Origin of the sequence: Nocardia sp. NPDC051750 (assembly GCF_044453135.1) — a bacterium.
Lineage (GTDB): Bacteria > Actinomycetota > Actinomycetes > Mycobacteriales > Mycobacteriaceae > Nocardia.
Genome location: NZ_JBITCK010000001.1, coordinates 820,010 through 877,680, shown reverse-complemented (window position 1 = coordinate 877,680; position 57,671 = coordinate 820,010). Strand labels below are relative to the sequence as shown.

The following is a 57,671-nucleotide window of genomic DNA, read 5'->3' as shown; positions in this document are numbered from 1 at the left end:
CGACGTTCACACCGGCTTTGAAGATGGTGCCCTCGGCCTCCATCTGGGCCAGCCGGCGGTCGATGAACCGCTTCTCCATCTTGAATTCCGGGATGCCGTAGCGCATCAGGCCGCCGATACGGTCGGCCCGCTCGAAAACGGTCACGGTGTGCCCGGCACGGGTGAGCTGCTGCGCGGCGGCCAGCCCGGCGGGACCGGAACCGACCACGGCGACCCGCTTACCGGTGAGCCGGGTCGGGTAGACCGGCGCGACCCAGCCCTCGTCGAAGGCGTTCTCGATGAGCTCGACCTCGACCTGCTTGATCGTCACCGGATCCTGGTTGATGCCCAGGACACAGGACGCCTCACACGGGGCCGGGCACAGCCGCCCGGTGAATTCCGGGAAGTTGTTGGTCGCGTGCAGCCGGTCGATGCCCTCACGCCAGCGGTCCTTGTAGACCAGGTCGTTCCACTCGGGAATCAGGTTCCCCAGCGGGCAGCCGTTGTGGCAGAACGGGATACCGCAATCCATACATCGGCTGGCCTGCCGCTGCAGGGTTTCGTGCGCAAAACCCTCCTGGTAGACCTCTTTCCAGTCCATCAGCCGCAGCGGCACCGGACGGCGTTCGGGTAACTCCCGGGACGTGTGCTTCAGAAATCCTTGGGTGTCACCCACGAGCGGCCCCCGAATAGTCACAGCGCCTCGTCGACGCCATCTGCGGAATACTCTTATCGGCCACGAGCGGCCTTGAATGGTTACAGCGCCTCATCGTCGCCATCTTCAACGCTCTCTCACTACCCACGAGCGGCCTCCATGATCGCCTCATCGACATCTTTACCGCTCTTCTCGGCTTCGGAGATGGCGAGCAGCACCTTCTTGTACTCGCGCGGCATGACCTTCACAAAGTGGTTCACCTGCTGCGACCAGTCGCCCAGGATCCGTTCGGCCACAGCGGAACCGGTCTGGTCCCGGTGCTGGCCGATGATGTCGCGCAGCCAGGTGAAATCGTCACCGGACAGCGCCTCGACGGCATCGGTCTGTTCGGTGTTGACCCGGCCGGAGAAGGTGGAGTCGGGGTCGTAGACGAACGCCAGACCGCCCGACATACCGGCACCGAAGTTACGTCCGGTCTCGCCCAGGATGACGACCCGGCCACCGGTCATGTACTCGCAGGCATGATCGCCGACCCCTTCGACCACGGCCGTGGCGCCGGAGTTCCGGACCGCGAAACGTTCGCCGACGACGCCGCTGATGAACGCCTGGCCGCTGGTCGCGCCGAACAGGATCACGTTGCCAGCGATGATGTTTTCCTCGGCCTTGAACTCGGCCGGGGCGTTCGGGGCCGGGCGCACCACCAGGTGACCGCCGGAAAGACCCTTGCCGACATAGTCGTTCGCGTCGCCCTGGACCCGCAGCGTGATACCGGCCGGAACGAACGCGCCGAAGCTGTTACCGGCCGAACCGGTGAGCGTGATGTCGATGGTGTCGTCGGGCAGACCAGCGCCACCGTACAGCTTGGTCACCTCGTGGCCGAGCATGGTGCCGACCGTCCGGTTCACGTTCGTGATCTTGGTGTCGATCTTGACCGGCTTACCGAACTCCAGCGCGTCGCGGCTCTGCGCGATGAGCTCGTTGTCCAGCGCCTTGTCCAGGCCGTGGTCCTGCTCCTTGGTGCGGCGGCGGTCCTGGAACATGAACGCCGTCTCGACATCGTCGAGGATCGGCGACAGATCCAGTTTGCTCGCCTTCCAGTGCTGCTTGGCCTTGGCGGTATCGAGCAGGTCGACCCGGCCGATGGCCTCGTCCAGCGTGCGGAAACCGAGCTGCGCCAGCAGTTCCCGGACTTCCTCGGCGATGTACATGAAGAAATTCACCACGTACTCGGCCTTACCGGTGTACCGATCACGCAGCACCGGATTCTGGGTGGCCACACCCACCGGGCAGGTGTCGAGGTGGCAGACCCGCATCATGATGCAGCCGGAGACCACCAGCGGCGCGGTCGCGAAGCCGTACTCCTCGGCGCCGAGCAGCGCGGCGATCATGACATCGCGGCCGGTCTTCATCTGACCGTCCACCTGCACCACGATCCGGTCCCGGAGACCGTTGAGCAGCAGGGTCTGCTGGGTTTCGGCCAGGCCGAGCTCCCAGGGACCACCCGCGTGCTTGAGCGAGGTGAGCGGGGAGGCGCCCGTACCACCGTCGTGGCCGGAGATCAGCACGACATCGGCATGCGCCTTGGACACACCGGCCGCGACGGTACCGACACCGGGCTCGGCGACAAGTTTCACGTGAATCCGCGCCTGCGGATTCGCGTTCTTCAGGTCGTGGATGAGCTGCGCCAGATCCTCGATCGAGTAGATATCGTGATGCGGCGGCGGCGAGATCAGACCCACGCCCGGCGTCGAATGCCGGACCTCGGCCACCCACGGGTACACCTTGTGCGCGGGCAGCTGGCCGCCCTCGCCCGGCTTGGCGCCCTGGGCCATCTTGATCTGGATATCGGTGCAGTTGGTCAGGTAGTGCGCGGTGACACCGAACCGGCCCGAGGCGACCTGCTTGATCGCGCTGCGGCGCCAGTCGCCGTTCTCCTCCGGTTCGAACCGGGCCGGCGATTCGCCGCCCTCACCGGAGTTGGAGCGTCCACCCAGCCGGTTCATCGCGATGGCCAGGGTTTCGTGCGCCTCGGCCGAGATCGAACCGTAGCTCATGGCGCCGGTCGAGAAACGCTTCACGATCTCAGCGGCGGATTCGACTTCCTCGATCGGAATCGGCGACCGCGCGCCCTTCTTGAACTTGATCAGACCGCGCAGCGAGGCCAGGCGCTCGGACTGGTCGTCGACCAGCTTGGTGTACTCCTTGAAGATCGAGTACTGCCCGCTGCGGGTAGCGTGCTGCAGCTTGAACACCGTGTCCGGGTTGAACAGGTGGTATTCGCCCTCACGCCGCCACTGGTACTCGCCGCCCACCTCGAGCTCGCGGTGCGCGCGCTCGTTGCGGTTCTCCAGGAAAGCGACCGCGTGCCGCGCCGCGACATCCGCGGCGATCTCGTCCAGGCCGATACCACCGAGGTGCGACCGCAGACCGGTGAAGTACTCGTCCACCAGCTCCTGCGACAGGCCGATCACCTGGAACAGCTGCGCGCCGTTGTAGGACGCGACGGTGGAGATGCCCATCTTGGACATCACCTTCAGCACACCCTTGCTCGCGGCCTTGTTGTAGTTCGCTACCGCCTTGCGGTAGGCCTCCACCGGGTCGCCGGCGCTGCCGGGCACGGCCAGCGCGTCGCGTTCGAGCATGTCCTCGATCGATTCGAAGGCCATGTACGGATTGATCGCGGCAGCACCGAAACCGACCAGCGTGGCCATATGGTGCACCTCGCGGGCGTCACCGGCCTCGACCACCAGGCCGACCATGGTGCGGGTGCGTTCCCGGACGAGATGGTGGTGCACCGACGCGGTGAGCAGCAGCGACGGGATCGGCGCCAGCTTCTCGTTGGATTCCCGGTCGGACAGCACGATGATCCGCGCGCCGCCGTCGATCGCGGCCGAGACCTGGGTGTTGATCGCGTTCAGCGCCCGGCGCAGGCCCGCCCCGCCCGCGGCGACCTCGTACAGACCACGCACGACCACGGATCGCAGCCCGGGGTGGCTGCCGTCGTCGTTGATATGAACCAGCTTCGCCAGTTCGTCGTTGTCGATGATCGGCTGCTGGATGGCGATCTGCCGGCAGGATTCCGGGCTGGGATGCAGCAGATCGGCTTCCGGGCCGATATGGCGGCGCAGGCTGGTGACGACCTCCTCGCGGATAGCGTCCAGCGGCGGGTTGGTGACCTGCGCGAACTGCTGGGAGAAGTAGTCGAACAGCAGCCGCGGCCGCGCCGACAGCACCGCGATCGGGGTGTCGGTGCCCATCGAGCCCAGCGCCTCGGCGCCGGTCTTCGCCATCGGCGAGATGAGCAGGTTCAGTTCCTCGGTGGTGTAGCCGAAGATCTGCTGCCGGATGAGCACCCGGTCGTGCGACATGTGCACATGCGGGCGGTCGGGCAGATCGGAGAGATGCTTGATACCGGCGTCGAGCCATTCCCGGTACGGGTGCTCGGCGGCCAGCTTGGACTTGATCTCCTCGTCGCCGACGATCCGGCCCTGCGCGGTGTCCACCAGGAACATGCGGCCGGGCTGCAGACGGATCTTGCGGACGACCTTGGACTGGTCGATATCCAGCACGCCGACCTCGGAGGCCATCACGACCAGGCCGTCGTCGGTGACCCAGACGCGGCTGGGACGCAGGCCGTTGCGGTCCAGGACGGCGCCGATCACGGTGCCGTCGGTGAAGCACACCGAGGCGGGGCCGTCCCACGGCTCCATCAGCATGGAGTGGTACTCGTAGAACGCGCGGCGCTGCGGGTCCATGGTCTCGTTACGTTCCCAGGCCTCGGGAATCATCATGAGCACCGCGTGCGGCAGGCTGCGCCCGCCCAGGTGCAGCAGTTCCAGGACCTCGTCGAAACGGGCGGTATCACTGGCACCGGGGGTACAGACCGGGAAGATCTTCTCCAGCCGGTTCTTACCGGCCGAATCCTTGCCGAAGACATCGGAACGCAGCAGTGCCTCACGCGCCCGCATCCAGTTCTCGTTACCGGCGACGGTGTTGATCTCGCCGTTGTGCGCGACCCGGCGGAACGGATGGGCCAGCGGCCACGACGGGAAGGTATTCGTGGAGAACCGGGAGTGCACGATGCCCAGGGCGCTCTCCACCCGGTCGTCCTGCAGGTCCAGGTAGAAGGCGCGCAGCTGCGGCGTGGTGAACATGCCCTTGTAGACGAAGGTCTGCCCGGACAGGCTCGGGAAGTAGACGGACTCCTTACCCACCGCGCCCTCGCCGGCGCCGGCCTTGCCGAGCTCGTGTTCCACCCGCTTGCGGATGACGTAGGCGCGCCGCTCCAGATCCATTCCGGTGAGCGGCTCGGCCGAATTCGCGGGCGAGCCGATGAACAGCTGCCGGAACAGCGGCATGGCGTCACGCGAGAGGGCACCCAGCGACGATTCGTCGATCGGCACCTCACGCCAGCCCAGAACCGCCAGGCCCTCTTCCTTGACGATCTTCTCGACGCCGTAGGAGGCCCGCGCGGCTTCGCGCCGGGCCTGGGGCAGGAAAGCGATACCGGTGGCGTAGGAGCCCTCCGGCGGCAGCTCGAAGTCGACCACAGCTCGGAAGAAGCGGTCGGGAACCTGGATGATGATGCCCGCGCCGTCACCGGAGTTCGGCTCGGCGCCCGCGGCGCCGCGGTGCTCCAGATTCAACAGGGCCGTAATGGCCTTGTCGACGATGTCACGGCTGCGGCGGCCGTGCATATCACCGACGAACGCGACGCCACATGCGTCGTGTTCGTTCGCCGGGTCATAGAGCCCGATGGGTCCGGGGGACCTGTGGCCAGGTAGTTGCGTCATGCCTCTGCCTTCGAGAAAGTCGACCTCGACGTGGTGCGGCCTGGAGAGAACGCCCTGTCGAACGCCGGTACTGTCGAACGCTCCCTGCTAGGACTGCGTTCGTACGTTGGCCGACACCAGCCGCGCTGATGGTGTTCGGCGTGCAGTCACGTCTGAAGTTGTTTTCCACCTGCGCCTGTGCGCCGGTGCCCGCTGGTAACGAAGCGCTTACGCACTCGGAACCCGGAGGCGGGTTTCGCCCGCTAGGCTGGCTCTGCCGGTGGTTGCCCGAACGTGCCTTCGGCCGGACATCGGTATGTGCGGCGTAAGAGCAAACGATAAGCCAGGTCCGGTACCCAACCAACCAAGGTTGCCCTAATAATCCGGTCTAGCTGGGCTTCTTCATTCGTTCCTCCACATATGCGCGTTTTCTAGTGTAAAGCAGCGTTCGGCGAAGAATCGATTCCGGACCGGCCTCCGAACAGCGGCGATTCACCGGTCCGGCTCGATTCCCGATGTGGTCTCCACATCCGCCGAACCCACGCTCACCTGCATCGAAGATGATTTCCCGGCCGCGGCCACCGGCAAACCAGGGCGCCTGCGGCTAACTGTTGCAGGGCCCGATGAGATGTTCGTGACAGCCTTGTGACGAGCGCAGAACATGATCCGACCGTCCGGCCTGTTTTACGTTTTCGATGATCCAGCACACGATCAGCAACCCGGCTCCACAGTGGCGCACACCACACATCGCGGACGGCTGCGGCACCCGTTCTCGTTGCGGCAGCACCGGATTCGGCCAGCACAACGCCGTTGTCCCGGCGCGATCACCGGCCACGGAACGACACGCTCACCGGCTCCTGTGAAGATGACCACACCCTCCCGCCAGGGCTCGATGCGCGAGCGTGCCGCCTGTCACGCTGAGACAACGAATCGATGGCAGCTGCAGAGGTTATGGATCCCATGAGCGTCACCGGCATGTTCATCTGGCTCGGCGGCGGCCAGCCCACCGAGACCGCCGACGGATACGAGCGCACCGGTTACACCGTCACCGGCGCGGGTGTAGCGCTGTTCGCGCTGGTCACCGCCGCGGTCACCGGGGTCGCGCTGGGGCTCGCCGACTGGTCCGGCTGGGCCGTCACGGCCGCCGCCCTGATCGCCGGACTGCTCGCGGGCCTGATCGGGCGGGCCCTGGCCGGGGCCGAATCGACCGCCCGGCCCGACCGCCCGGCCGGCGACCCGAACACACCGGCCGTGGCACTGCGACTCGGAGTGGCGCTCATCGCCGGCCTGCTGGTGGCCGAGCTGGCGACAACGGTGCTGTTCACCGGCGCGGTCGACCGGATCCTCGACGAACAAGCGGCCGTGACCGCCTACGCCGCCCCGGCGGTCCGCACCGCACAGGATGATATGGACCGCGCGGTCGGCGAACGGGCCGCGCTCGATCGGACCATCGCCCAGGCCTCGGCCGATATCGATACCGCCCTGGTGGTCGCCCGGTGCGAGTTCAACCCGAGCCCGGAATGCCCGCAGACCAAGATCACCGGTGTACCCGGCCGTGGCCCCGAGGCCCAGACCGCCAACGAGATGCTCGACGACGCCCGCCAGGCCCTGACCGCGGCACAGAACCGGGTGGCGCCGCTGGATCAGCGGGTGATCGACGCCCGGGCCGCGCTGCAGGCAGCCCGCACCACGGCAGCAGCCGAGGGCGATCGCGGGTTGGGCGCCCGCTGGACCGCGACACAAGACCATACGTACGCCGACTTCGGGGCCCTGGTGATCCGACTGTTCACCTGGCTGTTCTTCCTGCTCCTGGCCCTGCTTCCACTCATCCTGCGCTGGTGGCGCGGCGAAACCGCGCAGGAACGCCGCCGCGCCGCCGCCGCCGTGCGCGACCGTGCCGAACGCGCCGCCGACGCGGCCGTCGCCGAACAGGAGGCCCGGCTGCGTGCCGAGACCGCGGCGGTCCGGACGGATCAACAGCTCACCGAAGCCCGGCTGGCCGCCGAGGCCGACACCACGATCGCCCGGGAACGGCAGCGGACCCGGGTCATCGCCGCGCTCGGCGGGCTGGAGGTCGGGGTCACCGAGCGCGGCACCGAATCCGGCGCGCTCGCGGCCGGCTCGGTCAAGGCTCTCCAGCCCGGGAGCGGACCGCATTCCGAGCCCGGCGCCGATCTGCCGGTGCCGCTCGACCGGGGCAACCCCCGACGTGCCGCCGGCCTGGAACTCCCGCTGGTCGGCACGGTCCCGTTCACCGATACCGCGGCCCGCTGGATCCGGCCACTCGTCCCCGGATTCGTGAGTGCAGCGATCGAAGACGCCATCGACACCGCGAGCCGGCCGTTGCGCACCGCACGTCATGTCCTCACCGAAGCCGAGGAAATCACCTTCACGCTGCGCCGCACCCGGAAGGTCACGATCGAGGGCCCGGTCGCGGACTCGCAGCCCGGATCCGGCGGCACCGCTCCGGAGCAGCGCACCGTGGTGGACGCCGATATCACCCTCGACTCCGATGCCATCGTTTCGGCCACAACACATCTGGAGCCCGCACCCGGAACCGCGCTGCCCGGACAGCCTGCGAAGAAACTGCCCGAGCCCGGACATCCCCGGGAACTGCCCCCGGGCAAATGATCCGGCGGCGGATATCCGGCCATCCACTTCTTTCACACCCATACAGATCGAAGCGTCCGCCGGGAGACCCGAGGATCGCGGTGAGCTGCTCGGGCGGGGGCGCGATCTGCGACTCCTTCCGGCGGTGCAACGACCGAACCGGCGACGATGCAGTCGCTGTCCATACCCACATGCCGACCCGGAACCGGGCACGGTCGTGAGAGGCAGCGGCGGCGACTCGATGTAGGCGCAGCCACCGGTTCGATGGGTAGCTGCCTGTCCGGAGTTCGATGCCGAACATCCCCTTCCGGGCGTATCGGGCGCGACCCGGAATCGCGCCCACGATGGATCGCTACGCACGGACCGAACCGCGTCCGGGTGCGAAGGTCGGGCCGGATCGTCCACGGTCCCGTGGGAGCGCGCACCGGTTAGACTCGGCCGCGTGCAGCCTGCCGTCGATACGGCCGGTTCCGTCGGGGCGGGGGTAGATCCGGAACACCGAGCCCGGAAAGCGACGGTGCCGATCCGTCCACTGAGTTTCCGGGAACTGCTCGATGCGCCGTTCGCACTGCTCCAGGCCGATATCCGAGTGATGGCCGGGTTCGCCGGCCTGCTTGTGGTGGCCGGCGAAGGGGTGGTAGCGGCCTTTATCGGGCTCATCTCGCACCTGACCGACGGTTCCGACGAGGGCACCGCACTCGCGGCGCTGGGTGCCACGCTTCTCGTTGCCTGGATCATCCGGGTCACCCTGCGCGGCGTCACCGTGACCTCCGGCCTTGCCCGGGCGGCCGGAGCACCGATCACCCTGCGTGAGGCGCTGCGGCGCACCGAGGACCAACTGGTGCCGCTGCTGCTGACCCAGCTGTCGTTCACCGCGATCGGCCTCGCTGTGCTCGCGCCGAGCATCCCTTTATTCCTGCTCGGTTTCGTCGCCGGCCTGGTCTGGTTTCTGATCGCCTACCCCTGCTGCCTCTTGGCCCTGGCCTGGTTGCGGGCGCGGCATCTGGTGGCCGCGCCCGTATTGTTCGCCGAACGGACCCAGGCCCGGACCGCACTGGCACGCTCCGGCCTGCTCACCGGCAGCTTGCGGATGCAGCGGGCCGGTGTCTGGATCTGCCAGCGCCTGCTGTTCGCCCTGCTGGCCGCTCCGCTGCTGGGGTTCGTGCAGTTCGTCAGCGATTACTCCGGAACCCATCGCTGGTCGTTCCTCGTTCTGCTCACCGCGACCGTGCTGGTCCTGGTGGCTTTTGCCGAAGTCGTGGAATCCAGCGCCCGGGTAGTGGGCTACCTCGATCTGCGGTGCCGCCGTGAGGGTATGGATATCCGGATTCCGGTCCCGGGTGGGGGCGGCCGGTGACCGATCCACGTCGAGCCGCGCCGGAAGAGCCCCACCTGGATACCGCGGGGATCCACCGGGCCGCTTCCGAACACGCCGCCGCGCACGGTGATTACGACACCGCGCTGCGTGAACGTTTTCGCGCGGTACTGCGGGGATTGGAACAGCACGGGGTGCTCGAGGTCCGCCGCTCCCGGACCGCTCGCGAGACCTCCCATGAAGCCGCCGCGGCACTACCGTCCGAGCTCTCCGGCGAGATACCGCCAGCCGCGGGCGCTTTCGACGAGGTCGTCTACGGTGGCCGCCGCGCCGCCGCCGACGAGTACCACCGCCTGGCCCGAGCCGACCGGTTCTCCGCCGCCGCGCCGCCGCCGGCGGCGGATCCGAAGGAAGTCGAGGGCGCCCGGAAGTCCCGGAAACGCGGCACCACCCCGGATTTGCCCGCGTTCCTGCGCGATCCGCGTTTCTGGGCTGGCCTGGCCGCGCTGGCGGTCGTCCTCCTGCTCCTCTACGCGATCGTGCAGGGCTGCAGCGGCCCCAGTGCGCCACGGGCACCGCACGGGCCGCCGGGCGACTCGCCACCGATCGACCCGCCTCGGAGCGACCGCGATTACGACCCCGATCTTCCCCGTCCCACCGGCGAGGATTCCTTCTTCTCCCGGACCCCGCCTTGGCTGGCCTTCGGCATCCTGCAGTTCCTTATCGCCGCCGCCCTGCTCGTCTGGTGGCGGGCAGTGCGACGCGGCGCAGTGGTCACCGAACCCCGGCCGGTGGAGGTCGCCGCCGGCGAATTGCTGGCCGGGCAGGCCGGCCTCTACCGTCGCTCGGGCGACCACGCGCATATCGCGGGTGTCCTGCGGGCCGCCACGCTGCGCCGGCTGCGGCGCGGCCTCGGTGCCGATACCGGGCTCTCCCCGGACGCCCTGGTCGCCGCGGTCGCCGCGCGCATCGGTGCCGACCCGGACACTGTCGGCGCGGCGTTGTACGGACCGGTGCCGGACGCATCGAGCCTGGAGCTCGTTGCCGCGCAACTCGAATGGATCGAAGCGGAGGTCGGATGACCAGCATTGACACCAGCAAGACGCCCGCGGACGGCCCGGCGGTCCTCGGTTCGGCCGATGCCGCCGCCGCGTTCGCGGCCCTGCGCACCGAAATCGGTAAGGCGGTGGTGGGGAACGACAACGCGGTCATGTATCTCGTGCTCGCGCTGCTGTGCCGCGGCCATGTCCTGCTGGAGGGGGTTCCGGGCGTGGCGAAGACCTTGCTGGTCCGGGCGCTGGCCACCGCGCTCGATCTGGAACACAGCCGTGTGCAGTTCACCCCGGACCTGATGCCCGGCGATGTCACCGGCTCACAGATCTACGATCCGCATTCGGCCGAGTTCACCTTCCGCGACGGTCCGGTCTTCACCAACCTGCTGCTGGCCGACGAGATCAACCGCACGCCGCCGAAAACGCAGTCCGCGCTGCTGGAGTCGATGGAAGAGCGGCAGGTCTCGGTCGACGGGCAGCCCCGGCATCTGCCCGATCCCTTCGTCGTGGTCGCCACCCAGAACCCGATCGGGCAGGAAGGCACCTACCCACTGCCCGAGGCGCAGCTGGACCGGTTCTTGTTCAAGGTCGATATCCAACTGCCGGAACGGGATGACGAATTCCGCATCCTGCAGAGGCATGCCGACGGATTCGACCCGCGCGATCTGAGCGGTGCCGGTGTGCGCCCGGTGGCCGGCGCGGCGCATATCGCCGCGGCCCGGTCCGCGATCGCCGCTGTCACCGTCCGCCCGGATGTGCTCGCCTATATCGTCGATCTCTGCCGGGCAACCCGGACAGCCCCGGCGGTCGCGCACGGGGCGTCCACCCGCGGCGCGACCTGCCTGATGGCCGCCGCCCGGGCGCTGGCCTGGTTGAACGGCCGCGGTTTCGTGACTCCGGACGATGTGAAAACCGTCGCGGTCGCGGTGCTGCGGCATCGGCTCCAACTGCGGCCCGAAGCCGAGATCGACGGGGTGACCGGGGAGCAGGTGCTCGCCGGGCTGCTGCAGTCCGTCCCGGTTCCGGTGTAGATCGTGATCGTCACAGGCCGGCTGGTCGCCGTCGCGATCGCGGCGGCGGTCCTGGTCACGGCGGGGTGGCCGTCCTGGTTCGGGGTCCTGGCGATGAGCGCGCTGCTGTGCGCGCTCGGCGCGATCGATCGCGCGCTGACCGCGGACAGCGCGGACGTGGACCTGGAACGAGCGGAACTGTCGGTGCTACGCCTCGGCACGGCGACGGAAATCGAGCTCACGGTGACGAATACCGGCGCACGCACGCTGCGTGGCCGGCTGTGGGACGACTGGCCGGACAGCGCGGGAGCCACCGATGGGGAGCACCGCCTCGCACTGCCGCCTGGCCACCGTGTCCGGTTGCGCACCACCCTGGCACCGACCCGCCGTGGAGACCGCGCCGCCGGACCGGTCACCCTGCGGCTGTGGGGGCCGCTGGGGCTGGCCGGTCACCAGTTCCGCCGCCGGGTGCCCGCCCGGGTACGAGCCCTGCCGCCCTTCCGCAGCGAGCGCCTGCTCGCCGGCAAGGTGAAACGGCTGCAGCATCTGGAAGGCCGCAATCTTGCCGATCTGCGCGGCCAGGGCACCGAATTCGATTCGTTCCGCGAATATGTGCCCGGCGACGATGTCCGCACGATCGACTGGCGCGCTACCGCGCGGGCCACCGATGTCCTGGTGCGCACCTGGCGCCCGGAACGGAACCGGCAACTGCTGATGCTGATGGACACCGGGCGGGTCAGCGCCGGCCGGATCGGCGCGGGCACCCGCCTCGACAACGCGATCGAAGCGGCGCTGCTGCTGGGCAGCCTGGCCGCGGCCGGCGGGGATTCCGTCGGCTTACTCGCCTACGACCGCGAGGTGCGCGCCGAGCTGCGCTCCGGCACGGGACGTGGTGTGCAAGCGAAACTCATGCACGCGCTGGCGGGGGTGGTCCCGGCACTGGTGGATACCGATGCCGAGGGGCTGGTCCGGGCGACGATCCGGCGGGCCCGGCGGCGCAGTCTCATCGTCTGGTTCACCAGCCTGGACGGTGCGGCGGTCACCGAGAACCTGCTCCCGGTGCTGCCGGTCCTGGCCGAACGTCACCGGGTCCTGATCGTCTCGGTCACCGATCCGGAGATCGCCGCCGCGGCCGCCGACCGCGACGGCCGGGCCGCGTTGTACCGGGCGGCTGCCGCCGAATCACGGATCGCCGAACAGGCAGTACTGCAGGAATCGCTGCGGCGGATGGGCGTCGCGGTGATCGCCGCCGCCGGGCCGGATGTACCGGGCGCACTGGCAGACGAATATCTGGAACTCAAACAGTCCGCGGCGTTGTGATCTCAGCGCACCAGGGCAACCGGCGCCGGCGCGAATACCCCCGGCGGAGGCGGGAACGCGGGTAGCGACCGGCGCTGGCGCTCGGCGATCACGCTGCCGAGTATCTGGACCGGCGGATAACCCGGTGGCGCCGCGACCCGCAGGCGGGCACAGACCGCCGCGACGAGCGCCTGCCCGATATCGTGTTGCGCGGCAGGGGTGAGCGTATTGATCCGGGTCAGGTACTGACGCACCGCGAGTGCCAGATCCTCCGGCAGCCCCGTCATATCGAGTTCCGCCGACCAGCCGGTCAGCCAGGCCGGAGGTATCGCCAGCGCGGGCAGGGACAGCCGCTGCTGGATATGCACGACCACCGTCCCCGCGAGAACATCCCCGACCCGGCGCGCGGTGGGCGAACACATCGAACTCGCCACCGCGATCAGCCCGAAGAGGCCGAGGATCCAGAAATCGACGATCGCTCCGGTCAGGCCGCGCGTGAGGGCGTGACGGAAATCCACCGGCCCACCGTCGGCGCGGACCACCCGCAGTCCGAAGATGAGCTTGCCCGGCGTCGCACCGCGCAGCACGGTTTCCCAGATCACCGGGTACCCGACCAGCACCGTGATCAGTGAAGCCAGCGTAAGGGTGGCGAACCAGGGGTTGCTGTCATCGCCGCGCAGCACCACCATCACCAGCAGTAGCAGGAAGATCCCGAGCACGATCTGAAGAACGAGATCCAGCACGAACGCTGCCGCGCGAGTGGGGATACGGGCGACCGGCAGCTCCAGCGCCACCGCTTCCCCCGTGGTGAATTCAGCCATATCGCATAGCATTCTTCCACGGCGGCCGGAATCGCACCCGGAGTCGGGAGCACGGGGGTATACCGCCGGCGCGCTGCGTAGACGCCACCGCGGCGGCCCCGCCCGTGGCCGTATTCGGAGACCGGCGACGCAGCGGCGGAACGGGCTGAGTGGGAGGCAAGCCGATGGATGTTGACGCCTACAGCGCGCGGAATCGTCATACCTGGGCGCGGCTGGACTATCTGACGGGCCGCCGCAAGCTGACCGGTGCGGAATCCGACGAGCTGGTGCTGTTGTATCGCCGCACATCCCAGCAACTGGCACGGTTGCAGACACACAGTCCCGAACCGGAACTCGTCGCCGGTTTGAGCGCGGTGCTGGCCCGGTCGCGGGGCAAGATCGTCGGCAGTTCGCCCGATACCGGGTCCGAAATTCTCCGGTTCTTCACCCATCGCTTCCCGGCCGCGGTCTACCGGGTGTTCGGTTGGTGGCTGGGTGTGGCGGTGGTCTTCCTCAGCGTGGCGGCGGGTTTCGCGACCTGGATTTCGGTCGATGCCTCGGCCCGCAGAACGCTTGGGCTACAAGAGGACTCCACGGCACTCACCGCCCCGGGCGGGACGTTCGAGACCTATTACACCGAGCATTCGAACGACGCTTTCGCGGCATTGGTCTGGACCAACAATGCCTGGGTTTCGGCACTCGCACTGTTCCTCGGCATCCTGATCGTGCCCGTGCTCTACCTGTTGTTCATGAATGCGCTGAATATCGGCGTGACAGCGGGGCTCATGGCCGAGGCCGGACGCCTGGATTCGCTCTTCGGGTTCCTGCTACCCCATGGAATGCTGGAACTGACAGCCATTTTCATCGCGGGCGGGGCCGGCCTCAAACTCGGCTGGACACTGGTCGACCCAGGGCGAATGAGTCGCACCGAAGCCCTCGCCCAGCAGGGCCGGGCCACCGCCGCTATCGCCCTGGGACTGGTACCGACGCTGCTGGTAGCGGGATTGCTCGAAGGATTCGTCACGCCGAGCACCCTGCCGACGCCGGTGCGCATCGCCTGTGGCCTGCTCGCCGAAACCCTCTTCCTCGGCTACATCTTCCTCGCCGGCCGCCGGGCGAGCAGGGAAGCAGATTCCGCAACATCCGGGTAGCTGCCGGCCGCGGCCCCGGGCAACAGATAGACAACGCCGAGCACACCGCAGCGGATCGTGTTTGTGAGCCGACAGCAACGCGAATCAGATGACCTGTGAGAATTCCCCCGATTGAATTCCGCTGGCCGCAGCGAGTCGCCGCTCTAGCTGCGGCCAGCGTTACCGTCGACTCTACACAATCGTTATTCCTACGCAACCCATTGCGGAACAGGTCACAGGTATAACTCGGAGATCAGCAAACTCCCAGAAACCCCCTCCTGGACCTCACCCCAGCTAACTTCCAGCAGTCACCGACGGACTTGCAGCGGTGCTTTCATTTGCAAGTACATTTGGTTTTTACTGGTCACAGGGCTATCCGTAACCATGGTTACGCATAACCGCCGGCGGGTTCGCCGAAGCGAATGCCCGAATCGCCGTTAACTCGGTCGATTCATCGCCGACCTGCGCATTCGCGAGGCGGTAACACGGTTGCCGGGCCCCGGGATGAGCCAAAAGAAACCCAGAGTTTGTTTACTCCGCTCAAACATGCCGGACCCCCCGAATTGAACCCGGAGATGTACTCGCGCTCGGTTAACCACGATGGTTCCAGGACGTGAACTGGGTCACCCGATGCCCGAACGCGGGTCCACCGAGCAGAGCCGTCGCTACCGGAAATCAATTGTGTGACCTTGGTCTCATTCAGGCATATGGCGTGTCCTGTGGGCGAATGCGATTCGCCGGAGCCGGCACCGCCCGGCGCCCGCCCTCCGAAGGATCGGAAACGGGTAGATCACACCGGAGAACCATCCCGGTACGGTGGCCGGCCGTGCGGCCTTCAGCGTGTCCTGGTGACTCATATGAGGGCACCACGGTCGAGCCTCCCGATCAGTCGCGCGAAGCGACTGCCGTCGACGCCCTCCAGGATGGCGACCGAGCGCCCGCAAGAACAGAAGAAGCCGTGGATCTCATCGAATCCACGGCTTCTTCTCAGTGGGCGAAGGGGGACTTGAACCCCCACGTCCCGAAGGACACTGGCACCTGAAGCCAGCGCGTCTGCCATTCCGCCACTCGCCCGAGCGACGGATCAGACAGTAGCACGGAGGTGACCACGAGACGAAATCACGTGGTCACGGCCCTACAGACCACCCCGCTGACCTGGGTTCGGCGGCTGGTTCGCCGATTCGGGGAACTCCGTCACCGTTGCGGTAGTTACAGGTATAGCCGATCGTGGATATCATGCAGGGAACGTGCTCGTAGTACGACACGCCGTATTCGCGTGTCGTCGTAAAGAATGAGGAGAGACTCACCGAAGGGAGGGCCCAGATGGGGATCGTCTCGAGATTCGAGCGCCGCCTCCAGGGCGCCGTCGGTGACGTCTTTGCCCGGGTCTTCGGCGGGAATGTGGTTCCGCAGGAGGTCGAGGCCGCACTGCAGCGTGAGGCCGCCGACAATGTCCAGGATCTCGGCGGCGGGCATCGGCTCGCACCCAACAGTTATGTGATCACGATCAACTCGTCGGACCACCGGCAGTTCGACGCCGATCACGACCTCACGACCCGCGCGTTCGCCAAACATCTGCAGGATTACATCCGCGAGCAAGGATGGCAGACCTACGGCGAAGTGCACGTGGTCTTCGAGGCATCCCCTACGCTGCACACCGGAATGTTCAGGACGAGCGGTCGCGTCGACCCAGACGCCGGCCGCGGAGCTGCCTCGGCTCACCGCCCGGAACCGCTACAACGACCCGCTAACCCGCAACCAGGAGCTGGCCCCATGACGCAGAACTCTGGCTACGACCCGAGCCGTGAGCACGCGGAGTCCGATCCACGTAATCGCGGGTACGCTCCCGGACCCGCGGGACGCGGGCCGCAGAACGGCGCGTACCCCGAGGACTACGGTCCCGGCGCGCCCTACAACGGCGGACCGGACTACCAGAACGGTTACGACTATCAGCAGGGCGGCGCCGCCTACGACCAGCAGGGCTACGGCGGCCAGCAGCCCGGCTACGACCAGCAGGGCTACGGCCAGCAGGGCGGCTACGACCAGCAGGGCTACGCCCAGCCCGGCTACGACCAGGGTTACGACCAGCAAGGTTACGGCGGCCAGCAACCCGGCTACGACCAGCAGGGTTATGCCCAGCCCGGCTACGACCAGGGGTACCAGGGCCAACAGGGGTACGACCAGGGTTACGACCAGCAGGGCTACGCCCAGCAGCCCGGCTACGACCAGCAGGGTTATGCCCAGCCCGGCTACGACCAGGGCTATGACCAGCAGGGCTACGCCCAGCAACCCGGCTACGACCAGGGTTACGACCAGCAGGGCTACGCCCAGCAGGGTGCGCCGGGTTACCAGCAGGGTGGCCAGCAGGCCGCCTACGGCGCCCAGCCCGGCTACGCGCCCGCGGCCGGACCCGGATTCTCCGCGACCCTCGCGCTCGACGACGGCAGCGGCCGGACCTACCAACTGCGCGAGGGCAGCAACATCATCGGCCGTGGCCAGGACGCACACTTCCGGCTGCCGGATACCGGTGTCTCCCGGCGCCATATCGAGGTGCGCTGGGACGGCCAGACCGCAATGCTGTCCGACCTCGGATCCACCAACGGGACCCTCGTCAACGGCTCACCGGTCCAGGACTGGCAGCTGGCCGACGGCGATGTGATTCGCGCCGGGCATTCCGAGATCCTTATCCGTATTGTCTGATGCCGTAGGCTCGCCGTGCGGATCACGGGACAGCTCTCGCATAATAGGGCGGTCCAATCGTGATCGGTCTCGTCCGACGGTCCTATGATGTTCCGACACACGCGCGGCCCCGCAGTGCGGGCCGCCGGGACGAGCACGGCCAAGGGGTGGGTTACCACGCCGATGGCACCGGCACACGGTCGAACAGGAGGTGGAGCGCCGTGCAGGGACTGATTCTGCAGTTGACCCGTGCCGGGTTCCTCCTGCTGTTGTGGCTGTTCGTGTGGGCAATCCTGCGCACCCTCCGCAGTGATATCTACGCGGCCTCCGGCATACGGCTCCAGAATCGGGGACCGCGCGGTTCCGCGGTGCTGCCGTCCATGCGCCGAGGCCAGAAGGGCGCCAAATATCTTGTGGTGACTCAAGGTTCTCTCGCCGGTACCCGCATAACCCTGGGTACCCAACCGGTATTGATCGGCCGTGCGGACGATTCGACGCTGGTGCTCACCGACGATTACGCCTCCACCCGGCATGCCCGGCTGTCCCTACGCGGTGACGACTGGTACGTCGAAGACCTCGGCTCGACCAACGGTACCTACCTGGATCGCGCCAAAGTCACCACCGCAGTCCGCGTTCCGCTCGGCACTCCTGTCCGGGTCGGCAAGACAGTGATCGAGCTCCGATCGTGACACTTGTTCTCCGCTACGCAGCGCGCAGCGATCGCGGCTTGGTCCGCGCAAATAATGAAGATTCCGTCTACGCGGGCGCCCGGCTGCTGGCCTTGGCCGACGGCATGGGCGGGCACGCGGCGGGTGAAGTCGCGTCGCAACTGATGATCGCCGCCCTGGCGCATCTGGACGACGACGAGCCCGGCGAAGATCTACTCGGCAAGCTCAACCGGGCCACCCATGCCGGTAATTCCGCGATCGCCGAACAGGTCGAGGAAGAACCCGAACTGGACGGGATGGGCACCACGCTCACCGCCATCCTGTTCGCGGGCAAAAAGCTCGGCATGGTCCATATCGGCGACTCTCGCGCCTATATGCTGCGCGACGGCGAACTGGCCCAGATCACCCGTGACGACACATTTGTCCAGTCGCTGGTCGACGAGGGCCGGATCACCCCGGAGCAGGCTCATACCCATCCGCAGCGGTCGCTGATCATGCGTGCCCTCACCGGTAACGAGATCGAGCCGACGCTGGTCGTGCGGGAGGCCCGCGCCGGGGACCGCTACCTGCTCTGCTCGGACGGCCTCTCCGATGTGGTGAGCGATGAGACCATCGCGAACACCATGCGTGAGGGCAGCACCGACGAATGCGCCGACCGGCTCATCGAACTCGCGTTGCGCAGCGGCGGCCCGGACAATGTGACCGTTGTCGTCGCGGATGTCATCGACCTCGACTACGGCCAGAGCCATCCGATCGTCGCCGGCGCCGCATCCGGTGAGGCGGAGGACAATCCGCCGCCGAACACCGCGGCCGGGCGAGCCGCCGCCATGCGCCCGCCGGCCGCCGCACCGCGGCGCACCGCGGGCGAGCCCGAACCACCACCGAAGAAGTCCCATAAGCTGCGCTGGCTGTTGCTCGCGGTGGCGCTGGTGTTCGCGGTGGTCGTCGGGCTGGTCGTCGGGTACAAGATGATCCGGTCCAACTACTACGTGGGCGCGGACAACGGCAGTGTCGTGGTCATGCAGGGACTGCCGGGGTCGATCCTGGGTTACTCCATCCACGAGGTGAACCTGGTCGGTTGTGTCACCACGAAGGGTGATCTCACCCTGGCAGAGGGTGGGGCACCCGTTCCGGATGGCTGTCGCCAATTGCAGGTCAGCGATCTGAAGCCGACCGGACGCGACCAGGTCGAACGCGGTCTGCCGCCGGGCACGCTGGACAAGGCCCGGGAACAGATGCGCGTTCTGGCCGACCGTGAGTTGCTACCGGTGTGCAAGAAGAGCGGCTCGGACGCCCAGCCGGGTGTCGTGACCACCACGCCCGCACCGGCGCCGCCGGCCGCTCCGACACCCACCGAGGCGGCACCGCCGGCTCCCGCCACCCAAGCACCCGCACCCGGCCAGAACGGCGAGAATCCGGCACCGCCGACCACCACCGCGCCGGCGCCGACCACCACCGCTGTGCCCCAGACGCCGGGGGAGAACTGCCGGGTGACGGACTGATGTCCGCACCGGCACCACCGTCCGCCGGGGCTTTTCCGAGTCCCCCGGGCGGTTTCGCTGCAGCGCCACCACCGACGTCGCGGCGTAATACCGAGCTCCTGCTACTGGGTTTCGCGGCCTTCATCACCACGGCCGCGCTGTTTCTGGTGGAAGCCAGCCAAGAACAATCGTTGACCTGGGATATCGCGAAGTACGGGCTGGCCTATCTGGGGCTTTTCGGGGTCGCGCATCTGGCGGTGCGCCGGTTCGCGCCCTACACCGATCCGCTGCTGTTGCCGATCGTGGCACTGCTCAACGGTATCGGCCTGGTACTCATCCACCGGCTGGATCTCGCGGACCAGCAGACGGCGGCCTACAACTCCTGGGAGATCCCGTCCCCCGACGCCAACCAGCAGATCCTGTGGACCGCGCTGGGAATCGTGCTGTTCGTGACGCTGCTGATCGTCTTGCGCGATTACCGGACGCTGGCCCGCTACTCCTACACGCTCGGTCTCGTCGGGCTGGTGGCCCTCGCGATACCGGCATTGCTGCCCAGTTCGCTCTCCGAGGTCAACGGCGCCAAGATCTGGATCCGGCTGCCCGGGTTGAGCCTGCAGCCCGGCGAGTTCGCCAAGATCCTGCTGATCATCTTCTTCGCCTCGGTCCTCGTATCCAAACGTGAGCTGTTCACCGCGGCGGGCCGGCATTTTCTCGGGATGGAGTTCCCCCGGGCCCGGGATATGGGCCCGATCCTGGCCGTCTGGATCGTCTGTATCGGGGTGCTGGTCTTCGAAAAGGATCTGGGCACCTCGCTGCTGATCTTCGGGACCGTGCTGGTGATGCTCTACATCGCCACCGAACGAGTGGGCTGGCTGCTGATCGGCGGCGGCCTGCTCGCTCTCGGTTTCGTCTTCGCCTACCAGCTGTTCGGGCATGTCCGGGTGCGGGTGGAGACCTGGCTGCATCCTTTCGACGACTACAACAACACCGGCTACCAGATCGTGCAGTCGCTGTTCGGTCTGGCGACGGGTGGGCTGGCGGGCACCGGCTTGGGCAGCGGGCGGCCGTCGCAGGTGCCGTTCGCCAAAACCGACTTCGTCGTCACCACCATCGGCGAGGAACTCGGCCTCATCGGCCTGACCGCCGTTCTGATCCTTTTCCTCATCCTGATCCTGCGCGGTATGCGCACTGCGCTGGCGATTCGGGACAGTTTCGGCAAACTGCTCGCCGCCGGGCTGGCGTTCACCCTCGCCATCCAGATCTTCGTGGTCGTCGGCGGGGTGACCAAGTTGATCCCGCTCACCGGTCTCACCACACCGTTCGTCTCCTACGGCGGTTCCTCGCTGCTCGCGAATTACATTCTGCTGGCCCTGCTGATCAAGATCTCCGATGCGGCCCGGGAGCCCGCCCCGGCCCGGCGGCGGGAGCCCGCCCCGGCCCCGCTGGCCGAGGCGCAGACGGTGATGGTGTCACGACGGCAAGGGGGTCAGCAGCGATGAACACACCAGTGCGCCGAGTGGCCATGGCGGTCATGGCGATGATCGTGGCCCTGCTGCTCAACGCCACCTATGTCCAGGTCATCAAGGCCGACGACTATCGCGCGGACCCGCGCAATTCCCGAGTCCTGCTCGACGAATACTCGCGCCAGCGCGGGCAGATCTCCGCGGGCGGCACCGTGCTGGCCAGCTCGGTCGCCACGGACGATCGATACAAGTACCTGCGGGTCTATCCCACCGACCCGTCGGCCTTCGCCCCGGTCACCGGCTTCTATTCGATGCAGTACGGCAGTACCGGCCTCGAACGTGCCGAGGATCCGGTGCTCAACGGGTCCGACGGGCAGCTGTTCGGCAGCCGGTTGGTGGATCTGGTCTCGGGCCGCGACCCGCGCGGCGGCAATGTCGTCACCACGATCGACCCGGTGATGCAGCAGGTCGCCTACTCCGAACTGACGAGCAAGGGCTACACCGGTTCGGTCGTGGCCATCGAGCCCAGCACGGGCAAGATCCTGACCATGGTGTCCACACCCAGCTACGACCCGAATCTGCTGTCCGGGCACGACGGCGCCCAGGGCACCGAGGCCTGGGAGACCCTGAGCGCCGACGAGAACCAGCCGATGGTCAACCGCGCGATCTCGCAGACCTACCCGCCCGGCTCCACCTTCAAAGTGGTGGTCACCGCGGCGGCGCTGTCCAACGGAGTTGCGAACCCGCAATCCCAGTTCACCGCGGCGCCGAACATCACGCTGCCGGGTACCAGCACCACCCTGGAGAACTACAACGGCTCCACCTGCGGTTCCGGCGCCACCGCGACCCTGTACGACGCGTTCCGCCGATCCTGCAACACCGCGTTCGTAGAACTCGGTGTCGATGTCGGGGCGGCGGCGCTGGAAGACGAGGCCGCGGCGTTCGGAATCGGCCCGCATCGCGGTATCCCGATGCCCGTCGCCGAGAGCACCGTGGGAAATATCCCCGACGACGCCGCACTCGCGCAGAGCAGCATCGGCCAGCGCGATGTGGCTCTCACTCCACTCGACAATGCCGTGATCGCGGCTACCGTGGCCAATGGCGGTGTGCGGATGGAACCGTATCTGGTCGACCAACTGCAGAACCCGGACCTGAGCGAACTGGCCACCACCGAACCGGTCTCCGTCGGTCAGGCCGTGAGCGGCGAGGTAGCGTCTACGCTGACCGACCTGATGGTCGCCTCGGAGGAGAACACCGCTGGTAGCGGCGGGTCGGCCTATCGAATCGCGTCCAAGACCGGTACCGCCGAGCACGGCGCCGATCCACGCAATACCCCACCGCACGCCTGGTACATAGCGTTCGCACCGGCCGAGAACCCGAAGATCGCCATCGCGGTCATCGTGGAGAACGGCGGTGACCGGGCGCTGGCCGCAACCGGTGGGTCGGTCGCCGCGCCGGTTGCCCGGGCGGTCCTGGACGCAGGTCTGCGAGGTCGCTGAACGAGATGGATGTGCGAGTGAATCTGCGGGGAAACCGATGCTGACAAACGGCGCGATGATCGCGGACCGCTACCGGCTGCAGCGCCTGATCGCCACCGGTGGCATGGGCCAGGTCTGGGAAGCACTCGACACCCGGCTCGATCGCCGGGTGGCGGTCAAGGTGCTCAAATCGGAGTTCTCCGCCGATCCGACCTTCCGGCACCGGTTCCGCACCGAGGCCAAGACCACCGCGCAACTGAACCATCCCGGGATCGCGGGCATCTACGACTACGGCGAAACCTATGACCCGCAGGGCGGTGAGACCGCCTACCTCGTGATGGAACTGGTCCAGGGCGAGCCGCTCAACACGGTGCTGAACCGCCTCGGCCGCCTGTCCGTGGTCCAGGGTCTGGACCTGCTGGAACAGACCGGACGTGCGCTGCAGGTCGCTCATCTGGCCGGTGTGGTCCACCGCGATGTGAAACCCGGAAATATCCTGGTTACGCCCACCGGCCAGGTCAAGATCACCGATTTCGGAATCGCGAAGGCGGTCGACGCCTCGCCGGTCACCAAGACCGGAATGGTGATGGGGACCGCGCAGTACATCGCACCGGAACAAGCCGTCGGTGAGGACGCCACGGCCGCCAGTGATGTGTATTCGCTCGGTGTGGTCGGTTACGAGGCACTCGCCGGACAGCGGCCGTTCACCGGCGACGGCGCCCTCACGGTCGCGATGAAACATGTGCGCGACGTACCGCCGCCGATGCCGACGGATCTTCCCCCGAATGTGCGCGAACTCGTCGAGGTGACCCTGGCCAAGGATCCGGGCCAGCGCTACTCCGACGGCGGCGAATTCGCCGACGCCGTCGCCGCGGTGCGCTCCGGGCGGCGGCCGCCCCCACCGCGCAACCTGGCCGCTGCGGGGCCGACCAGTGTGATCCCGGCGCCGCCACCGCGCTACGACGATCCCGCGACCGTTCGGTACACCACCCCGCCCGCCGTGGTAGCCGGACCGGAAACGGTGATGGACCATCACGGCGCGCACGAAGCCGACCCTGCCGACTACCGCGACGGTGCCGGTGGCGGCGGTCTCGGTAAGAACCAGAAGTGGATGATCGGGCTGGGAATCGGCGCGCTGCTCCTCGGCGGAGCCGTGCTGTGGCTGCTCTTCGGTGGCGATACGAACCCCGCGGGAACCCCGCTCGAAACGTCGTCGACCGTGCCGACCACCCGGCAGTTGCCGCCCCCGGTCACCACCACGTACGACGTGACCGAGCCGCCGGTCTGGACATCGACGGAGCAGTACACCACCACCCAGCCCCCGGCGACGACGACCACCGAGCCGCCCGCGTCGACCACGACACAGCCACCGACCACCACGTCGGAGACCACCACCGCACCGACAACCACCGAACAGACGACGACCGAGGAGACGACCACCACCCGTCGTTTCCCCGTACCGGATATCGATCTGCCCGAATTCACCCGGGAACAGAGCAGCTCTCCCCTCGACGTGCCGAGCCACCATCAAGGACAGCCATGACGACCCCGAAGAATCTCTCCTCTCGCTACGAGCTGGGCGAGATCATCGGATTCGGCGGTATGTCGGAAGTTCACCTCGCGCGCGACCTGCGGCTGAACCGCGATGTCGCGATCAAGGTGCTGCGCGCTGATCTCGCCCGCGACCCCACGTTCTATCTGCGCTTCAAACGCGAGGCCCAGAACGCGGCCGCGCTGAACCATCCGGCCATCGTCGCGGTGTACGACACCGGCGAAGCCGAAGTCGACGGCGGACCGCTGCCGTTCATTGTGATGGAGTACGTCGACGGCGACACGTTGCGCGATATCGTCCGCAACGAGGGACCGCTGCCGCCGCGCCGGGCGATGGAAGTGATCGCCGATGTTTGCGCGGCGCTGGATTTCAGCCATAACGCCGGGATCGTGCACCGCGATATGAAACCGGCCAACATCATGATCAACCGGGCCGGCGCGGTGAAGGTGATGGATTTCGGTATCGCCCGGGCGATCGCCGACGCCGCGAATCCGATGACCGCGACGGCCGCCGTGATCGGCACCGCCCAATACCTGTCTCCGGAGCAGGCGCGCGGCGAAACCGTGGACGCACGCTCGGATGTCTACTCGGTCGGTTGCGTCCTGTTCGAAATCCTCACCGGGGAACCACCGTTCACCGGCGATTCCCCGGTGGCCGTGGCCTATCAGCACGTGCGCGAGGATCCCCGGCTGCCCTCGCTCGTCTACGAGGGGGTCCCGCGCGAGCTGGACTCGGTCGTACTCGAAGCGATGGCCAAGAATCCGGCGAACCGGTATCAGAGCGCCGCGGAGATGCGTGCCGACCTGATCCGGGTGCTGGGCGGGCAGAAGCCGGGCGCGCCGATGGTGATGACCGACGAGGATCGCACCACGATGCTCGGTCCGGCCGAACCGCCGTCGCGCGGCCACCACCGCGCGGACGACGATATCGATGACTACGACTATGACTACGACTCCGATTCCGGTGGCAATCGGCGCCGGACGGCCTATATCGCCGCCGGCGTGGTGGCCGCTGTCGCCGTCGCGTTCGGCCTGTTCTGGATGCTGATCGGGCCGGGCGCCCGGCCCGATCAGGTGGCCGTACCGGACCTGTCGAATATGTCCGCCAGCGAGGCGGAGCAGAAACTGGATTCGCTCGGCTTCGATGTATCGATCCAGCCGAGACCCGACGGCAAGGTCAGTTCCGGGAATGTCATCGCGACGCAGCCGCTCGGCGGTTCCCGTGCCGACGAGGGCAGCACGATCACCCTGCAGGTCTCCACCGGACCGCAGCAGGTGCCCGTGCCCCGGCTCACCGGCCTGACCCAGGACGAGGCCGCGCAGGAACTCACGAACGCCGGATTACAGGTCCACCCGGATGTGAAGCGCGGTCCGTCCAGCACCCAGGACAAGGACAAGGTCATCGGGCAGGAGCCCTCGGCCGGGATCGAGTTGGACGCGGGCAGCCAGGTCACGCTGACCATCGGCTCCGGACCGGAGCAGATTTTCGTCCCGGACGTGGTCGGTCAGCTGATCGACCGGGCGCAGCCGAACCTCGAGGGCGCCGGTTTCAAGGTCGAGATCGAACAGGTTCAGTCGGCCCGGCCACGCGGTGAGGTACTGTCCACCGGGCCGACCGGCGGTTCTACGGCCGACAAGGGCTCCACCATCAAGGTGCAGGTGGCACAGAGCGATCGGATTTCGATGCCGAATCTGGTCGGCCTCTCCTCGGCCGAGGTCGTGGACACGCTGCGCGAAAGCGGTTGGCAGGGCAGCGTCAACCAGATCCGGCAGATCACCCAGATCACCCTGAACGGCGATCAGGCGGGCAAGGTGCTGAGCCAGCAGCCCTCGGCCGGTACCACCGTGCCGTCCTCGACCACGGTGACCGTCAACACCGGCGTACTTCCCCTCGGCTGAGGTGCGTGTGCCGCCAGGCCGTCGGCCCGGCGGCACATGGCCGGTGTTCGGGGCCCCGGCTCAACCCGTCCGTGCGGGTCCGGTCACTGGACGCTGAGCCCGGCGACCTCCGCCTCCAGCATCTCCACCAGGCCCTCGGCGGGCCGCTCCCCGCAGACTTCCAGCCAGTTCGCCAGCATCCGGTGTCCGCCCTGGGTCAATACGGATTCCGGATGGAACTGCACACCGTGGATCGGCAGATCGTGGTGCCGCAGCGCCATGACGATCCCGCTTTCGGTACGACCGATCACATCGAATTCGCTCGGCAACGTATCTTCCACCACGGTCAGCGAGTGGTATCGGGTCGCGGTGAACGGGTCGGGTAATCCGGCCAGTACACCCGTCCCGATATGGAACACCGAGCTCGTCTTACCGTGCAGCAGTTCCGGGGCCCGGGTCACCGTGGCTCCGAAGGCCGCCCCGATGGCCTGATGGCCGAGGCAGACGCCGAGCAGCGGAGTCTCCTGCCCGGCGCAGGAGCGGACGAGGTCGATACTCGCCCCCGCACGCTCCGGTGTGCCGGGCCCGGGGCTGATGAGGATCCCGTCGAAATCGCGGGCCACAACATCGGTATCCGAGAGCTCCGGATCGTCGTTGCGCCAGACCACGGCCTCGACGCCGAGCTGCCCCAGATACTGGACCAGGTTGAACACGAAGCTGTCGTAGTTGTCGACGACCAGAACTCGCATGCACAAAGATTACGTGCCGGACCCGGCGGGCACCTGGTGGGATAGCCTTGGGGCACGACCTGCACGCTGAACACGAGGACATCATGCCCAAGTCGAAGGTCCGCAAGAAGACCGACTACACAATCAACCCCGCCAGCCGCACGCCGGTGAAGGTGAAGGCGGTGGGCCCATCGCCCGTCTGGTACGTCACCGTCATGCTCGGCTTCATGCTGGCCGGGCTCGCCTGGTTGCTGGTCTACTATCTCGCGGCCGATCAGATCGGCTGGATGAGCGATCTGAACGCCTGGAACTTCCTCATCGGCTTCGGGCTGATGGTGATCGGCCTGATCATGACGATGCGGTGGCGCTGAGCGTACCTCCGCCGCATTGCGGCCAGGTGCGGATCGGTGGGTGAGCCGCGCTCGCGGCAGCCTTTGGACCAGGGATTACACGGGTGTAATTAATGCACACCTGTGGATAAACCTGTGGATAACTCTCGAGACGGAATGGGGAACACCGCGTGCAGCCCGAGAGCACACCACCACGTCTCACCTGGACGACCCCGCTACCCGCGCTGATCGCCGTCGCGATCGGCGGCGTAATTCTCGCGGTCGCGGCACTGCTGACCACTGAGGTACCCGGAAAGTTCCTGCTCGGGATTGCGGCGGTGGCGCTGTGGACCCTGGCCGCACTGGGTATCCGGCAACGACCGCGGCTCGCGGTCGTACCGGGTGACCGGCCGTTGCTGGTGCTGCGCGGCCTCACCGGTGTCACCGAGTACACCCGCGACCAGATCCTGCGGGCCCGGGTGGTCGGGTACCGCCGGCTCGGCCGCAAATCGCCGATGCTGGAGATCGATGTGGATCACCTCGGTACCGAACGCCTGCTGATCTTCGGCCGCTGGGATCTCGGTACCGATCCGGAAGACGTCTACGAAACGCTCCGCGCGGAGCTTCGACTGCGCGGCGAATCGACCCGCTGACCCCTCCGGCCGGGCGAGAACCACCGGCCATCGCCGGACTTCTCCATGTTTCACGTAAAACATGGGGACGGTCTGCCCGGCCACGGTACTCACGACAGCGAGGCTGCCGCCAGCCCGATCACCGCCAGCGCCGCCACGGCCAGGACCGCGAGTGCGACCACCCCGACCGTCCGGGCCTTTTCCGGGGTCCGGGCCCGCACCCACTGCGGTAGGAACATGATGCCGAGCGTGGCCAGCGTGCCCGCGGCCAGACCACCCAGGTGGCCCATCAGCGAGATCCCGGGCAACGAAAAGCTGATGAACACATTGATCCCGATCAGGATCAGCATGCTGTTCGGGTTCTGTCGCAGCCTGATCAGGATCACCGTGATCGCGCCGAACAAGCCGTACACCGCACCCGAGGCTCCGGCCGTGAGACTGTTCTGCGCCAGCAGCATCACCGCCGCCGATCCGCCGAGCAACGAGATGAGGTAAACCGCGAGGTAGCGCGCCCGGCCGAGGACCAGTTCGATATCGCGTCCGACGACATAGAGCGCGAACATGTTCAGCAGCAGATGGATCAGGCCGTAGTGAAGGAAACCCGAGCCGACCACGCGGAACCATTCCCCGGCGGCGACGGCCGGCGGGTACATCACCCAGTCGATGAACAGCGCCGACCCGCGCTGATTCTCCATCAGGCTGCGCGACTGTGCGGCGGTGATCGCATAGACCACGACATTGAGCGCAATCAGGACGTAGGTGACATACGGCGTGGCAGTGCGGGCGGCCACCGAGCCCGATGCGGTGCGTACCTTACGGGTGCCGCGCTGGTCGGCGCGTATGCAGTCGACACAGTGCTGACCGACCGAGGCCGGCCGCAGACATTCCGGGCACGCGGGACGCCCGCATCGGGTACAGGCCAGCCCGGTGGGACGGTCGGTGTGCCGGACACACACCTGGGCCGGCGGCGAAGGCGGCTGGGGGTTCACCGGAAAGCCCGGTGGATGGACGGCTGGGGGGTCTCTCGGTGCGTGACCGGCCCGGTACGGCGTGTCGTACTCACCAGCCCATCGTGCCACGCGCGCGCCGTGCCCGTCGCTCGCCGAAAGCCGCCCGCGACCGGCGGGCAGAGCCCGATGACCTGGCAGTCTGCGCTATCGGCGCGGCTGTGTCAGAGTTGAGCCATGAGCTCGAGCCCACTACCGTCCGGTCGTTCGCGCTATCGGCTGCTCGCTGCCGCCGCGGTGGCGGCAGCCGGGGGTACGGCCTGGCTGGTCCGCAGTAAACGTCCGCAACCACCCGAGCCCGCTCCCGCGCCGCCCCGCATCGGACAGTCTCGGGCCGGCACCGCGACAGCCACCACCAACGGGGCGTCCGCGAACGGGGCCGCCCCGGCGGCTGACAGCTGATCGGAGGCTCAGCGGCTCACCGTCTTGCGGTACTGCCGCAGCGCCAGCGGAACGAACACCGCCAGGATGATCACGACCCAGATCAGGGTCGTCGCTATCGGATGTTCCAGCGACCATGCCGTCGAACCGTCGACCACCGGTGACGAGTTTCCGAACAGATCGCGAGTCGCCTGGGCGAGCGCCGATACCGGATTCCATTCGGCGAAGATCTGCAACGGTGCCGGCAGATCCTGCAGCGGGACGAAGGTGTTCGCCAGGAACGTGAGCGGGAAGATCACCATGAAGCTCGCATTGTTGAACACTTCCGGGGTGTGGACCACGAGGCCGACCACGGCCATGATCCACGAGATCGCGTACGCGAACAGCAGGAGCAGCGCGTAGGCCAGTATCGCGTCCAGTACGGATCCGCGGATCCGCCAGCCGACCACCAATCCGGTCAGCGACATCACCACCAGGCTGACCACATTGATCACGACATCGCTGACGGTGCGGCCGATCAGCACCGAGGACGGCGCCATCGGCAGTGAGCGGAACCGGTCGATGATGCCCTTCTGCATATCCTCGGCCAGGCTCAAGCCGGTGAAGGTGGAGCCGAATACGACCGTCTGGACGAAGATGCCCGCGACGAGGAACTCCCGATAACCACCCTCGAGCCCCGGCACTTTGATCGCGCCACCGAAGATGTAGGCGAACAGCAGCACGAACATGATCGGTGACAGCGTGCTGAAGATCAGCACATCGGGCACGCGCTTGATCTTGATGACATTGCGCTTCGTGACGGTCAGGCTGTCGCTGACCACCATCGACACTCGCTCGGCCAAGGTCGGAGTCTCCCGGTAAGCGCCGGTGGCCACCGCGGTCATCTGCTTTTTCCTTCCACTGCCTCGAGGCTCTCGGCTGCCCCGGCCGCCTCGGTTCCGGCGGCGGCCGTCCGCGCCGCCGGATCGGTAGTACCCGGCTCTCGGTATTCCGCGCCCTCGTCCGGCGCTTCCCGCGTCTCGGCCTCGTGGCCGGTGAGCGAGAGGAAGACATCGTCGAGCGAAGGACGCCGTAATCCGACGTCGTGGATCTTCACTCCCCGCTCGGTCAGCCTGCCGATCGCGTCGACCAACGCCTGCGACCCGTTACTCACCGGTACCACCACCCGGCGCAGTCCGGGTTCGAGATGTATTTCGCCGTCCGCGAGCGGCGCCAGCGCGTCCTGGGCGACAGTCAGGTTTGCCGCGTGGTCGACCGTCAATTCGATCCGGTCCCCACCGACCATGCTCTTCAGCTCGTCCGCGGTACCGCGGGCGATCACCTGACCCCGGTCGATCACCGCGATGGCGTCGGCCAGCCGGTCGGCCTCCTCCATGTACTGGGTGGTCAGCAACAGGGTGGTGCCTGCGGCGACCAATTCCTCGATCACATCCCACAGGTCCAACCGCGCGCGCGGGTCCAGGCCCGTGGTGGGTTCGTCGAGGAACAACACGGGCGGATTGGCAACCAGGGCGCCGGCCAGGTCCAAGCGGCGGCGCATACCGCCGGAGTAGCCCCGCACCGGCCGGTCGGCGGCATCGCTGAGCCCGAACCGCTCCAGGAGCTCGCGCGCCCGTTCCTTACTCCGGCGCGTTCCCATGTGATACAGCCGCCCGACCATTTCCAGGTTCTCGAAACCGGTCAGGTACTCGTCCACCGCCGCGTACTGACCCGAGGCGCCGATCCGGGACCGCAACGCACGCGGGTGCGCGAGAACATCGATCCCCGCCACCGTCGCGCGCCCGGCATCGGGGACGAGCAGGGTGGTGAGTACCCGGACCGTGGTCGTCTTACCGGCACCGTTGGGGCCCAGGAGCGCGGTCACCGTGCCCTCGGGCACGGTCAGGTCGAGCCCGTCCAGGGCGCGAACCTTCCGGCCGTAGTGTTTGACGAGACCCTCGGCGACGATTGCGTCGGGCATGATTCTCCTGAATGAGTGGTTGAGCAGGGCGGATATCATGGGTCGCCGGCAGCGATATCGAGCCACCGACCAGGAGCGCATCCGGCCACCGGCCGTACTTCGAGCCAGTATCGTCGCGGATGCCGGTGTTTTCATCCGATTTATCCGGTTGTCCCCCAACCCCCGGTACGAAAAAGGGTCACGCCCCGCCCCGACTGTGCTCGGGGTAGCCGGCACGGGGCGCGACCGGTTTCGATCTTCGCCGCCCCGAACCGCATGGTCGCGCGTAGCGGACTACTCGATTCCGCGGGCGGCGGTACGCGGATCCGTACCGTGTCGCCGCGGAGGTGTCGGAGTTCACTTCCGGGATGCACAGCCGAATACTGGCATCGGGGTCCGACAGATTCAGCCGTCCCCGGTCCGCTGCCGTACCCGCGCCCCGCGGAATTACCGGTGCGGTGACTGCTTCGCAAAACCCTGCGCGACAAGCGGTTCGGCAGCTACTGATCAGTCCCGGCTGTAACGGCGGCGCACTGTCGCTGCGCCGCCCGGACTCCTTGTGAGCCGCACCAAAAAAAGTCCGAAACTACTGGGCCTCTTGTACGCGCAATCGCGGATCATCGCGTAGGATCGAACGCGTCGGCCCCTCCCCCCCGGGCCGACCTTATGCGGGCCTCGGCTAACTCCCCCCCTTCGCCGAGGCCCGCTCTCATGTCCGGGTCCGCCGCCGTTCCACGTGCGAATCCCGCCTCCTCACTCTCGCCGCCTGCCTGCCGGACACGGCCGATTGGCCCTGCGACGCCATCCTCGACCGCATGATCGGTACTCCCGCCAGCCCGCAATAGTGAGAGATTTGGAGTATCATCGTCTCATCAGATCGATGCAGTAGATCAAGGGAGATCCGCAATGACCGCGTCCGTCGACGTCGAAGCCATCGACACACACGCCCCCGCGGAGCGTCGTCCGTTCGGTCCCGGCACTCGGACATGGGAAGAAACCGGCCTGATCACCTTCTCGCTCACCGCGGGATCGGCCTTCCTGTTGCAGACCATGGAACCCACCATCTCCGCTGTGGTCGACGCTCACTCGACCTTCCGCACCGACCCGATCGGCCGCGCGCTGCGCAGCCTGTCCGCGGTCATGATGTGGACCTACGGCGGTGACGAATCACTCGGCGAAACCGACCGCCTGCGCAAGATGCACGCGACGCTGAACACCACGGATGACAAGGGCACACGGCATACCGCACTGTCCAGCGGTCCGTGGGCCTGGGTGCTGCACACCGGGACCTTTGCATTCGCCGAGAACGCCGAATATTTCTCGCAGCGTCCACTGACCGACGCCGAGAAGGAGGACTACTACCGCGAAGCGCTGCAGCTGATGCGGAACTTCTCGGTCCCGCCGAAGGAGCTGCCGGCGACCTATACGGACTTCGAGAAGTTCTTCGCGGACCAGGTGGAGAACCACCTCGAAGCGACGCAGACCTCCAAGGATTACTTGAAGGTCATCCGGACGATCGCCCCGCCCGCCCAGCTGCCACGTGTGCTGCGTCCGGTGTGGCGCACGCTGACCGACCCCTTCGGCCGGATGCAGTATTTCGTCACCGTGGGTACCACTCCGGAAGCGGCGCGGCGCAAACTGGGTCTCACCTGGAGCGAGTCCGACGAGCGCAAACTGCGGATCCTCGGCTGGTTCATCGCCCGGCTGGTTCCGCTGCTGCCGGAACGGCTGCGCTACTTCCCGATCGCCTACGAGGCCCGCAAACTCGAACGCGACAAGGCCCGGCTGCGCAAGGTGATCGACACCCGACCGCTCTGACCCCGCCGCTCCCGCCTTCAGCAACCGGCCCCCGGATCGACTCGATCCGGGGCCCGTTTCTGTATCGATACAATGCGGGTCAGGCGAATCGACAGGAGCAGCACCCCGTGACCAGCAGCACGACCATACTTCCGGACTACCAGCAGGTGGTTCGGCTGCCGCGGGAGCTCGGACCGCTCACCGTCCCCGAGAGCTTCCGGGACGAGAACGACCATATGAACATCAAGCACTACTTCGATCTGTGCGTCGAAGCCGCGGGCAAGGTCTTCGAAAGGGTCGGCATCACCGACGAATACCGCGCAAGCCGGGGCGTCGGGTTCTTCACCGCCGAGCACCATATCCGCTACCATGCCGAAACCCGGATCGGCGAACAGATTTCGGTGTACGTGCGGGGAGTGGATCGCTCCGACAAAGTGGTGCATGTCGTGGCCATGCTGGTGAACGACACCACCCAGCGGCTGAGCTGCACGCTAGAGGTCACTGCCATCCATGTGGACCTGCGCACCCGATCGGTCACGCCCTTCGCGGCCGATACCGCCGCGGCGATAGATCACGAGTTCGCGCTTTCCGACGCGGACTGGCCGGTGCCGATCTGCGGAGCGATGGGGATCCGCCGCTGACCTTCCGCGTCCGCCGCGGCGGACGCGTTGTGCTCGAGCGCGGTTACGCCGTATCGGCTCCGCCGCCGGCATCGGAAGGTCCGGTCGCCGCCGGGCGAACCGTCACCGCCTCGTGGCCACGCGGCCGGGCGGTGCTGACGAACACCACCGGTTGCCCGGCGTGCAGCGTCCGGTAACCGTCGGTTTCGATGCACCGGTACTCCACGAAGACCTGCTCGGTCCCGTCGTCGGGCTTTATGTAGCCGAACCCTTTCTCGGAGTCGAACCAGAAGACCCTCCCGCGTCTCCAATCCGATCGGTCGATCCCGGGTGCGGCAGACTCCGAAGGGGTCATCACCTGGTCTTCTCCACTCGTTCCGTCAGGGTCGACACCATCAAACGTACGCCCAGGGCGCGTGGACGTCACGATCGGTTCCATCGGCACGCCGCTACGGTGCACATGTGCCCGAATCATCTGTGCCCGAGTCATCCTTTCTTACCGACACCCGCACCGGCTACGACACCATCGCGACGGCGTACGCCGAGAATTTCGCCGGCGAACTCGATGCCGATCCCTGGGAGCGAGCGATACTCTCCGCCTTCGCCGAGGTGGTCGGCGCCGGGGAGGCGGTCGCCGAAATCGGCTGCGGTCCGGGCCGGATAACCGGTTTCCTGTCCGAGCACGGTCTGGCGATGCGCGGGATCGACCTGTCCCCGGCTATGGTCGAGCTGGCTCGGCGCCGCCATCCGGATATCCGGTTCGAGGTGGGTTCCATGACCGCGCTGGAGTTCTCGGACGGCTCGCTGGCGAATGCGATCGCCTGGTACTCCCTGATCCATATCCCGCCCGCCGAACGTCCCGGCGTGCTGGCCGAGTTCCACCGGGTCCTGCGGCCGGGCGGGAGATTGCTGCTCGGGTTCCAAGCAGGCACAGAGGTCAAGCATTACGACGAAGGGTTCGGTCTCCCGGTCTCGCTGGACTTCCACCGGATCGACCCCGACGAGACGGCCGCAGCGGCGGAAGCCGCCGGCTTCACCGTCGAGATGCGGTTCTTCCGGGCACCCGCCAGAACGGAATCGACCCCGCAGGCGTCGCTACTGCTGGTGCGCTCGAGTTGATTGACCACCTTTATGGCATCAAAACGATAGGCCATACGATCATTTCGGTGGAATCAATGTGATGGACGTTCGGCTTTTCGAGGCCGCAGATGCGCGCAGGTGATCGCATCGAAATGAAACTTGACGCGATCATTTTGATAAATAACCCTGGTCAGGTGGTGATCAAGAAGAACCCGCTCGGCCCGACAGGCAATACCGTCAGAGACAATGTCCTGCGCTACCGCACCCGGATGAACCTGGGCTATGCCGATCTCGCGCGAAGGCTCGAGGCCCTCGGTCGCCCGATCCCGGTGCTGGGCCTGTCGCGGATCGAGCGGGGCGAGCGCCGGGTGGACGTGGACGATCTGCTGGCGCTCGCGGTCGCCCTCGGCGTCTCGCCCACCAGCCTGCTGCTCCCGGATACGGCCGCTGCCGACGAGACCGTCAGCGCGACCGGAATCGACGGCACCGCCGACGATCTCCTCGGCTGGCTCCGGCTGTTCACGCCGTCGGCGCATATCGGCAAACCCGCCGAACAGCGATTCGTGCGCGACGCCATCCGGTTCATCGCCGATGCCCGGCCCCGGTGGGATATCGAAAACCTGACCCTCGAGGAACTTCCGGGCGTCGGTCACCGCGAGTACGCCGCGGAGATCACCGAGAAGGCACGGCAGTCCGGCCCGGCGACGGACTCGGCATAGCCGGCCCCGACCCCCGCCGGTCGAGTCGTGACGATACGACCGGAACCCGGCGGGATCGGCGAACATCGTTGTCCTTTCAGGAATCCCCGGACCGCATCAGTTCGAATATCGAAACCGGGCGACCAGACGTCGCACTCACGTCTCGCGCTCGGGCCCACCACTGCTGCGCGACCCGGGACAGCGTGGCGTCCACACCGGCGTCCGTGCTGGCATCGATGATGTGCTGTGCACCGGCGTACATCATTTCGAACGAGGCGAGATCTCCCCAGCCACCGTTCTTCGCAGCCTCGGCGTACTCGGCCATGAAGAACGGGTAGGCCTCGCTGGATCGCTGTGCGTACGGCAGGAACTGGTCGATATCGTGCCCGGAGCGTTCGACCAGGGCCAATGCCTGGTCGAACGCGAGCATCCACGGATGAAACGTGATCAGCAGTGCCTGGTAGAAGACCTGTGCCAGACCGTCATCAGTGCCGAGATACTCCTGCGGGCTCAACGGCCGCAACAGTTCCGCGTATGCGTCGAAGACTTCGCGCGGCCCGCTGTAGAAGATGTACGACGCGGGGTGCGAGATATTGTCGCCCGCCGACATGAAGCCCCCGGAGAGGAACTCCGCACCGTGCGACCGCACCCACTCCCCGCCCTTGCGGGCGTTCTCCGGTGAATCCGAGGACAGGTTCGCGATCACCTTCCCCGCCAGCCCGTCGGTCGCCTGGCCGAGCACTTCGTACATCGCCGCATAGTGGGTCAGGCTCAGGACGGTCACCTCGTTGGCCGCCAGTGCCTCGGCCACCGTGGCGGCCCGCTTCGCACCCAGTCCGGCCATGGCCTCGGCCTTTTCGGGGCTGCGGTTCCACACGGTGACCTCGATACCTGCCGCGAGGAAGGCGCGCACCATCGCCTGACCCATCGGTCCCAACCCGATCACGCTGACCGAGCGAGTGTTCTGCTGAGACATCGAATGCCCTTTTCCGGTAGTGGTCGATTCTGGTTTCGGCGCCGGAAAAGATATTCGTCTCCGCAGGTAGAGTCGGACAAGTACGTACCTGCCGGTGGGGCCGCTCACCTCGAGGTACGCGAAGAGGTCGGGAGGATGCGATGACTGTTGCCGGTGATACAGATCACGATGTATGCGGTATGTCCCTGGCGATCGACGCGGTCGGCGGGAAGTGGAAACTGCATCTGATGTGGGTCCTCGGCGCCGGACCGCAACGCTTCGGACAGATCCGCCGCGCACTCGCCGGAGTGAGCGAAAAGGTGCTGACCGAGAATCTGCGTCAGCTGGAAGCCGGCGGAATCATCCACCGCGAGGTGTACCCCGAGGTCCCGCCGCGGGTGGAGTACTCATTGACTCCCCTCGGCGAGGATCTCGCCCGGGCGCTGCGCCCTTTGGAAGAGTGGGGCGACCGCCATCGCGACCATCTGATGAACGTCGCCTGCTGACTGTTCGCTACCGCCGGGCTCTCCCCCCGGTTTCGGCGTCGACGCCTCGAACCGCGAAGCGCTCCCGCCCTGCCGAGGCAGGTGGGAGCGCTTCGGAGTGGAGCCTAGGGGAATCGAACCCCTAACCCCTGCCTTGCAAAGGCAGTGCTCTGCCAATTGAGCTAAGGCCCCGGGACGGGCGGACTGCGCCGCAAGTCGCCTGCGAAACAGTAGCGGTCCAGCACGTACACCGTCAAACAAGGATACCGGGGCGCGGACTCACCGGCGCAACGCGCCGCTGGCGTCGAACTCGGCCTCGCGGCCCTGCATCTGTTCGCGGTACCAGTTCTCCCGATGCCTGAGCATGACCGCTTCGTGCAACCGGCCGATCGGCGGTACACGCCGGGCCAGCTCCATGGCGGTGACCAGCGGAATCCGGGCAATGGGCAGCAATACCCAAGGGAAGGCCGCGGGCATGCGGTACTTCCGGCGCGTGGTCGGCAGCATGTACAGGGCCGAGTACGCGGAGTTGATCCGATAGTTGTAGTGCGCCCGCAGGCGGGCAAGGCCGCGCTGTTCGTCGCGGGGCGCGAAGGCCGCCGGATAGGACTCGATGAGTTCGGCGCCCTGCTCACCGGAATCGTGGGCGCGGGCGATCATGGTCATCGCCATCACCCGCAGGGTGTCGGGCACGGTTTCGGGATGCCAGGTCAACCGGACGCCGAGTAGGTAACCCATGTACTTCTGGAAATGCAGCAGCGCCCGGAACTCCGCGGGGCTGGTCTGGTAACCCAGTGCCCACAGTCCCAGCCCTGGAATGGTGCTGCCCGCGATCAGCGTCAGCAGCTGGTAGGTCTGGCTGATCGGCAGTCCCCATTTCTCGGTATCCCATTCCGGGTGCCGGGCGACACCGGACCGTACCGAGACGTGCATGATCCGTACTTTCAGGGCGGTGGCCCGCCCTTGCGAACCCGGTGTCAGCAGCGCACCGGGCTGGGAGACATCCATCCAGAAGCGGCAGGTCTCCAGGAAGCGTCGCAGCGCGCTGTCACCGGCATAACCGCCGGCCAGCGACAGCGGCGTGGCGACCGCGGATTCCGTGTACATCTCCAGAGTTTCCGCGCCGGCGAAACTGAACAGCATGGTCCCCCACCGGCGCCAGACCGCCGCGCCGCGTTCAACAAGTTCCGGCCGTACCCAGTCGGGGACGGTTTCGAACTCGGCGAACAGTGCGCGCATGGCCGGAGGCGGGTCGGCAATGCTGTCGATGCCATCGCGCAGCGCCGTTTCCACGAGCTGCCGACCGTTCGCGCGACCGGTTTCGCCGCGCATCACTTCCGCGACGAAGCGTTCGGCCACCGGATCACCCGAGAACATATCCGCGCACAGTGCCCGCGCCTGGTCGTCGTCCGGGAAGAGCTCACCGCCGGTGAATGTCCGCACCAGCCGTTCGGCCCGCCGTACCCATGGACTCTCCCGGGCCTGCCAGTAGCGAAAGGCCTCCGGACACCGCCCGGCCGGATCTTCGGTGTCCGGTACCACCACTGGTATCGACATTGCTGTCCTCCTTGCCGACCCGGAGTCCACCGAACCGCCGCCCGGGTGGTGCCGTGTTCCGGCTCTCCACCGCCAACCATACTGAAGTGTATGGAGTAACAGTACTCAATAGTATGGACTCCGGGAAGGTCGCGGGGCGGCCATAGCAATCGGGACACGCCCGCATGAGCCGGGCAGCCGCCCGCCGGCCCGAACCCGCCGGATCCCACGAGCCTGCCGACCTGCTCCCCTACCATCGGAGTATGAGACTCAGCGCCGATCAGCCGGAATCGAAAACGGCGGATTCCGGCACCGCTGAACCACAGGGCGACCGGTCCGCGGCACGCCGGCCGAAATCGAAAAAGGCACAGGCACAGCAACGTCAACGCCGGCGCACCGCCCGGCTGTCCTACGACGACTGGGTCGATGGTGCACTGAACCTGCTTTCCCGCGAAGGCGTGGGAGCGGTCAAGATCCAGCGGCTGTGCCAGGAGCTCGGGGTCACCAAGGGCAGCTTCTACTGGCATTTCGACGATATCGAACAACTCATGGCGGCCATGGCGGACCGCTGGAGTTCGGTGCAGAGCGATACGGTGCGCGAACTGGGCGCCTTCGCGGCGATTCCGGTGGAGGAACGCATCGAGAAAATGGCGGCCATGCTCGTGGACCAACGGCACTGGATCGTGGAGACCACGGTACGTGAATGGTCGCGTATCAATCCGAAGGTGGCGGCCGCGGTGCGCAATCTCGATCAGCGGGTATTCGAAACCGTCAAAGGAACCATGCTCGACCTGGGTTTCGACGAAAATCAGGCCAGGTTGCGCGCAGGCGCGATGGTCTATATCGGAATCGGGTTGATCCACGGCCGGGACAACCTGCCGACGCCGTCCACCGCGCAGGTGTCCTCGGTCATCGAACTGCTGGCCCGGCCGTGATCACGGCGCATTTCTGACGTGCGATGCGGTGAACGGTCAGCGGGTGGTGACCTCATGCCACAGATCGGCCTCGTCCCGCCGGCGCAGCTTGCTGATACCGATGAGAACCGCAGCGACAATTCCGATGGTGAGAACGTATTTCATTTCTTCAGCCTACTTCCGTTACTTCACGACGGCTCGTCAGGACCGGTGATATCAGCACCGGCGATCGGCCACTCCGGGAAAAAGGAAAGGCCCCCGAGCCTTTGTCGGCACGGAGGTCTCGAATACCTTGCGGAGTGGGTCTAGGAGGACTTGAACCTCCGACCTCTTCGTTATCAGCGAAGCGCTCTAACCGCCTGAGCTATAGACCCGCGGAGCAGTTGCTGTAAATCAAGTAACCGCCGAGCACAGAGATTACAGGACTGTCCTCGATCCAACCAAAACGCCAGGTAGACGGCTTGCACGCGGCCACGAAAGGCCACGTCGACCCGGCACCGATCCCCCTCGACGCGGCCGAGCGGATGCCCGCGCTCCCCCGACGATCCGACCCGCGGATTTCGGCCCCGACGCACAACGGCCGGTGCCCCGAACTCGGGACACCGGCCGTCGCGAACACCGGATTCAGTCGGGGTCGGCCAGGGTTACCTGGATACCGCCGACCATATCGCAGCACTGGTTGTAGATGAATGTTCCGACCGTGGCCAGCGCCGTGAACAGCACGACGTTGATCAGCCCGAGCACCCCGGCGTAGCCGAACACCGTGCCGGCGTCGATGAGACCCACCGACCCGCTGTCCGGCGACACCATATCGGTGAAGGTGCTGTTGAGCCGCTCCCAGACGCCCATACCCGCGAGCACCATGTACAGCAGCGCGACCGCGATCATCCAGACGAAGAACATGGCGATACTGATCACCAGGGTGATCTTCAGCGTCGACCACGGGTCGATCCGCCGGACCTGAACCGTGGCCCGCAGCGGTTCCCCGCCGAGGACCGCCCGCTGCAGCCCCGGGGAGACCGACGGCGATACCGGGGCCGCCGGCGGGGTGTACGCGGGTGGCTGCTGGGCCTGGTGCTGCTCCGGGGGCAGCGGATGCCGGATCTCGGAGAGGTCCGGCATATCCTTCGCCAGTTCGGGCCGGGCGATACTGCGCGTGGGTCCGTCCAGGCCAACGGATTTGGCCATGGCCGCTTCCTTACGTGCCGCCTTGGCCGCGAGGTCGCTGGTGGTGCGGGCATTGGTGACCCCGCCCTGGAGACCCCCGCCGCCCTGGAGACCCCCGCCGCCCTGGAGCCCACCCGGTCGCGGCTGAGTGCCGCCCACCGGCATATGACCGGGCCGCGAGAGGTTGGACTGCGGTTCCCGCTGCGGCAGCTGCGACCAGCCCTCCTGGTAGCGGTTCCCATCGGGTGCGTTGCCACCCTGCTGGTTTCCGGCACCGCCCTGGTGATCACCCGGCCCGCCACCGGCCTGCGGACCGGAGTTGCGGTCCGCCGGGGCGTTACGGGGATCGGACGGGAATTCGCCTTGCTGCTCCTGATTTTCGGGCGCGGAACCGCCGGCGGGCGCGCCACCGGACGCATTTCCGCCCGGCTGCCCGCCACCGGCCTGGTCGTTGTCCGCGGCCTCACCCGGCCGCTGGATCGGGCGCGGCGAAATCGGGGACGGAGTGCTCCTCTCGGTCACACCGTTCGTCTGCTGCCGCTCGTCGCTCGGCTGTTTCGGAGTGGTCAATGGGAATCCTCGGATCCGTTCTTTGCCGCCGATATGGATTTACTGCTCGGGGGAATCGCCACCGTCGATCTGCTCGGGCTCGTCGGCGTTGCGTGCGATCGCAAGCAAGGTATCGCCCTCGCCGAGGTTCATCAATCGCACGCCCTTGGTCTGCCTACCGGCCTTACGAACTTGCCGTGCCGCGGTGCGGATAACCCCTCCGCTGGACGTGATCGCGTACAGCTCGTCGTCATCGTCGACGATGAGCGCACCCACCAGGGTGCCACGCCTGATGTCGTACTGGATGGTCAATACACCTTTTCCACCGCGACCCTGCGCCGTGTACTCCTCGATAGCGGTCCGCTTGGCGTACCCGCCCGACGTCGCCACCAGCAGATATGTACCGTCGCGGACCACATTCAGCGACAGCAGCGCATCGTCGGTGTTGAACCGCATCCCCTGCACACCCGAGGTCGCCCGGCCCATCGGCCGCAGTGCCTCATCGGTGGCGGAGAAACGAATCGACTGGCCCTGCGCGGAGACGAGGAGCAGATCGTCTTCGGCGGAACACAGTACGGCGCCGACCAATTCGTCGTTGTCACGCAGATTCACCGCGACGATGCCGCCACTGCGGTTGGAGTCGAAATCGACCAGTCGCGACTTCTTGACCAGACCCTTCTGCGTGGCCAGCACCAGGTAGGCCGCATCCTCGTAGGACTTGATCCGGATAACCTGGGCGATCTTCTCGTCCGGCTGGAAAGCCAGCAGATTCGCCACGTGCTGCCCGCGTGCGGTGCGGTTGGCCTCCGGCAGTTCGTATGCTTTGGCCCGGTATACCCGGCCTTTGTTGGTGAAGAACAACAACCAGTCGTGGGTCGAGGTCACGAAGAAGTGCCGGACGATATCGTCCTGCTTCAGACCCGCACCCTGCACGCCCTTGCCGCCGCGCTTCTGGCTGCGGTACAGATCGGTCTTGGTGCGCTTGGCGTAACCGGTCTCGGTGATGGTGACCACCACGTCCTCGCGGGCGATCAGATCCTCGTCGGCGACATCACCGTCGGCGGAGACGATCTGGGTCCGGCGTTCGTCGCCGTAGCGCTCCACGATCTCGGCCAGTTCGTCGCGGACGATCGCGCGCTGACGTTCCGGCTTCTCCAGGATGTCTTTCAGATCGGCGATTTCGGCTTCGAGCTTGGCCAGTTCGTCGACGATCTTCTGCCGCTCCAGGGCGGACAGGCGGCGCAGCTGCATATCCAGGATCGCGGTCGCCTGGGTTTCGTCGATATCGAGCAGTTCCATCAGGCCGGTGCGCGCGGTATCGGTATTGGCCGACCGGCGGATCAGCGCGATCACGGCGTCGAGCTGATCCAGCGCCTTGACCAGGCCGCGCAGGATATGGGCCCGTTCCTCGGCCTTGCGCAGCAGGTAGCGGGTGCGCCGGATGATGACTTCCAGCTGATGGGCTACATACAACCGGATCATCTGGTCCAGCCGCAGCGTCCGCGGGACGCCCTCGACGATGGAGAGCATATTCGCGCCGAAACTGGTCTGCAGCTGGGTGTGCTTGTACAGATTGTTCAGCACGACCTTGGCGATCGCGTCCCGCTTGACCGTGACCACGATCCGCAGGCCGGCCCGGTCCGACGATTCGTCGTGGATATCGGACACACCGGCGATCCGGCCGTCCTTGACCTGCTCGGCGATCGCGTTGATGAAGTTATCGGTGTTGACCTGGTACGGCAGCTCGGTGATGACGATGGTGGTGCGGCCGCGGGCGTCCTCTTCGATCTCCACCACACCGCGCATCCGGATGGAACCGCGTCCGGTGGTGTACGCGTCGTGGATGCCCTGAGTGCCGACAATGAGGCCGGAGGTCGGGAAGTCCGGCCCCTTGACCCGTTCCATACAGGCCGCGAGGGTGGCTTCCTCATCGGCTTCGTGGTTGTCCAGCGCCCAGTAGATGGCCTCGGCCAGCTCGTTGAGATTGTGCGGCGGGATATTGGTCGCCATCCCGACCGCGATACCGTTGCTGCCGTTCATCAGCATATTCGGCACACGGCTGGGCAGAACGACGGGTTCCTGGGTCTTACCGTCGTAGTTCGCGATGAAATCGACCGTGTCGTGGTCGATTTCGCGCAGCAGTTCCATGGCCAGCGGAGTCAGCCGGCACTCGGTGTACCGCATGGCGGCCGCGCCGTCGTTACCGCGGCTGCCGAAGTTGCCCTGGCCGTCGACCAGCGGGTATCGCATTGCCCACGGCTGCGCCATCCGCACCAGGGTGTCGTAGATGGCCGAGTCGCCGTGCGGGTGATAGTTGCCCATGGTGTCGGCGACCGGGCGCGCGGATTTCACATAACTGCGGTCGGGCCGGTAACCGTTGTCGTGCATCGCATACAGGATTCGGCGGTGCACCGGTTTGAGGCCGTCACGAACCTCCGGCAGGGCGCGGCCCACGATCACGCTCATCGCGTAATCGATGTAGCTGTTCTGCATCTCCTGCTGGATATCGACCGGCTCGATCCGGTCGCCCGCGCTCTCCGGCGGCAGGGTTGTATCGGTCATTCGATCTCCTAGGTACTGGCGATAAACGGCGGACGCCGCGCGTGGTGTGCGCTGCGGGCGAAACCGCCGCTCCTACACGTCGAGGAAGCGGACGTCCTTGGCATTACGAGTGATGAAGCTGCGGCGAGCGGCGACATCCTCACCCATCAGGACGCTGAACAGCTCGTCGGCGGCAGCCGCGTCATCCAGCGTGACCTGGCGCAGAACACGAACCGAAGGATCCATGGTGGTCTCCCACAGCTCCTTCGGATTCATCTCACCGAGGCCTTTGTATCGCTGGATACCGTCGTCTTTGTTGATCTTCTTGCCGGCCGCCAGACCCGCTTCGAGCAGTCCGTCGCGCTCCCGGTCCGAATAGGCGAACTCGGGTTCACTGCGCTGCCACTTCAGCTTGTACAGCGGCGGCTGCGCCAGATACACGTGGCCGTGTTCGATGAGCGGGCGCATGAAGCGGAACAGCAGGGTCAGCAGCAGGGTGGAAATATGCTGGCCGTCGACATCGGCGTCGGCCATCAGCACGATCTTGTGATAGCGCAGTTTGGCGATATCGAACTCGTCGTGGATACCGGTGCCGAAGGCGGTGATGATCGCCTGGACCTCGGCGTTCTTGAGAACCTTGTCGATCCGGGCCTTCTCGACATTGATGATCTTGCCGCGCAGCGGCAGGATCGCCTGGTACATCGAGTCGCGGCCGGATTTGGCCGACCCGCCGGCGGAGTCGCCCTCGACGATGTAGATCTCGGACTTGCTCGGGTCCTTGGACCGGCAGTCGGCCAGCTTACCCGGCAGCCCGCCGATATCGGTGGCGCTCTTCCGGCGCACCAGCTCACGCGCCTTGCGGGCGGCGAGCCGGGCCTGCGCCGAGGACACCGCCTTGTTGACAATGGTCTTGGCGTCCGCCGGATTGGCCTCGAACCAGTGCGCGAGGTGTTCGTTGCAGGCACGCTGCACGAACGACTTCACCTCGGTATTGCCCAGTTTGGTCTTGGTCTGGCCCTCGAACTGGGGCTCGCTCACCTTCACGCTGACGATGGCGGCCAGGCCCTCACGGATATCGTCACCGGTGAGGTTGCCGTCCTTGTCCTTGAGGAGCTTCTTCTCCTTGGCGTACCGGTTGACGACGGTGGTCAGCGCCGCCCGGAAACCCTCTTCGTGGGTGCCGCCCTCATGCGTATTGATCGTGTTGGCGAAGGTGTGCACGGACTCGGAGTATCCGGAGTTCCACTGCAGCGCGACCTCGAGTTCGTGCCCGGGGCCCTTACCGTTGAACGACACGACCGAGTTGTGGATCGGCTGCTTCGTCCGGTTGATATGCCGGACGAAATCTTCGAGGCCCCCGGGGTAGTGGTACGTCCGGGTCTTCACCTTGTGCTCGACCGGAGGCTTTTCGCCGCCTTCGTCGTGCTTGGGCGCTTCCGCGGTCTCGCTGACCATTTCGTCGGTGACCTCGGTGGCGCTGACGCGCTCATCGGTCAGCACGATGGTCAGGCCCTTGTTCAGGAAGGCCATCTCCTGCAACCGCCGCGAGACGGTCTCGAAGTTGTACGTGGTGGTCTCGAACACCGCGGGATCGGCCCAGAAGCGGATCGTGGTACCCGTGGCCTTGGTGGGTTCTCCCTGGACGAGCTGGCCCGGAACCGCATCCTTGTAGGTCTGGCTCCAGTGGTAGCCGTCGGTGTCGATCTCGGCTTCGAGCCGGCTCGACAGCGCGTTGACCACCGAGATACCGACACCGTGCAGACCGCCGGAGACGGCGTAGGAATCGGAGTCGAACTTGCCACCGGCGTGGAGCTGGGTCATGACGACTTCGATGGTCGGGATGCCCTGCGAGTGCATGGCCACGGGGATACCGCGACCGTCGTCGACGACCTGGACACCACCGTCGGCGAGGAGCGTGACCTCGACCTTGGTGGCGTGACCGGCCATCGCCTCGTCGACCGAGTTGTCCACGACCTCCCAGATCAGGTGGTGTAGACCGCGCTCACCCGTGGAACCGATATACATGCCCGGGCGCAGCCGCACCGCCTCGAGGCCTTCCAGGACCTTGATGGAGGAGGCACCGTAATCCTGTTTGTTCGATGCGCTCGAACCTGATGCTTTGGAGTCTTTGGCAGCCACTGGTCGGTAGCTCTCCTTACTTGCTGGTCCCCGGGACGGCGGTGGGACAGCGCAGGTGGGGCCCGGGTCAGAACAGAGGGCTGCACACAACGCGCCGAGGTATCGCCGCTGATTTACGTTTCCATCCTACTTCGCAGCCCAACTTACAGTGCATCTGCGACACCCCTGACAGCTCCCAGGGCCGGAGAAATCGGACCGGCACGGGTCCCCTGGCGGCTCGACCGTTTTCAGACCATCAGATTCGTCCTGAGAGTTGACTGAGGGGCCGGCGCCCGGCACGGGCTGTCACGTTCCACGTGAAACCGGGTCCTATCCGTAGGTGTCCCGCGGGCCGCGACCCCGGATATGCCGCTCACCCTTGCGCCAACTCGGCGCGGTCGGCCCCGCGATCCGTAAGGAACGCACGATCCCCGGGCCCACCGCCGCGCTGATCTTCGCGAGCAGCTGCGCCTGCAGCAGCCGGAGCTGGGTGGCCCAGGCCGTGGACTCGGCGGCCACACTCAGCACCCCGTTCTCGAGTTTCACCGGCTTGGCGTGTGCGGCGATATCCTCGCCCACCACGCCGGACCAGTGCCCGAACACCGTCCCCTCGGCGACTTTGGTGGACCAACCGCGACTGCGCGCGATGGAGGTAGCGAGTTTGGACAGCGGTTGCGGGTCCCGCTCATCCGGCCGCGGCCCCGACCAGCCGCTGCGCCGGCGGCCCCCGGCCCGGTGACCGCGGCGGGGTGATGAACGCCCCTGCCCCACCGATTTGCCGCTCGCTCGCGCAGCCGCCCGAGCCTCTTCGAGAGCGCGGCGGGCCAGATCGATCCCACGCAACTCCGGTTCGGCCGGTGGTACCGGACCACCGGATGTTCCGGGCTGGTCGGTCATCGTCGTACTCCGCTCGCCGTCCGAGTTATCCCCAGGCCCGGCCGGTCTTCGGTCGAGTTGTGCACATCCGGGGAGGAAACCCCGGCCCTGCGGCGCAGATATCGGACAGCAGCCGTCCATCAGGGCATAAACCCTGCTCGCGGTAGGTATTCCCACTGTCGGTCCCGGTTTTCGCCGGTCGAACCGGATCGCTGCCCGGGTCCGGCCCGATGACCTGGCCCGACGAGTTATCCACAGCCTGTGGATAACTGTGCGCTACGCGGCGGGCGGGGATGGCGGCCCGACGCATCGGCTCACTCTACGAATGCCCCGGCTCTCGTGCAAGATACCGGCCGCCGCGTGTTCAGGGTGCTGACGATTCGCTGGACACGGCCCGCGGAGGATCATCGCCGACCGCGGGCCCGGTCCCCGGCGGACGGTCGCCGGAGATACCGGATATCCGGTGCTCAGGGTCGCCGGTGGTGGTCACCCGCAAGGTCGTGCCCGCCAGTTCGGCGGGGACATCCTCGGGTACCGCCGCGGTGATCACCACTTGCTCGGCATCGGCCGCGACCGCGGCCAAGGCGGTGCGCCGGCGGCGATCGAGTTCGGCGAACACGTCGTCGAGCAGGAGGACGGGCTCGGCCCCACCGGCCCGCAGCAGATCGAAAGCCGCGAGCCGCAGCGCCAGGGCGAACGACCAGGATTCCCCGTGGCTGGCGAATCCCTTGGCCGCGGTCGCGCCGAGTTCCAGATCCAACTCGTCACGGTGCGGTCCGACCAGGCAGACACCGCGTTCGAGTTCCCGGGAGCGCGCCGCGGCGAGCTCCCGGAGCAGAATCTGCTCCAGCAGCGCGGGATCGTCCGGCTCGGGCGCACGATCCGGGTCGAGGACCTCCACGGGCAGCGCGGCGCTGCGATACGCGACGGTGGCCGGTCGTGATTCCGGGGCCAGCGCGGCATAGGCGCGAGTCACGTGCGGACGCAGCTCGTGCACCAGTCGTAAGCGTTCGGCCAGCAGTACCGAGGCATGGGCGGCCAGGTGGCCGTCCCACACATCGAGCGTGCCGAGCTCGGCACGGCCCGACCGTCCGGCGGTCTTCAGCAGCGCCGAGCGCTGCCGCAGTACCCGGTCGTAGTCCGCTCGGACACCGGCGAGGGCGGGGCGGCGCGCCGTGCACAACTCGTCGAGGAACCGGCGGCGCTCGCCGGGATCGCCGCGGACCAGCGCCAGATCCTCCGGCGCGAACAGCACAGTGTGCAGGATGCCCAGGATCTCGCGCGGCCGGCGTACCGGGGATCGGTTGATCTGCGCCCGGTTCGCCGCGCCGCGGTTGAGTTCCACATCGACGCGCAACTCACGACCCAGATTCACCACATTGGCGCCGATCCGGGCGCGATCGGCGCCGGTGCGGATGAGCGGGGCGTCCGCCGACACCCGGTGCGAGCCCAGTGTGGACAGGTAGCCCAGGGCCTCCAGCAAGTTGGTCTTGCCGTTGCCGTTGGCCCCCAGGAAAACCGTAGGGCCTGTGGATAACTCGATCTCAGCATGTTCCCAGGAACGGAAATCACGCAAGGTCAGAGCACGAATATGCACCTGTTCACACCATCCGGACAGCTACCGGGAAGTTATCCACAGCTGTGGATAACTTCGTTCGCCGCAGGTCGCGGCGCGGGTTTGCAGAAGTATCGCTCCCGAGGGCCCTCGCGGTCGCTGTGGCGATGCGTGCTCCGGCTGCCTGTGTGGATCGGTGCCGGATGATCGCTGCCGAGCCCACGCGCGGTCAGCCCGGCAGCCGGACCGGCATCAGGAGGTAGGTGTATTCACTGTCCAATGCCGGGTAGGCGCCGGTTTCCAGGGGCTCCGGCTCCTCTTCGCGTGCCGGCAGCAGCACGGCGGGCCGACTCGGGGTGGTGAAACCGAAGGTGACCCGCTCCGAATGCAGCGCGGACAGGCCGTCGATGAGATATCCGGGGTTGAAGGCGATGGTCAGCGGCTCCCCCCGGAAATCGGCGGTGAGCCACTCCTCGGCGCGGCCGGCGTCATCGCCACCGGCCGACAACTGCAAGCCCTCGGCGGAGAATTCCAGCCGTACCTGGGCACCCCGCTCGGCTACCAGGGCGACACGTTTGATCGCCTCGGTGAGGCCGGCGATCTCCAGCGTCGCGAGGGACGTGTGTTCCTTGGGCAGCAACTGGCGGAACTTGGGGAATTCGGCATCGAGCAACCGTGTCGTGGTGCGGCGGCCTCCATTGACGATCCCGAGGAGACCGTCGGCACCGGCACCGGAGCCCAGGGACAGCTGGACCGGTTGGTCGGACGCGCCCAGCGTCTTCGCGGCTTCGGAGAGGGTGCGTGCCGGGATCAGCACCGCGGTCTCGATATCGGTGCGGGTCGGCTGCCACTGGATATGGCGGACCGCGAGCCGGAAGCGGTCGGTGGCCGCCAGCACCACCTGCGGCCCCTCGATCTCGACCCGGATACCGGTGAGCATGGGCAACGTATCGTCGCGTCCGGCCGCTACCGCCACCTGACCTACCGCCTCGGCGAACACATCGACGACCAGCTGACCGCTGGACTGTGGCACCTCGGGGAGTTGGGGATAGTCCTCGACCGGCATCGTGGGCAGCGAGAACTTCGCGCTACCGCACTGGATCAGTACGCGGGTGCCGTCGACCGAGACATCCACCGGTTTGTTCGACAGCGCCTTGGTGATATCGGCCAGCAGCTTGCCGGAGACCAAGACCTTGCCCGGTCCGGCGACCTCCGCGGCGACCCGCATCTGAGCCGAAACCTCGTAGTCGAACCCGGAGACGGTCAATCCGTCGTCATCCGCGACCAGCAGGACTCCGCCGAGAACCGGGACCGGCGGGCGAGACGGCAGACTGCGCGCCACCCAGGCGACCGATTCCGCGAAATCCTCACGCGCGACCCGAAACTTCATGCCTGCAAGGTCCATCGCCCGAGGTGTCCTCTCCCGTTCAGTGTGGATCGGCGGCTGCGCTGCCCCCGTGTATCCCGCCGCGCCGACTCCGCCGCCACACGGCGGCGTTACGGCGGTCGCAGAGCTGGACCGACCGCCGGAGAAGTCTGGCACAGCGACCGACTTAAGACCGTACCCCGTTTCGCAGAGCCGGGTCGGCCGCCCCTCCGTGTGGAGGATACGTCCTCGTGCCCGCAACTGACCAGGCCACCCCTGCGTACTCATGTGGCGTTGTGGACGGCTGTGGACAACCGCGGGTTCGCCCCGCAGCGGATCACCGGTACGCACGCGTATCCACAGTTATCCCACGGCGGGTCTGGGGACTACCTCGGGCTCGGACGGTGCCCTCCGAGTGAACGTAGACCTCGCCGGCCGGACGCTGCGAGCACTCCGCCCATCGACGGGTTCCTGGAAGGGCGGGGAGCTGGATCCGTTCTCGACGCTCGACCCGTCGGCAAGGTCCTCGATGACCCCTCTCCGTCCTCCTTGTCGATCTCCAGGATCGGATCCGGTCGTTCGGCCGCTTCGAAACTTGTCCACACATCCTGTTTTGAAGAGAAATTTTCTAGAGGAAGAACAGGGGTAGTAATAGGCCCTGTGGAAACTGTGGATTTCCGCTGTTTTCCCAGTTCACCATGCGTGTCCGGCTGTGGATGGTCAGGGGATAACTCGAGGATGAATTCGCGCCGCCTGTGGACAGGATTTGTTGTCCACAGTGCGTCCACAGTTCATCCCCATGTTGCTCCCCAGAATCCGGGTAGTTGTACACACTGTGCACGAATCGGTGGATAACCTGTGGATTCCTCGAGGATTCCTCGAGGAATCCACAGGCTGTCCCCAGGGCTCTGACCGGAACACTCCAGATCAGCGGCTGTGGATGAAATCGCCTGTGGATACTGTGGATAACTCGGCTGTGGACAAGTTGTGCCCAGGGTGCACCCGAAGCTGTGGATGGACCGGTGGACAACCTGTGGATTCCACAGCCCAACCCATCCCAAAACAGCTGGTCAGGCCGCTGTTGAGCTGTTAGCGACACACCTGTGGATGGTTTCGACACGCCCACGGCGACTGCGGACCCGCAGCGAGCCGCGTTCCGGCCGATCCGGGAGTACCGCGAAGCGGGTTGTGCCGGAGGAACTTTCCGCCGAGGAAGCTTTCAGCGGTCTGTGTCCACTCGGTCCGCAGGAAGGCCGGACACGAGGTGCCTGCGGGCCGTGAGCGTTCCCGTCGTGCACGCCCGGAAGTGGGTACAGGTCTCGTCCGCACCGACCGCCGAGGGGCCGTCGGCATGAACCGCGCTGTGAGCGCGGACAGCGGGACACGCCACCGGAGGTGGGCCGCTGTCCGCCCAGCGTGTAGCTGCGGGACAGCGGAGGTCCGCCTCTGCCGGTTTCATGTCCTGGGCCGGCCTCGCGGCAACTCGTACCCACGAGACCACGACGGCCGTCTCGCGGCGGGCGGCACGATGAGGGCGGTGACGGTTCCCCGGCGGATAGATCGCACGGAGTCAGGATCGGGTGATACCGGCCGGACCGTGGGGTATCGGCGGAGGCACTCGGCGGCCCAGCGCCATAGGCGGTGCAGGGCTGCCTCCAACCCGTGCGGATCGCCGACCCGGTCCGTGTCTGCCCGGCTGGGGCGAGGATCGTGCGCTGGTTGGTATCGGCCCGATTCCGACCGATGCTGTGTGGCGCTGTTCGTCGCCGCGGCTGAAGACGGATGAATCCCCGTGATGATCGCGGGGGACCCTGTTCCAGGCTCGATACCCGGCACACGGAGCAGCAAGGGGCCGCGGCGCGAACACAGGCGAGCACAGCGGCGCGCGTGGCCACAGCCCAGAAACTGGCGCGCAGAGACCGTGCGTCACCGGTATCAGGGCCGGAGGGGAATCAGCGGGAGCGCTGTTTGATCCGGGCGGTGAGTTCTTGGACCTGGTCGTATACCCGCCGCCGCTCCGACATCTCCTTGCGGACCTTCTTCTCCGCGTACATGACGGTGGTGTGGTCCCGGCCGAACGCCTGGCCGATTTTCGGGAGGGAGAGGTCGGTGAGTTCGCGGCACAGATACATGGCGATCTGGCGGGCCTGGGCCAGCGGCCGGGCCTTCCCCGGGCCGGTCAGCTCCTCCATGGAGGTGTTGAAGTACTCGGCGGTGACACCCATGATCGTCGACGCGGTGATCTCGACATCCTGGGATTCGGGCATCAGGTCACGCAGAACCACCTCGGCCACCGACTGATCCAGCGGCTGGCCGTTCAACGATGCGAACGCCGTGACCCGGATCAAAGCGCCCTCTAGTTCCCGGATATTGCGTTCCACCCGGCTGGCGATCAGCTCCAGTACATCGTGTGGAACATCGAGCCGGTCCATCCGCGCCTTCTTACGCAGGATCGCGATCCGCGTCTCCAGCTCCGGCGGCTGAACATCGGTGATCAGACCCCATTCGAACCGGGTCCGCAGCCGTTCTTCCAGGGTGGCGAGCTGCTTCGGCGGCCGATCCGAGGACACCACGATCTGCTTGTTCGCGTTGTGCAGCGTGTTGAAGGTATGGAAGAACTCCTCCTGGATACCTTCTTTGCCCTCGATGAACTGGATATCGTCGACCAGCAGGATGTCGGTCTCGCGGTAGCGGCGTTTGAACGCCACCTTCCGGTCGTCGCGGAGACTGTTGATGAAGTCGTTGGTGAATTCCTCGGTGGAGACGTATTTGACCCGCATACCGGGGAATAGTCGCTGCGCGTAGTGGCCGGCCGCATGCAGCAGATGAGTCTTGCCGAGCCCGGAAGCGCCCCAGACGAACAGCGGGTTGTAGGCCCGGGCGGGGGCTTCGGCGATGGCGACCGCCGCGGCGTGCGCGAATCGGTTGGACGCACCGATGACGAACGTTTCGAAGGTGTACTTGGCGTTCAGGCTCGCCGACGATTTGGCCGTATCCGCGGATTCGGGCGATTTGGCGAAGAAGGTCGGCCAAGAATCCCGGACGTTCACCACCTTCTCGTCGTCGCGGTGACCGTCCGGCGACGGGTCGATGCCAGAATCGCGGACGCTTTCGCGCAGGCTGTCCCGTTCCGGATCACGCAACGGCTCCCGGGCCGGGGTGTCATCGGCGGGGCCGCCGGGGGCGAACAGCGTTTCCTGGGCCGGGCGGCCGGTACGGCGCGGCGGGAGGGTCGGGTCGATATCGGGCACCGATTCCCGGGTAGGCGGCGCGCCGTGTTCCCGCCTACCTGCCGCCGGTTCGCCGATCTCGGGGCGGCCGGCCGGATAGGTCTCCACGTACTCGGCCGGCGGATAGTTCCGGTCACGCTCGTATTCGGGTTCCCGGGTGTACTCGGCGGCCGGGGCGTAGTCGCGCGAGTACGACCGCGGCGTCGCATAGGTCTCGACCGTCGGCGGGTCGGTCTCGCGGGTGCTCACGGTATCGCGCGGGAAGTCCGCGCCCTGCGGAATTTCGGGCAGCGCGGCACGGCGCACGGAATCGGCGCCGCGGGGATGTGCCGGATTGCGGGGCAGTTCCCCGGTGAGCGGTAGTTCTGCTTCGTGCGAGAACTCCGCGGGCGGGAACCGCTGCTCGTCCATCGGCCGCGGGGTCTGTGGAAAACCGGGGTCGCGCTGATATCCGCGCGCGGGGTACGCACCGGCATCCGATTCCCGGACGTTGTCGCGCCACCCCGTGTCGGTCGCCGGTGCCGCGGCATATCCGGCCGGGGTGTGTCCGGCGATATCGCTGATGAGGGGCTCGGGCCGATTCGTGGTGGGGTCCGGCCGGTTCGTCATCCTGGCGTGCCGTGGCGCGCCGGATTCGGCTCCTGCCGGAAGCGGTGCGGCAATCCGGACACCGAGACCTTCGACCTGCGGGCCCAGCCGCCGGCCGAGCGAGCGGAGAATCGGCTCGCGTAGATCCCGTTCGATGGCTTCCTGCGCGATGGAGGACGGAACCGAGAGCAGTGCGAAACCCTGGACCACCATCAGCGGTTTGACCAACTTCAGCCAGGCCTGCTGGGCCCTGGTCACCGCACCGATGGCACCGTCGGGCGAACCGGTGGTCAGCTCGGTGACCACCTCCGGCCACACGGTGGCCAGTACGTTCTGCTCGTCGTCCATCCAGTGTCCTCCCCGGGAGTCGGTTGCTCGGCGCAGACGTCCGGGGCTCGCGGTTCGTCTACTCTACTGGTTCGTCCCAGTGACACCGCTACGTTGCTCACCAGACCTGCCGCATCCGACGGATACGGCGCCCGGGGCGCTGCCCGGAACCCCCTGTTTCCGGCTGCGGCTTGGCACCGTCGGCCCTACGAATATGCCATTCACAGGGTATTTCCACACAATTATCCACAGATGTGGACAATCTCCCGGGACCGCCGTTCTGGTCGCGTGCTGCGCCCGGGCCGGTCGCGAGCGCTGGACCTGCGGACCTCCGGTCACCGGCGGCCACGCGGTGATGATGGCCACCGTAGCCCGGCGCACGAAGGGCGGCGATCGTGACCCGCACCGCCGTGGGAGGGGCGAGTTTGACCCGGTAGGACTGGATAAGTACCCTCGTACAGTCACCCCTCGGCGCGGTGACCGTCCTGTGCTGAGCACCCTCCCAGGATGGTGTGCCGAGCCGACATCTACAGAATCACCGAAAGCTTCGGGCGCCGCACGGTGCCCACCAATTCGAGGAGTGTTGACCGTGGCCAAGGGCAAGCGGACGTTCCAGCCGAACAACCGTCGTCGGGCGCGGGTCCACGGTTTCCGTCTTCGGATGCGGACCCGTGCGGGCCGCGCCATCGTCACCGCGCGGCGCCGTAAGGGCCGCGCCAGCCTCACCGCCTGATTTCCAGTCGAACTCGGTGTCCGATGCCCGGTCCGCCGAACCCCGTAGCCCACGCCGCCGGTAACTCAGCCGGTTCGGCGGCTCCGCCGAGCCCCGGATGTCCGGGTGCTTCCTGAGCCGCACCGGCTGCACCAGCGTGCCGACTTCTCCCGGACGGTGCGGAGCGGCCGGCGGGCGGGAAAGCGGGACCTGGTGGTACACGTTCTCGTGGACGCACCGGATCCGGCGGATTCCGGGATCCGGGTTCGATTCGGCGGCCCCCGTTTCGGGTTGATCGTCAGTAAGGCGGTGGGTCCCGCGGTCGTCAGGCACCGCGTGGCCCGCCGCCTGCGTCATATCTGTGCCGAACTGACCGCGGATATCTCCGCCGAGGTGGATATCGTGATTCGCGCTCTCCCCGGCGCTGCCGGCGCCGACAGCGACGAGCTACGTCGCCAGCTGCGCGGTGGGCTCCGCAGGCTCGATATCCCCCCGGTTGTTCCGGCTGCCGACCCGAACACCTCGTCATGAGTGCCCGGAGTTCACGGATGGCAACAGTCACCCGATGGCCGGCGAATATTCTGATCTTCTCGATCGAGCTGTACCGGACCTACGTCTCCCCCACTCGGATGCCGGTCTGCCGGTTCACCCCCACCTGTAGCGAATACGCGGTCACCGCGCTGCGCACCCGTGGGTTGCTGATCGGCCTCGGACTGACCCTCGTGCGTTTGGCCAAATGCGCCCCCTGGCACCCTGGTGGATGGGATCCCGTGCCGGAGCCGCGGCGCAGGGTCGGCTACGACGACCCGCGGCCCCAAGCTTGTAAGGGATCACCGCACGCGGTGATCGGTGACACTACCGACGGGAGTGCATAGAGCCGTGCTCGATTTCATCTACTACCCGGTGTCCTGGATCCTCTGGTTCTGGCATCGGGTCTTCGGCTTCGCGTTCGGGGCAGATAACGGCCTGTCCTGGGCGTTGTCCGTGGTTTTCCTCGTCTTCACATTGCGTCTGGTGCTGTACAAGCCGTTCGTGAGACAGGTGCGGACCACCAAACAAATGCAGGAACTGCAGCCGCAGATCAAGGAGCTGCAGAAGAAGTACAAGAACGACCGCCAGAAGATGGCGCTGGAGATGCAGAAACTCCAGAAGGATCACGGTTTCAACCCGCTCATGGGCTGCCTGCCGATCCTTGCTCAGGTGCCGGTCTTCCTCGGTCTGTTCCATGTGTTGCGGTCGTTCAACCGGACGGGTACCGGTTTCGGTCAGCTCGGGATGGACCCCTACACCAACGCGCACACCCCGAACTATGTGTTCAACGTGGACGATGTGCAGTCGTTCCTGAGCGCCCGTATCTTCGGCGCCCCGATCTCGGCGTTCATCACGGCGCCCTCGGAGGAACTGCTGGCCTTCGCGGATTACGGCGGTGCGCCGAGCCGGTTGAGTATCGCCCTGGTCGCCATCCCGTTGATGGTTATCGCCGCGATCGCCACGCACTTCAACGCGCGCGCTTCGGTTGCCCGGCAGAGTGCCGAGGCGGCAGCCAACCCGCAGGCCGCCATCATGAACAAGCTGGCGCTGTGGGTGTTCCCGTTCGGTGTCCTGATCGGTGGCCCGTTCCTGCCCATTGCCGTCCTGCTGTACTGGGTCTCGAACAATATCTGGACCTACGGTCAGCAGCATCTCGTCTTCGGCCGGATGGCGAAAGAAGAAGAAGCCAAGCGTCAGGCGAAGCTGGAGAAGCAGGCCCAGAACGCTCCGAAGCCTGGTGCCAAACCCGTCGACACCCGGAAGAAACCGCAGCCGGGTAAGGCGGCCGACGATGACGCGGCGGAAGCGGACAGCACGGCGAGTGCCAACGGATCGAGTCCGGCCAAGGGAAATGCGAAACCCAAGCAGTCCGGCCAGCAGCGTCGCTCGAGTGGTCAGAAGCGGCCCGGCAACCGCGGCCGCGCCAACCAGAAGCGGCGTCGCTGACCCTCCCCCAGACCCCTTGTGATCGTGATCCCGGCCGATCGGGTCGGCCGGTTTCCCGGCGAGCAGATAAAGGAAATAAATGACTCTCGAGACCGAAGGCGGCGACGCCACCGTATCCACCACCACGGTGCAGCCCGATACCGAAGACACGATGAGCGATGCCGAGGAAGCGCTCATCGAAGAGGGTGAAATCGCGGGAGACTACCTCGAGCAACTCCTCGATGTGCTCGACTTCGACGGGGATATCGATCTCGATGTCGAAGGCGATCGTGCGGTGGTCAGTATCGACGGAGGCGACGATCTGACGAAACTGGTCGGCCACAGCGGTGAGGTGCTGGACGCTCTCCAAGAGCTGACCAGGCTCGCGGTCCAGCAGGCGACCGGCGTCCGGAGCCGGCTCATGCTCGATGTCGCGGGCTGGCGAGCCAAGCGGCGGGCGGATCTCAGCACGCTCGGCGCGGCGGCTGCGGAGCGGGTTCTGCAGACCGGTGCCCCGGAGCAGCTCGCCCCGATGACTCCCTTCGAACGCAAGATCGTGCACGACGCGGTCGCCGCGATCGACGGCGTCGCGAGTGAAAGCGAGGGTGTGGAGCCGAATCGCCGGGTGGTTGTCATTCCGGAGTGAATTCGCCGAACCGGTCGATGCTCGGCCGGTGAAGGGAGAGGGCTCGGGTCGTGGACCCGGGCCCTTTTTCGTGTCCGGTCCGGCTGGTCGAGTCCGGGGGCGGTAAGGGGCTACGGTTGAGGATCTGCGGAGTTGGACCCACTCACGCGTATCCGGCGCGATAGGACAGAAGGGTGTTTCACGTGAAACCAGAACTCGGTGATCCGGCGGCTGCGGTCCCGGAATCGCTGCCGCCGGCGGAAGCGGAGGCTGTGTTCGGTGAGCGGTTGGGTCCGGCCTGTGACTATTGGACTGCACTGGCGACGGCCGGCGTGGAGCGAGGGCTCATCGGCCCCCGGGAAGTACCCCGGCTCTGGGATCGGCACATTTTGAACTGTGCTGTCGTCGGTGAGTTGATCGGCGAAGGCGCGTCGGTGGTCGATATCGGCAGCGGTGCCGGCCTCCCCGGAATACCGCTCGCGCTCGCCCGCCCGGACCTCCGGATTACCCTCGTCGAACCGCTGCTCCGCCGGACGGTGTTCTTGAAGGAGTTCATCGATGCGGCGGGGTTGTCGATCACCGTGGTGCGTGGGCGCGCTGAACAGCCCGCGGTCATCCAGGAGGCGGGCGGTGCCGATGTGGTGACATCGCGTGCGGTGGCTCCCCTGGCGAAGCTTGCGGAGTGGTCGGTTCCGTTGCTGCGCGACCACGGCCATATGCTCGCGCTCAAAGGCGCGAGCGTGGCCGAGGAACTGGAACGGGATCGTGCGGCGGTGGAGCTGGTCGGTGCGGGGCACTTCGCGGTTCTGGAATGCGGAGCCGGAATTGTCTCTACCCCCACAGTGGTGCTATCCGCGGAACGCCTGAAGCGTTCGGAACGACCGTCGAAGCGCTCGAAGAAGCGTTCCCGTGCGGAGCGGCGTCCTGATCGCGAGGACACGTAAGTCTAGTAATCGCCGGCCTCTCCCCCGCCGTGGCAATCGAAGTTTCCCGTGAAATATTCGCTTGCGTTCGATAGCGGGGTCGGCGATCCTCCGTCCCGGAGTCCCGGAGTCCCGGAGTCCCGGAGTCCCGGAGTCCCGGAGTCCCGGAGTCCCGGAGTCCCGGAGTCCCGGAGTCCCGGAGTCCCGGAGTCCCGGA

Annotated in this window: 46 protein-coding genes and 3 tRNA genes (1 of these 49 cut by a window edge); 28 read left to right on the top strand and 21 right to left on the bottom strand. The window is 66.7% G+C overall.

What is annotated here, in order from left to right; genetic code table 11:
• Positions 1-655 carry the start of a glutamate synthase subunit beta gene (locus tag ACIA75_RS03760; RefSeq protein ID WP_397100897.1) on the bottom strand. Its footprint begins 815 nt before the window's first position, so only the first 655 of its 1,470 coding nucleotides appear in the window; it begins with the start codon at positions 653-655; the stop codon falls past the left edge of the window.
• A 119-nt stretch (positions 656-774) separates the two neighbouring features.
• Positions 775-5,427, bottom strand: a complete 4,653-nt coding sequence (gltB, locus tag ACIA75_RS03755) for a glutamate synthase large subunit (protein WP_397099562.1) — start codon at positions 5,425-5,427, stop codon at positions 775-777.
• 939 nt (positions 5,428-6,366) lie between these two features.
• Here gltB and ACIA75_RS03750 point away from each other — a divergent pair.
• The 5 genes from ACIA75_RS03750 (at position 6,367) to ACIA75_RS03730 (ending at position 12,713) form a co-directional block, all read left to right on the top strand.
• Complete coding sequence (locus ACIA75_RS03750) at positions 6,367-8,037, top strand: DUF4407 domain-containing protein (protein WP_397099559.1); 1,671 nt, start codon at positions 6,367-6,369, stop codon at positions 8,035-8,037.
• A 421-nt stretch (positions 8,038-8,458) separates the two neighbouring features.
• Entirely contained in the window at positions 8,459-9,373 is a 915-nt protein-coding gene (locus ACIA75_RS03745) for a hypothetical protein (RefSeq protein WP_397099557.1), read from the top strand.
• On the top strand, positions 9,370-10,413 hold the full coding sequence (locus ACIA75_RS03740; protein ID WP_397099555.1) for a DUF4129 domain-containing protein: 1,044 nt from the start codon (positions 9,370-9,372) through the stop codon (positions 10,411-10,413). Before ACIA75_RS03745 ends, ACIA75_RS03740 begins: the two co-directional genes overlap by 4 nt.
• Complete coding sequence (locus ACIA75_RS03735; protein ID WP_397099552.1) at positions 10,410-11,414, top strand: AAA family ATPase; 1,005 nt, start codon at positions 10,410-10,412, stop codon at positions 11,412-11,414. The genes ACIA75_RS03740 and ACIA75_RS03735 overlap by 4 nt, the downstream gene beginning before the upstream one ends.
• Before the next feature lie 3 nt (positions 11,415-11,417).
• Positions 11,418-12,713: a DUF58 domain-containing protein gene (locus ACIA75_RS03730; protein WP_397099549.1), complete on the top strand. Its 1,296-nt coding sequence runs from the start codon at positions 11,418-11,420 to the stop codon at positions 12,711-12,713.
• Between the two features lie 2 nt (positions 12,714-12,715).
• Here ACIA75_RS03730 and ACIA75_RS03725 read toward each other — a convergent pair whose 3' ends face one another.
• Positions 12,716-13,513 carry an RDD family protein gene (locus tag ACIA75_RS03725; protein WP_397099547.1) on the bottom strand — a complete coding sequence of 266 codons (798 nt, stop codon included), beginning with the start codon at positions 13,511-13,513 and terminating at the stop codon, positions 12,716-12,718.
• 164 nt (positions 13,514-13,677) lie between these two features.
• Between ACIA75_RS03725 and ACIA75_RS03720 the strand changes: the two genes are divergently transcribed.
• The gene (locus ACIA75_RS03720) at positions 13,678-14,643 is read left to right on the top strand and encodes a stage II sporulation protein M (protein ID WP_397099545.1); all 966 of its coding nucleotides are present in this window, start codon (positions 13,678-13,680) and stop codon (positions 14,641-14,643) included.
• A 970-nt stretch (positions 14,644-15,613) separates the two neighbouring features.
• Here ACIA75_RS03720 and ACIA75_RS03715 read toward each other — a convergent pair.
• Positions 15,614-15,696, bottom strand: a tRNA-Leu gene (locus ACIA75_RS03715).
• A gap of 249 nt (positions 15,697-15,945) precedes the next feature.
• Here ACIA75_RS03715 and ACIA75_RS03710 point away from each other — a divergent pair.
• From ACIA75_RS03710 to pknB, 7 genes are all read left to right on the top strand, one after another.
• Entirely contained in the window at positions 15,946-17,322 is a 1,377-nt protein-coding gene (locus ACIA75_RS03710) for an FhaA domain-containing protein (RefSeq protein ID WP_397099542.1), read from the top strand.
• Between the two features lie 200 nt (positions 17,323-17,522).
• Positions 17,523-17,990, top strand: coding sequence for an FHA domain-containing protein (locus ACIA75_RS03705; RefSeq protein ID WP_397099539.1), 468 nt, complete (start codon positions 17,523-17,525; stop codon positions 17,988-17,990).
• The gene (locus ACIA75_RS03700) at positions 17,987-19,471 is read left to right on the top strand and encodes a PP2C family protein-serine/threonine phosphatase (RefSeq protein ID WP_397099537.1); all 1,485 of its coding nucleotides are present in this window, start codon (positions 17,987-17,989) and stop codon (positions 19,469-19,471) included. The genes ACIA75_RS03705 and ACIA75_RS03700 overlap by 4 nt, the downstream gene beginning before the upstream one ends.
• Positions 19,471-20,949 carry an FtsW/RodA/SpoVE family cell cycle protein gene (locus ACIA75_RS03695; protein ID WP_397099534.1) on the top strand — a complete coding sequence of 493 codons (1,479 nt, stop codon included), beginning with the start codon at positions 19,471-19,473 and terminating at the stop codon, positions 20,947-20,949. Before ACIA75_RS03700 ends, ACIA75_RS03695 begins: the two co-directional genes overlap by 1 nt.
• Positions 20,946-22,412, top strand: a complete 1,467-nt coding sequence (locus tag ACIA75_RS03690; RefSeq protein WP_397099532.1) for a peptidoglycan D,D-transpeptidase FtsI family protein — start codon at positions 20,946-20,948, stop codon at positions 22,410-22,412. The genes ACIA75_RS03695 and ACIA75_RS03690 overlap by 4 nt, the downstream gene beginning before the upstream one ends.
• Before the next feature lie 37 nt (positions 22,413-22,449).
• Positions 22,450-23,934: a serine/threonine-protein kinase gene (locus ACIA75_RS03685; RefSeq protein WP_397099530.1), complete on the top strand. Its 1,485-nt coding sequence runs from the start codon at positions 22,450-22,452 to the stop codon at positions 23,932-23,934.
• A complete protein-coding gene (gene pknB, locus ACIA75_RS03680) occupies positions 23,931-25,841 on the top strand; it encodes a Stk1 family PASTA domain-containing Ser/Thr kinase (RefSeq protein ID WP_397099528.1) in 1,911 nt (636 codons plus the stop codon). The genes ACIA75_RS03685 and pknB overlap by 4 nt, the downstream gene beginning before the upstream one ends.
• A gap of 83 nt (positions 25,842-25,924) precedes the next feature.
• On the opposite strand, the gene ACIA75_RS03675 is transcribed toward pknB, so the two are convergent.
• Positions 25,925-26,569: an aminodeoxychorismate/anthranilate synthase component II gene (locus ACIA75_RS03675; RefSeq protein ID WP_397099526.1), complete on the bottom strand. Its 645-nt coding sequence runs from the start codon at positions 26,567-26,569 to the stop codon at positions 25,925-25,927.
• 83 nt (positions 26,570-26,652) lie between these two features.
• Between ACIA75_RS03675 and crgA the strand changes: the two genes are divergently transcribed.
• Together crgA and ACIA75_RS03665 are read left to right on the top strand one after the other, a co-directional pair.
• The gene (gene crgA, locus ACIA75_RS03670) at positions 26,653-26,919 is read left to right on the top strand and encodes a cell division protein CrgA (protein WP_397100895.1); all 267 of its coding nucleotides are present in this window, start codon (positions 26,653-26,655) and stop codon (positions 26,917-26,919) included.
• Between the two features lie 149 nt (positions 26,920-27,068).
• Positions 27,069-27,530 (top strand): PH domain-containing protein, encoded by a 462-nt coding sequence (locus tag ACIA75_RS03665; RefSeq protein ID WP_397099524.1) that lies wholly within the window; start codon positions 27,069-27,071, stop codon positions 27,528-27,530.
• An 89-nt stretch (positions 27,531-27,619) separates the two neighbouring features.
• Here the strand turns inward: ACIA75_RS03665 and ACIA75_RS03660 are convergent, their stop codons facing one another.
• Positions 27,620-28,498, bottom strand: a complete 879-nt coding sequence (locus ACIA75_RS03660) for a rhomboid family intramembrane serine protease (RefSeq protein WP_397099522.1) — start codon at positions 28,496-28,498, stop codon at positions 27,620-27,622.
• A 195-nt stretch (positions 28,499-28,693) separates the two neighbouring features.
• Here ACIA75_RS03660 and ACIA75_RS03655 point away from each other — a divergent pair, with 195 nt between their 5' ends.
• Positions 28,694-28,918: a hypothetical protein gene (locus ACIA75_RS03655; RefSeq protein WP_397099520.1), complete on the top strand. Its 225-nt coding sequence runs from the start codon at positions 28,694-28,696 to the stop codon at positions 28,916-28,918.
• Between the two features lie 8 nt (positions 28,919-28,926).
• Here ACIA75_RS03655 and ACIA75_RS03650 read toward each other — a convergent pair whose 3' ends face one another.
• Complete coding sequence (locus tag ACIA75_RS03650; RefSeq protein ID WP_397100893.1) at positions 28,927-29,721, bottom strand: ABC transporter permease; 795 nt, start codon at positions 29,719-29,721, stop codon at positions 28,927-28,929.
• A gap of 56 nt (positions 29,722-29,777) precedes the next feature.
• A complete protein-coding gene (locus ACIA75_RS03645) occupies positions 29,778-30,857 on the bottom strand; it encodes an ATP-binding cassette domain-containing protein (protein ID WP_397099518.1) in 1,080 nt (359 codons plus the stop codon).
• Between the two features lie 885 nt (positions 30,858-31,742).
• Here ACIA75_RS03645 and ACIA75_RS03640 point away from each other — a divergent pair.
• Entirely contained in the window at positions 31,743-32,654 is a 912-nt protein-coding gene (locus ACIA75_RS03640; protein ID WP_397099516.1) for an oxygenase MpaB family protein, read from the top strand.
• Between the two features lie 107 nt (positions 32,655-32,761).
• Positions 32,762-33,274 (top strand): thioesterase family protein, encoded by a 513-nt coding sequence (locus ACIA75_RS03635; RefSeq protein ID WP_397099514.1) that lies wholly within the window; start codon positions 32,762-32,764, stop codon positions 33,272-33,274.
• Positions 33,275-33,317: 43 nt separating this feature from the next.
• Here ACIA75_RS03635 and ACIA75_RS03630 read toward each other — a convergent pair whose 3' ends face one another.
• On the bottom strand, positions 33,318-33,608 hold the full coding sequence (locus ACIA75_RS03630) for a cold-shock protein (protein ID WP_397099512.1): 291 nt from the start codon (positions 33,606-33,608) through the stop codon (positions 33,318-33,320).
• A gap of 107 nt (positions 33,609-33,715) precedes the next feature.
• Here ACIA75_RS03630 and ACIA75_RS03625 point away from each other — a divergent pair, with 107 nt between their 5' ends.
• Positions 33,716-34,372 carry a class I SAM-dependent methyltransferase gene (locus ACIA75_RS03625; protein ID WP_397099510.1) on the top strand — a complete coding sequence of 219 codons (657 nt, stop codon included), beginning with the start codon at positions 33,716-33,718 and terminating at the stop codon, positions 34,370-34,372.
• A gap of 113 nt (positions 34,373-34,485) precedes the next feature.
• Positions 34,486-35,052 carry a helix-turn-helix domain-containing protein gene (locus ACIA75_RS03620; protein ID WP_397099508.1) on the top strand — a complete coding sequence of 189 codons (567 nt, stop codon included), beginning with the start codon at positions 34,486-34,488 and terminating at the stop codon, positions 35,050-35,052.
• 76 nt (positions 35,053-35,128) lie between these two features.
• Here ACIA75_RS03620 and ACIA75_RS03615 read toward each other — a convergent pair whose 3' ends face one another.
• On the bottom strand, positions 35,129-36,007 hold the full coding sequence (locus tag ACIA75_RS03615; protein ID WP_397099506.1) for an NAD(P)-dependent oxidoreductase: 879 nt from the start codon (positions 36,005-36,007) through the stop codon (positions 35,129-35,131).
• A gap of 140 nt (positions 36,008-36,147) precedes the next feature.
• On the opposite strand from ACIA75_RS03615, the gene ACIA75_RS03610 reads away from it, so the two are divergent.
• On the top strand, positions 36,148-36,492 hold the full coding sequence (locus ACIA75_RS03610; protein WP_397099504.1) for a winged helix-turn-helix transcriptional regulator: 345 nt from the start codon (positions 36,148-36,150) through the stop codon (positions 36,490-36,492).
• 98 nt (positions 36,493-36,590) lie between these two features.
• Here the strand turns inward: ACIA75_RS03610 and ACIA75_RS03605 are convergent.
• A tRNA-Ala gene (locus ACIA75_RS03605) sits at positions 36,591-36,663 on the bottom strand.
• 87 nt (positions 36,664-36,750) lie between these two features.
• Complete coding sequence (locus ACIA75_RS03600; protein ID WP_397099502.1) at positions 36,751-38,028, bottom strand: oxygenase MpaB family protein; 1,278 nt, start codon at positions 38,026-38,028, stop codon at positions 36,751-36,753.
• Between the two features lie 242 nt (positions 38,029-38,270).
• Here ACIA75_RS03600 and ACIA75_RS03595 point away from each other — a divergent pair, with 242 nt between their 5' ends.
• The gene (locus ACIA75_RS03595; RefSeq protein WP_397099500.1) at positions 38,271-38,942 is read left to right on the top strand and encodes a TetR/AcrR family transcriptional regulator; all 672 of its coding nucleotides are present in this window, start codon (positions 38,271-38,273) and stop codon (positions 38,940-38,942) included.
• A 36-nt stretch (positions 38,943-38,978) separates the two neighbouring features.
• Here ACIA75_RS03595 and ACIA75_RS03590 read toward each other — a convergent pair whose 3' ends face one another.
• From ACIA75_RS03590 to dnaA, 9 genes are all read right to left on the bottom strand, one after another.
• A complete protein-coding gene (locus tag ACIA75_RS03590; protein WP_397099498.1) occupies positions 38,979-39,086 on the bottom strand; it encodes a DLW-39 family protein in 108 nt (35 codons plus the stop codon).
• Between the two features lie 135 nt (positions 39,087-39,221).
• A tRNA-Ile gene (locus tag ACIA75_RS03585) sits at positions 39,222-39,295 on the bottom strand.
• A gap of 250 nt (positions 39,296-39,545) precedes the next feature.
• Positions 39,546-40,658, bottom strand: a complete 1,113-nt coding sequence (locus tag ACIA75_RS03580) for a DUF3566 domain-containing protein (protein WP_397099496.1) — start codon at positions 40,656-40,658, stop codon at positions 39,546-39,548.
• Positions 40,659-40,697: 39 nt separating this feature from the next.
• Positions 40,698-43,199, bottom strand: a complete 2,502-nt coding sequence (gyrA, locus tag ACIA75_RS03575) for a DNA gyrase subunit A (protein ID WP_397099494.1) — start codon at positions 43,197-43,199, stop codon at positions 40,698-40,700.
• A 72-nt stretch (positions 43,200-43,271) separates the two neighbouring features.
• On the bottom strand, positions 43,272-45,317 hold the full coding sequence (gyrB, locus tag ACIA75_RS03570) for a DNA topoisomerase (ATP-hydrolyzing) subunit B (protein WP_397099492.1): 2,046 nt from the start codon (positions 45,315-45,317) through the stop codon (positions 43,272-43,274).
• Between the two features lie 309 nt (positions 45,318-45,626).
• Positions 45,627-46,193, bottom strand: a complete 567-nt coding sequence (locus ACIA75_RS03565) for a DUF721 family protein (protein WP_397099490.1) — start codon at positions 46,191-46,193, stop codon at positions 45,627-45,629.
• Between the two features lie 343 nt (positions 46,194-46,536).
• Positions 46,537-47,769, bottom strand: a complete 1,233-nt coding sequence (recF, locus tag ACIA75_RS03560; protein ID WP_397099488.1) for a DNA replication/repair protein RecF — start codon at positions 47,767-47,769, stop codon at positions 46,537-46,539.
• 187 nt (positions 47,770-47,956) lie between these two features.
• Positions 47,957-49,132: a DNA polymerase III subunit beta gene (gene dnaN, locus ACIA75_RS03555; protein ID WP_397099485.1), complete on the bottom strand. Its 1,176-nt coding sequence runs from the start codon at positions 49,130-49,132 to the stop codon at positions 47,957-47,959.
• A gap of 1,913 nt (positions 49,133-51,045) precedes the next feature.
• The gene (gene dnaA, locus ACIA75_RS03550; protein ID WP_397099483.1) at positions 51,046-53,259 is read right to left on the bottom strand and encodes a chromosomal replication initiator protein DnaA; all 2,214 of its coding nucleotides are present in this window, start codon (positions 53,257-53,259) and stop codon (positions 51,046-51,048) included.
• A gap of 568 nt (positions 53,260-53,827) precedes the next feature.
• On the opposite strand from dnaA, the gene rpmH reads away from it, so the two are divergent.
• From rpmH to rsmG, 6 genes are all read left to right on the top strand, one after another.
• On the top strand, positions 53,828-53,971 hold the full coding sequence (gene rpmH, locus ACIA75_RS03545) for a 50S ribosomal protein L34 (protein WP_040744549.1): 144 nt from the start codon (positions 53,828-53,830) through the stop codon (positions 53,969-53,971).
• A gap of 105 nt (positions 53,972-54,076) precedes the next feature.
• Positions 54,077-54,481 carry a ribonuclease P protein component gene (rnpA, locus tag ACIA75_RS03540; protein ID WP_397099480.1) on the top strand — a complete coding sequence of 135 codons (405 nt, stop codon included), beginning with the start codon at positions 54,077-54,079 and terminating at the stop codon, positions 54,479-54,481.
• A gap of 17 nt (positions 54,482-54,498) precedes the next feature.
• Positions 54,499-54,825, top strand: coding sequence for a membrane protein insertion efficiency factor YidD (gene yidD, locus ACIA75_RS03535; protein WP_397099478.1), 327 nt, complete (start codon positions 54,499-54,501; stop codon positions 54,823-54,825).
• 4 nt (positions 54,826-54,829) lie between these two features.
• Positions 54,830-55,927 carry a membrane protein insertase YidC gene (gene yidC / locus ACIA75_RS03530; protein WP_397099476.1) on the top strand — a complete coding sequence of 366 codons (1,098 nt, stop codon included), beginning with the start codon at positions 54,830-54,832 and terminating at the stop codon, positions 55,925-55,927.
• Between the two features lie 79 nt (positions 55,928-56,006).
• Entirely contained in the window at positions 56,007-56,552 is a 546-nt protein-coding gene (locus tag ACIA75_RS03525; RefSeq protein ID WP_397099474.1) for a protein jag, read from the top strand.
• A gap of 173 nt (positions 56,553-56,725) precedes the next feature.
• On the top strand, positions 56,726-57,475 hold the full coding sequence (rsmG, locus tag ACIA75_RS03520) for a 16S rRNA (guanine(527)-N(7))-methyltransferase RsmG (protein ID WP_397099473.1): 750 nt from the start codon (positions 56,726-56,728) through the stop codon (positions 57,473-57,475).
• The last annotated feature ends 196 nt before the right edge of the window (positions 57,476-57,671 follow it).

What these genes read in the sequence shown, in the direction of transcription:
- gltB (WP_397099562.1), bottom strand. Translation starts at nt 5,427, where the DNA reads ATGACGCAACTACCTGGCCACAGGTCCCCCGGACCCATCGGGCTCTAT.
- ACIA75_RS03750 (WP_397099559.1), top strand. Translation starts at nt 6,367, where the DNA reads ATGAGCGTCACCGGCATGTTCATCTGGCTCGGCGGCGGCCAGCCCACC.
- ACIA75_RS03735 (WP_397099552.1), top strand. Translation starts at nt 10,410, where the DNA reads ATGACCAGCATTGACACCAGCAAGACGCCCGCGGACGGCCCGGCGGTC.
- ACIA75_RS03725 (WP_397099547.1), bottom strand. Translation starts at nt 13,513, where the DNA reads ATGGCTGAATTCACCACGGGGGAAGCGGTGGCGCTGGAGCTGCCGGTC.
- ACIA75_RS03720 (WP_397099545.1), top strand. Translation starts at nt 13,678, where the DNA reads ATGGATGTTGACGCCTACAGCGCGCGGAATCGTCATACCTGGGCGCGG.
- ACIA75_RS03710 (WP_397099542.1), top strand. Translation starts at nt 15,946, where the DNA reads ATGGGGATCGTCTCGAGATTCGAGCGCCGCCTCCAGGGCGCCGTCGGT.
- ACIA75_RS03695 (WP_397099534.1), top strand. Translation starts at nt 19,471, where the DNA reads ATGTCCGCACCGGCACCACCGTCCGCCGGGGCTTTTCCGAGTCCCCCG.
- ACIA75_RS03690 (WP_397099532.1), top strand. Translation starts at nt 20,946, where the DNA reads ATGAACACACCAGTGCGCCGAGTGGCCATGGCGGTCATGGCGATGATC.
- ACIA75_RS03685 (WP_397099530.1), top strand. Translation starts at nt 22,450, where the DNA reads ATGCTGACAAACGGCGCGATGATCGCGGACCGCTACCGGCTGCAGCGC.
- pknB (WP_397099528.1), top strand. Translation starts at nt 23,931, where the DNA reads ATGACGACCCCGAAGAATCTCTCCTCTCGCTACGAGCTGGGCGAGATC.
- ACIA75_RS03675 (WP_397099526.1), bottom strand. Translation starts at nt 26,569, where the DNA reads ATGCGAGTTCTGGTCGTCGACAACTACGACAGCTTCGTGTTCAACCTG.
- crgA (WP_397100895.1), top strand. Translation starts at nt 26,653, where the DNA reads ATGCCCAAGTCGAAGGTCCGCAAGAAGACCGACTACACAATCAACCCC.
- ACIA75_RS03655 (WP_397099520.1), top strand. Translation starts at nt 28,694, where the DNA reads ATGAGCTCGAGCCCACTACCGTCCGGTCGTTCGCGCTATCGGCTGCTC.
- ACIA75_RS03650 (WP_397100893.1), bottom strand. Translation starts at nt 29,721, where the DNA reads ATGGTGGTCAGCGACAGCCTGACCGTCACGAAGCGCAATGTCATCAAG.
- ACIA75_RS03645 (WP_397099518.1), bottom strand. Translation starts at nt 30,857, where the DNA reads ATGCCCGACGCAATCGTCGCCGAGGGTCTCGTCAAACACTACGGCCGG.
- ACIA75_RS03640 (WP_397099516.1), top strand. Translation starts at nt 31,743, where the DNA reads ATGACCGCGTCCGTCGACGTCGAAGCCATCGACACACACGCCCCCGCG.
- ACIA75_RS03630 (WP_397099512.1), bottom strand. Translation starts at nt 33,608, where the DNA reads ATGACCCCTTCGGAGTCTGCCGCACCCGGGATCGACCGATCGGATTGG.
- ACIA75_RS03620 (WP_397099508.1), top strand. Translation starts at nt 34,486, where the DNA reads ATGAAACTTGACGCGATCATTTTGATAAATAACCCTGGTCAGGTGGTG.
- ACIA75_RS03615 (WP_397099506.1), bottom strand. Translation starts at nt 36,007, where the DNA reads ATGTCTCAGCAGAACACTCGCTCGGTCAGCGTGATCGGGTTGGGACCG.
- ACIA75_RS03610 (WP_397099504.1), top strand. Translation starts at nt 36,148, where the DNA reads ATGACTGTTGCCGGTGATACAGATCACGATGTATGCGGTATGTCCCTG.
- ACIA75_RS03600 (WP_397099502.1), bottom strand. Translation starts at nt 38,028, where the DNA reads ATGTCGATACCAGTGGTGGTACCGGACACCGAAGATCCGGCCGGGCGG.
- ACIA75_RS03595 (WP_397099500.1), top strand. Translation starts at nt 38,271, where the DNA reads ATGAGACTCAGCGCCGATCAGCCGGAATCGAAAACGGCGGATTCCGGC.
- ACIA75_RS03590 (WP_397099498.1), bottom strand. Translation starts at nt 39,086, where the DNA reads ATGAAATACGTTCTCACCATCGGAATTGTCGCTGCGGTTCTCATCGGT.
- gyrA (WP_397099494.1), bottom strand. Translation starts at nt 43,199, where the DNA reads ATGACCGATACAACCCTGCCGCCGGAGAGCGCGGGCGACCGGATCGAG.
- ACIA75_RS03565 (WP_397099490.1), bottom strand. Translation starts at nt 46,193, where the DNA reads ATGACCGACCAGCCCGGAACATCCGGTGGTCCGGTACCACCGGCCGAA.
- dnaN (WP_397099485.1), bottom strand. Translation starts at nt 49,132, where the DNA reads ATGGACCTTGCAGGCATGAAGTTTCGGGTCGCGCGTGAGGATTTCGCG.
- dnaA (WP_397099483.1), bottom strand. Translation starts at nt 53,259, where the DNA reads ATGGACGACGAGCAGAACGTACTGGCCACCGTGTGGCCGGAGGTGGTC.
- yidD (WP_397099478.1), top strand. Translation starts at nt 54,499, where the DNA reads ATGGCAACAGTCACCCGATGGCCGGCGAATATTCTGATCTTCTCGATC.
- ACIA75_RS03525 (WP_397099474.1), top strand. Translation starts at nt 56,007, where the DNA reads ATGACTCTCGAGACCGAAGGCGGCGACGCCACCGTATCCACCACCACG.